Source organism: Alcaligenes faecalis (assembly GCF_009497775.1).
GTDB lineage: Bacteria > Pseudomonadota > Gammaproteobacteria > Burkholderiales > Burkholderiaceae_B > Alcaligenes > Alcaligenes faecalis_D.
Window position 1 is genome coordinate 1,492,108 of the sequence record NZ_CP031012.1, and the last position, 56,555, is coordinate 1,548,662.

The 56,555-nt window shown below is 57.6% G+C and carries 50 protein-coding genes (2 of these 50 only partly in view); 25 read left to right on the top strand and 25 right to left on the bottom strand.

What is annotated here, in order from left to right; genetic code table 11:
• Positions 1 to 248, bottom strand: the start of a protein-coding gene (locus tag DUD43_RS06880) for a metallophosphoesterase (protein ID WP_153229679.1). 421 nt of this gene lie to the left of the window's left edge; only the first 248 of its 669 coding nucleotides appear in the window; its start codon is at positions 246 to 248; its stop codon lies off the left edge, out of view.
• Positions 249 to 484: 236 nt separating this feature from the next.
• Between DUD43_RS06880 and DUD43_RS06885 the strand changes: the two genes are divergently transcribed.
• Entirely contained in the window at positions 485 to 1,618 is a 1,134-nt protein-coding gene (locus tag DUD43_RS06885) for an aminotransferase class V-fold PLP-dependent enzyme (protein ID WP_153229680.1), read from the top strand.
• Positions 1,619 to 1,733: 115 nt separating this feature from the next.
• Here the strand turns inward: DUD43_RS06885 and DUD43_RS06890 are convergent, their stop codons facing one another.
• From DUD43_RS06890 to DUD43_RS06905, 4 genes are read right to left on the bottom strand one after another with little or no spacing between them, the layout of a single operon-like run.
• Entirely contained in the window at positions 1,734 to 3,170 is a 1,437-nt protein-coding gene (locus DUD43_RS06890; protein ID WP_228125922.1) for a TolC family protein, read from the bottom strand.
• Positions 3,171 to 3,219: 49 nt separating this feature from the next.
• Positions 3,220 to 3,906 (bottom strand): MarC family NAAT transporter, encoded by a 687-nt coding sequence (locus DUD43_RS06895; protein WP_045931676.1) that lies wholly within the window; start codon positions 3,904 to 3,906, stop codon positions 3,220 to 3,222.
• Positions 3,907 to 3,929: 23 nt separating this feature from the next.
• Positions 3,930 to 5,402 carry a metal-dependent hydrolase family protein gene (locus DUD43_RS06900; protein WP_153229682.1) on the bottom strand — a complete coding sequence of 491 codons (1,473 nt, stop codon included), beginning with the start codon at positions 5,400 to 5,402 and terminating at the stop codon, positions 3,930 to 3,932.
• Between the two features lie 40 nt (positions 5,403 to 5,442).
• Positions 5,443 to 7,077, bottom strand: a complete 1,635-nt coding sequence (locus tag DUD43_RS06905) for a Na+/H+ antiporter (RefSeq protein WP_153229683.1) — start codon at positions 7,075 to 7,077, stop codon at positions 5,443 to 5,445.
• Between the two features lie 203 nt (positions 7,078 to 7,280).
• Between DUD43_RS06905 and DUD43_RS06910 the strand changes: the two genes are divergently transcribed.
• The 5 genes from DUD43_RS06910 to DUD43_RS06930 all read left to right on the top strand — a co-directional run bounded on the left by DUD43_RS06910 (position 7,281) and on the right by DUD43_RS06930 (position 12,709).
• Positions 7,281 to 7,535: a YtcA family lipoprotein gene (locus tag DUD43_RS06910; protein WP_171902925.1), complete on the top strand. Its 255-nt coding sequence runs from the start codon at positions 7,281 to 7,283 to the stop codon at positions 7,533 to 7,535.
• A 7-nt stretch (positions 7,536 to 7,542) separates the two neighbouring features.
• The gene (mdtN, locus tag DUD43_RS06915; RefSeq protein ID WP_153229684.1) at positions 7,543 to 8,592 is read left to right on the top strand and encodes a multidrug transporter subunit MdtN; all 1,050 of its coding nucleotides are present in this window, start codon (positions 7,543 to 7,545) and stop codon (positions 8,590 to 8,592) included.
• On the top strand, positions 8,579 to 10,330 hold the full coding sequence (locus DUD43_RS06920; RefSeq protein WP_153229685.1) for an FUSC family protein: 1,752 nt from the start codon (positions 8,579 to 8,581) through the stop codon (positions 10,328 to 10,330). The genes mdtN and DUD43_RS06920 overlap by 14 nt, the downstream gene beginning before the upstream one ends.
• Before the next feature lie 318 nt (positions 10,331 to 10,648).
• On the top strand, positions 10,649 to 12,028 hold the full coding sequence (locus DUD43_RS06925) for an NCS2 family permease (protein WP_153229686.1): 1,380 nt from the start codon (positions 10,649 to 10,651) through the stop codon (positions 12,026 to 12,028).
• A gap of 69 nt (positions 12,029 to 12,097) precedes the next feature.
• A complete protein-coding gene (locus DUD43_RS06930; RefSeq protein WP_228125923.1) occupies positions 12,098 to 12,709 on the top strand; it encodes an HAD-IB family hydrolase in 612 nt (203 codons plus the stop codon).
• 202 nt (positions 12,710 to 12,911) lie between these two features.
• Here DUD43_RS06930 and DUD43_RS06935 read toward each other — a convergent pair whose 3' ends face one another.
• The 4 genes from DUD43_RS06935 to DUD43_RS06950 form a co-directional block, all read right to left on the bottom strand.
• Positions 12,912 to 13,481, bottom strand: a complete 570-nt coding sequence (locus DUD43_RS06935) for an HdeD family acid-resistance protein (RefSeq protein WP_153229688.1) — start codon at positions 13,479 to 13,481, stop codon at positions 12,912 to 12,914.
• Between the two features lie 327 nt (positions 13,482 to 13,808).
• A complete protein-coding gene (locus DUD43_RS06940; protein ID WP_153229689.1) occupies positions 13,809 to 14,288 on the bottom strand; it encodes a copper chaperone PCu(A)C in 480 nt (159 codons plus the stop codon).
• 20 nt (positions 14,289 to 14,308) lie between these two features.
• Positions 14,309 to 14,926 (bottom strand): SCO family protein, encoded by a 618-nt coding sequence (locus DUD43_RS06945; protein WP_153229690.1) that lies wholly within the window; start codon positions 14,924 to 14,926, stop codon positions 14,309 to 14,311.
• A gap of 56 nt (positions 14,927 to 14,982) precedes the next feature.
• The gene (locus tag DUD43_RS06950) at positions 14,983 to 15,399 is read right to left on the bottom strand and encodes a hypothetical protein (RefSeq protein ID WP_153229691.1); all 417 of its coding nucleotides are present in this window, start codon (positions 15,397 to 15,399) and stop codon (positions 14,983 to 14,985) included.
• An 82-nt stretch (positions 15,400 to 15,481) separates the two neighbouring features.
• Between DUD43_RS06950 and DUD43_RS06955 the strand changes: the two genes are divergently transcribed.
• Entirely contained in the window at positions 15,482 to 15,646 is a 165-nt protein-coding gene (locus DUD43_RS06955; protein ID WP_153229692.1) for a hypothetical protein, read from the top strand.
• A gap of 22 nt (positions 15,647 to 15,668) precedes the next feature.
• Here DUD43_RS06955 and DUD43_RS06960 read toward each other — a convergent pair whose 3' ends face one another.
• Complete coding sequence (locus DUD43_RS06960; protein ID WP_153229693.1) at positions 15,669 to 17,375, bottom strand: FMN-binding glutamate synthase family protein; 1,707 nt, start codon at positions 17,373 to 17,375, stop codon at positions 15,669 to 15,671.
• A 373-nt stretch (positions 17,376 to 17,748) separates the two neighbouring features.
• Between DUD43_RS06960 and DUD43_RS06965 the strand changes: the two genes are divergently transcribed.
• The 3 genes from DUD43_RS06965 to DUD43_RS06975 all read left to right on the top strand — a co-directional run bounded on the left by DUD43_RS06965 (position 17,749) and on the right by DUD43_RS06975 (position 20,786).
• Positions 17,749 to 19,662: an FUSC family protein gene (locus DUD43_RS06965; RefSeq protein ID WP_153229694.1), complete on the top strand. Its 1,914-nt coding sequence runs from the start codon at positions 17,749 to 17,751 to the stop codon at positions 19,660 to 19,662.
• On the top strand, positions 19,659 to 20,126 hold the full coding sequence (locus DUD43_RS06970) for a MarR family winged helix-turn-helix transcriptional regulator (RefSeq protein WP_228125924.1): 468 nt from the start codon (positions 19,659 to 19,661) through the stop codon (positions 20,124 to 20,126). The genes DUD43_RS06965 and DUD43_RS06970 overlap by 4 nt, the downstream gene beginning before the upstream one ends.
• 129 nt (positions 20,127 to 20,255) lie before the next feature.
• Complete coding sequence (locus tag DUD43_RS06975) at positions 20,256 to 20,786, top strand: CinA family protein (RefSeq protein ID WP_153229695.1); 531 nt, start codon at positions 20,256 to 20,258, stop codon at positions 20,784 to 20,786.
• Between the two features lie 34 nt (positions 20,787 to 20,820).
• On the opposite strand, the gene acnA is transcribed toward DUD43_RS06975, so the two are convergent.
• On the bottom strand, positions 20,821 to 23,475 hold the full coding sequence (gene acnA / locus DUD43_RS06980; RefSeq protein WP_153229696.1) for an aconitate hydratase AcnA: 2,655 nt from the start codon (positions 23,473 to 23,475) through the stop codon (positions 20,821 to 20,823).
• Between the two features lie 169 nt (positions 23,476 to 23,644).
• On the opposite strand from acnA, the gene DUD43_RS06985 reads away from it, so the two are divergent.
• Positions 23,645 to 24,655, top strand: coding sequence for a GntR family transcriptional regulator (locus DUD43_RS06985; RefSeq protein ID WP_153229697.1), 1,011 nt, complete (start codon positions 23,645 to 23,647; stop codon positions 24,653 to 24,655).
• 4 nt (positions 24,656 to 24,659) lie between these two features.
• A complete protein-coding gene (locus tag DUD43_RS06990) occupies positions 24,660 to 25,820 on the top strand; it encodes a 2-methylaconitate cis-trans isomerase PrpF family protein (RefSeq protein WP_045931665.1) in 1,161 nt (386 codons plus the stop codon).
• On the opposite strand, the gene DUD43_RS06995 is transcribed toward DUD43_RS06990, so the two are convergent.
• Positions 25,817 to 26,803, bottom strand: a complete 987-nt coding sequence (locus DUD43_RS06995) for a helix-turn-helix domain-containing protein (protein WP_042488968.1) — start codon at positions 26,801 to 26,803, stop codon at positions 25,817 to 25,819. The two genes, DUD43_RS06990 and DUD43_RS06995, sit on opposite strands and share 4 nt — an antisense overlap.
• Positions 26,804 to 27,108: 305 nt before the next feature.
• On the opposite strand from DUD43_RS06995, the gene DUD43_RS07000 reads away from it, so the two are divergent.
• The 6 genes from DUD43_RS07000 to DUD43_RS07025 all read left to right on the top strand — a co-directional run bounded on the left by DUD43_RS07000 (position 27,109) and on the right by DUD43_RS07025 (position 33,432).
• On the top strand, positions 27,109 to 28,290 hold the full coding sequence (locus tag DUD43_RS07000; RefSeq protein WP_153229698.1) for an ABC transporter substrate-binding protein: 1,182 nt from the start codon (positions 27,109 to 27,111) through the stop codon (positions 28,288 to 28,290).
• A 38-nt stretch (positions 28,291 to 28,328) separates the two neighbouring features.
• Positions 28,329 to 29,720 carry an aromatic ring-hydroxylating dioxygenase subunit alpha gene (locus DUD43_RS07005; RefSeq protein WP_042488962.1) on the top strand — a complete coding sequence of 464 codons (1,392 nt, stop codon included), beginning with the start codon at positions 28,329 to 28,331 and terminating at the stop codon, positions 29,718 to 29,720.
• Positions 29,721 to 29,752: 32 nt separating this feature from the next.
• Positions 29,753 to 30,289 carry an aromatic-ring-hydroxylating dioxygenase subunit beta gene (locus tag DUD43_RS07010; RefSeq protein ID WP_042488959.1) on the top strand — a complete coding sequence of 179 codons (537 nt, stop codon included), beginning with the start codon at positions 29,753 to 29,755 and terminating at the stop codon, positions 30,287 to 30,289.
• Positions 30,289 to 30,897, top strand: coding sequence for a cysteine hydrolase family protein (locus tag DUD43_RS07015; RefSeq protein WP_042488957.1), 609 nt, complete (start codon positions 30,289 to 30,291; stop codon positions 30,895 to 30,897). The genes DUD43_RS07010 and DUD43_RS07015 overlap by 1 nt, the downstream gene beginning before the upstream one ends.
• A 9-nt stretch (positions 30,898 to 30,906) precedes the next feature.
• Complete coding sequence (locus DUD43_RS07020; RefSeq protein ID WP_042488955.1) at positions 30,907 to 31,734, top strand: SDR family oxidoreductase; 828 nt, start codon at positions 30,907 to 30,909, stop codon at positions 31,732 to 31,734.
• Positions 31,735 to 31,839: 105 nt separating this feature from the next.
• On the top strand, positions 31,840 to 33,432 hold the full coding sequence (locus DUD43_RS07025) for a phytoene desaturase family protein (protein ID WP_153229699.1): 1,593 nt from the start codon (positions 31,840 to 31,842) through the stop codon (positions 33,430 to 33,432).
• Between the two features lie 113 nt (positions 33,433 to 33,545).
• On the opposite strand, the gene DUD43_RS07030 is transcribed toward DUD43_RS07025, so the two are convergent.
• Positions 33,546 to 34,451 carry a DMT family transporter gene (locus DUD43_RS07030; protein WP_153229700.1) on the bottom strand — a complete coding sequence of 302 codons (906 nt, stop codon included), beginning with the start codon at positions 34,449 to 34,451 and terminating at the stop codon, positions 33,546 to 33,548.
• A 333-nt stretch (positions 34,452 to 34,784) separates the two neighbouring features.
• On the opposite strand from DUD43_RS07030, the gene DUD43_RS07035 reads away from it, so the two are divergent.
• From DUD43_RS07035 to DUD43_RS07055, 5 genes are all read left to right on the top strand, one after another.
• Positions 34,785 to 37,226: a DUF3772 domain-containing protein gene (locus DUD43_RS07035; protein WP_194273454.1), complete on the top strand. Its 2,442-nt coding sequence runs from the start codon at positions 34,785 to 34,787 to the stop codon at positions 37,224 to 37,226.
• A gap of 43 nt (positions 37,227 to 37,269) precedes the next feature.
• Positions 37,270 to 39,666 carry a mechanosensitive ion channel domain-containing protein gene (locus DUD43_RS07040; protein WP_153229702.1) on the top strand — a complete coding sequence of 799 codons (2,397 nt, stop codon included), beginning with the start codon at positions 37,270 to 37,272 and terminating at the stop codon, positions 39,664 to 39,666.
• A gap of 99 nt (positions 39,667 to 39,765) precedes the next feature.
• Entirely contained in the window at positions 39,766 to 41,064 is a 1,299-nt protein-coding gene (locus tag DUD43_RS07045; RefSeq protein WP_153229703.1) for an MFS transporter, read from the top strand.
• Positions 41,065 to 41,079: 15 nt separating this feature from the next.
• Complete coding sequence (locus tag DUD43_RS07050) at positions 41,080 to 42,195, top strand: aminotransferase class V-fold PLP-dependent enzyme (RefSeq protein WP_228125925.1); 1,116 nt, start codon at positions 41,080 to 41,082, stop codon at positions 42,193 to 42,195.
• Between the two features lie 12 nt (positions 42,196 to 42,207).
• Positions 42,208 to 42,624 carry a hypothetical protein gene (locus DUD43_RS07055; RefSeq protein ID WP_086061019.1) on the top strand — a complete coding sequence of 139 codons (417 nt, stop codon included), beginning with the start codon at positions 42,208 to 42,210 and terminating at the stop codon, positions 42,622 to 42,624.
• A gap of 9 nt (positions 42,625 to 42,633) precedes the next feature.
• Here DUD43_RS07055 and DUD43_RS07060 read toward each other — a convergent pair whose 3' ends face one another.
• The 4 genes from DUD43_RS07060 to mgtE all read right to left on the bottom strand — a co-directional run bounded on the left by DUD43_RS07060 (position 42,634) and on the right by mgtE (position 48,743).
• Positions 42,634 to 43,197: a helix-turn-helix domain-containing protein gene (locus DUD43_RS07060; protein WP_228125926.1), complete on the bottom strand. Its 564-nt coding sequence runs from the start codon at positions 43,195 to 43,197 to the stop codon at positions 42,634 to 42,636.
• A gap of 69 nt (positions 43,198 to 43,266) precedes the next feature.
• Positions 43,267 to 44,283 carry an HD-GYP domain-containing protein gene (locus DUD43_RS07065; RefSeq protein ID WP_153229705.1) on the bottom strand — a complete coding sequence of 339 codons (1,017 nt, stop codon included), beginning with the start codon at positions 44,281 to 44,283 and terminating at the stop codon, positions 43,267 to 43,269.
• On the bottom strand, positions 44,276 to 47,242 hold the full coding sequence (locus tag DUD43_RS07070) for an MHYT domain-containing protein (protein WP_153229706.1): 2,967 nt from the start codon (positions 47,240 to 47,242) through the stop codon (positions 44,276 to 44,278). The genes DUD43_RS07065 and DUD43_RS07070 overlap by 8 nt, the downstream gene beginning before the upstream one ends.
• A gap of 160 nt (positions 47,243 to 47,402) precedes the next feature.
• Positions 47,403 to 48,743, bottom strand: a complete 1,341-nt coding sequence (gene mgtE / locus DUD43_RS07075; RefSeq protein WP_153229707.1) for a magnesium transporter — start codon at positions 48,741 to 48,743, stop codon at positions 47,403 to 47,405.
• 483 nt (positions 48,744 to 49,226) lie between these two features.
• Here mgtE and DUD43_RS07080 point away from each other — a divergent pair, with 483 nt between their 5' ends.
• A complete protein-coding gene (locus DUD43_RS07080) occupies positions 49,227 to 49,988 on the top strand; it encodes a hypothetical protein (protein WP_153229708.1) in 762 nt (253 codons plus the stop codon).
• A gap of 65 nt (positions 49,989 to 50,053) precedes the next feature.
• Here the strand turns inward: DUD43_RS07080 and nhaA are convergent, their stop codons facing one another.
• The 7 genes from nhaA to DUD43_RS07115 form a co-directional block, all read right to left on the bottom strand.
• Positions 50,054 to 51,418 carry a Na+/H+ antiporter NhaA gene (gene nhaA, locus DUD43_RS07085; RefSeq protein WP_153229709.1) on the bottom strand — a complete coding sequence of 455 codons (1,365 nt, stop codon included), beginning with the start codon at positions 51,416 to 51,418 and terminating at the stop codon, positions 50,054 to 50,056.
• Positions 51,419 to 51,536: 118 nt separating this feature from the next.
• Positions 51,537 to 51,995 carry a D-aminoacyl-tRNA deacylase gene (gene dtd / locus DUD43_RS07090; RefSeq protein WP_153229710.1) on the bottom strand — a complete coding sequence of 153 codons (459 nt, stop codon included), beginning with the start codon at positions 51,993 to 51,995 and terminating at the stop codon, positions 51,537 to 51,539.
• Between the two features lie 15 nt (positions 51,996 to 52,010).
• On the bottom strand, positions 52,011 to 52,355 hold the full coding sequence (locus DUD43_RS07095) for a DMT family transporter (protein ID WP_153229711.1): 345 nt from the start codon (positions 52,353 to 52,355) through the stop codon (positions 52,011 to 52,013).
• A gap of 6 nt (positions 52,356 to 52,361) precedes the next feature.
• The gene (locus DUD43_RS07100) at positions 52,362 to 52,880 is read right to left on the bottom strand and encodes a DedA family protein (RefSeq protein WP_153229712.1); all 519 of its coding nucleotides are present in this window, start codon (positions 52,878 to 52,880) and stop codon (positions 52,362 to 52,364) included.
• A 36-nt stretch (positions 52,881 to 52,916) separates the two neighbouring features.
• Complete coding sequence (locus DUD43_RS07105; protein ID WP_228125927.1) at positions 52,917 to 53,330, bottom strand: GNAT family N-acetyltransferase; 414 nt, start codon at positions 53,328 to 53,330, stop codon at positions 52,917 to 52,919.
• Positions 53,331 to 53,383: 53 nt separating this feature from the next.
• Positions 53,384 to 53,785: a YchJ family protein gene (locus DUD43_RS07110; RefSeq protein WP_153229714.1), complete on the bottom strand. Its 402-nt coding sequence runs from the start codon at positions 53,783 to 53,785 to the stop codon at positions 53,384 to 53,386.
• Between the two features lie 337 nt (positions 53,786 to 54,122).
• A complete protein-coding gene (locus tag DUD43_RS07115) occupies positions 54,123 to 54,881 on the bottom strand; it encodes a M48 family metallopeptidase (protein WP_153229715.1) in 759 nt (252 codons plus the stop codon).
• Positions 54,882 to 55,170: 289 nt separating this feature from the next.
• On the opposite strand from DUD43_RS07115, the gene DUD43_RS07120 reads away from it, so the two are divergent.
• Positions 55,171 to 55,656 carry a DUF4440 domain-containing protein gene (locus DUD43_RS07120; protein WP_153229716.1) on the top strand — a complete coding sequence of 162 codons (486 nt, stop codon included), beginning with the start codon at positions 55,171 to 55,173 and terminating at the stop codon, positions 55,654 to 55,656.
• Positions 55,657 to 55,956: 300 nt separating this feature from the next.
• On the opposite strand, the gene DUD43_RS19215 is transcribed toward DUD43_RS07120, so the two are convergent.
• Positions 55,957 to 56,555 carry the 3' portion of a tyrosine-type recombinase/integrase gene (locus DUD43_RS19215; RefSeq protein ID WP_228125928.1) on the bottom strand. 373 nt of this gene lie beyond the right edge of the window, so only the last 599 of its 972 coding nucleotides appear in the window; its start codon lies off the right edge, out of view — the gene reads right to left on this strand; its stop codon occupies positions 55,957 to 55,959.

A 56,555-nucleotide genomic window follows, 5' to 3' on the forward strand; every position in this document is an offset into this window, starting at 1 on the left:
GCCCGCCGCCAGGTCAGCTGCTCGTGATTGCCACAAATCGCATGAAACCAGGGCAGGTCCAGCCATTCCAGAACATGGTGCGACTCCGGGCCGCGATCCACCAGATCACCCACCGAAAAAAGCCGATCCTTGGACGGATCAAAACGAATCCGCTTTAAAGACGCTTTCAGCTTGCTGAAGCAACCGTGAATATCGCCAACCGCAATATCCCGCCCCAAGGTGTTCTGGCTGAAGTGTGCTACCTGCATGATGATGAAATCCAGACTAGGTGAAACGTGCTCATCACGGTACTCAGAGCAGCAGGCCGAGTCAAGAAAGCAGAAAAAGCGCAATCACACATGCTACAGAGCGGCCCATAGAGAAGGGATAGAGTTGTGATTTGGCTGCAGCCGGACGAAGCTTGGGGTCAAGCTGCGCGTACAGAGCGGCTTGGTCTAAAATCCTTTGATCCTTATATCTTCTCTATCTGAATTCCGAGGTTTTCATGTCTCAAACCAGCACCCCCGTTGATCCGGACGGCCTGCTTGAATATTCGGTGGTCTACACCGACCGTGCCTTGAACCATATGTCCAAGACCTTCCAGGAAGTGATGCGTGAAATCTCCCGCACGCTCAAACAGGTCTATCAGGCACATTCGGCGATTGTGGTGCCGGGCAGTGGCTCGTTTGGCATGGAAGCGGTGGCCCGTCAGTTTGCAACGGACCGCAAGTGCATGGTGATACGCAATGGCTGGTTCAGCTACCGCTGGACTCAGATTTTTGACATGGGCTCCATCCCTGCAAGCACCACGGTTCTGAAAGCCCGCCCGATCGAGGAAGGCAAGCAGGCTGCTTACGCACCGGCTCCTATCAAAGAAGTGGTCGCCGCGATTCAGGCTGAAAAACCGGCCCTGGTGTTCGCCCCGCACGTGGAAACCGCTTCCGGCATCATGTTGCCCGATGACTATATGCGTCAGGTAGCGGATGCCGTGCACGCGGTGGGCGGTCTGTTTGTGCTGGACTGCATTGCATCGGGCACCGTGTGGGTGGATATGAAGGATGTGGGTGTGGACGTGCTGATCAGCGCTCCGCAAAAAGGGTGGACCGGCTCGGCATGTTGCGGTCTGGTGATGTTGAGCGAGCGCGCTCGTCAGCATATTGAAACCACGACCAGCACCAGCTTCGCCTGCGATCTGCGCAAGTGGCTGCAGATCATGGAAACGTATGAGAATGGTGCTCATGCCTACCACGCAACCTTGCCTACGGATTCCTTAAAGGTGCTGCAAGAAGCGATGGCCGAGACGGAAGCTCTGGGTTTTGACTGGATTCGCAATCGTCAGCTGGAGTTGGGCCGCAAGGTGCGCGCTTTGCTCAGCGAACATGGTTTCCGCAGCGTGGCTGCACCGGGCTTTGAAGCGCCGGGCGTGGTGGTGTGCTACACCACGGACGACGGGATTCATTCGGCTGCGAAGTTTGCCAAGGCCGGTTTGCAAGCCGCTTCGGGCGTGCCGTTGCAGTGTGATGAACCAGCCGATTTCAAGACCTTCCGAATCGGTCTGTTTGGCCTGGACAAGCTGAACAATCTGGAACGCTCGGTGGAGCGTCTGGCCAAGGCTTTGGATGTGATTGAAGCGCAGTAAGTCGTTGTCATAGCCCTGGCCCAATGAGAAGGGAGCCTAGAGTGGCTCCCTTTTTTATTCCTGCAGCAAACAAATGTTTGGCTTGATTCTGTTTGCCAGCTATCGACTCGCATCCTCAAGGTTTTTTTGGTGCTTGATTGAGCTCACCCATGGCAAAGGCCAGGTTTACGGAGCCGACCAAACCTGCCGTGTGGGCCATGGTCTGGGCTTCTTGTGCTCCCAATAGACCGCTGTGGGCTTCGGTCAGCAAGGTCATGCCAGTCAAGCCTTCCTTGTAGGACTCCAGTGCACCTTGGTAAGTGATCTGCGCGGCTTCGACCAGGCTGCTGGCGGCTTGATGCGACTCCAGGGCGGCGCGTAGCGCGTCGGCGGCGATGATCATTTGCTTGTAGGCATCCTGCTCGGTTTTGGCGACGCGCTCGCGTGCAGTGTCAGCACGTAGCTGGGCCTCACGTACTTGTTTGTTGCGTAGTCCGGCGTCGTAGAGCGGGATATTCAAGGCCAGCACGGCTCCTCGGGAGGAGGATTGCGGGCTGACTTCGGGCAGGCTGCCTACGCTTAACGAACCCAGCCGTTTGGAGATGAAGCCCATCAAGGCCAGCTTAGGCATGAAGCTGGCTTCTGCAGAGTCTATGCCGGCCAGACTGGCCTGGTGGGCTGCTTGCAGGGCCTGCACATCGGGGCGTTGGGCGATGGCTTTTTTCAGTGTGTCGTTGCCCGGAATATCCAGGTCGTTGGGCAGGGGGCGGGTAGCGCTGTCCGCAACTTTCAGCTCCGTTTCGGGTGACAGGCCGATGGCGCCCAACAAGGTTTGGTAGGACTGGCGCGCCAGGGTACTGGCATTCACATGGTGTAGTCGGGCCTGGGCCTTCAGTTGCCTTGCCTGGGCGACTTCAATATGGGTGCCCAGTCCATTGCGTTGACGCTCCAGGGCGATGTTCTCGATAAGGGCGGCATTTTTCAGGCCCTGAGCGGAAATTTTTTCGCGCTGGCGGGCCGAGTTGTAGTTGAAGTAGCTGATGGATACTTCAGCAATGACAGCCTGATGTACCCCGCTAAAGGCAATGCGGCTGGCCATGGCCAGTTTGTCGGCCGCCTCTTGCAGGGCGGCGCGTTTGCCAAAGTCGAACAGCAGCCACTTCAAGGTCAGGGAAGGGACGGCACCACTTAAATGGGTGTCGTAGTCCACATCGACTTCTCTGCCCAGAATATTCACGCTGCTGTCGCGGTCGCTGCGCATATAGCCGCCCACCACGCTGGCGGAGATCAAGGGCAGGTAGGTGCTTTCTACCATACCGGCGGCTTCGGCTGCTTGTTGAGCCTCGCCCCAGGCAATGCGGGTGCTGGGGTTAAGGCGTTGGGCCAGGTCTATCAGTTCAGGCAGGCTGTATTCATGATTGGCCTGTACGCTGGGCGCAGGCTGGCTTTGATCAGGGCCGCTGTATTCGGCCAATGTCAGGCGGGGTGGTTCCGGCGCATCTTGCTCGGGCATGGGCTGGGCCATGGACTTGTGATCGGGCGCCGCGCAGGCGGCCAGCGTAAGGGCAGCCATCACAGCCAAAGTAAGACGCAATGCAGGAAAACAAGACATAGACATAAATTCAGGGTGCAGCAGAGTGAGTCAGCAGCGTAGCAGCATACTGCTGTCCGCCTTCCAGGACGAGTTGTACGGCCATGCAGACCAGTAAAAATCCCATGATGCGCGAGATGGCATCGACGCCGTTATGCCCGATCACCCGCACGATGCTGAGCGAGGAGCGCAGGCAAATGAAAAAGATCAAACCGATCAGGATGGCCAGAATGATGGGCGTGGCCACCAGCACCCATTCTGCATAGTGTCCGCGCATGCCGGCCATTTTCGAGGAGGCACTGATGACCAGCGCCATGGTGCCGGGCCCCACCGTGGAGGGCAGAGTCAAAGGGACAAAGGCGATATTGTTGTGGGCGGCGGTGTTCTGATCGGCTGCTTTGGAAACCACGTCGCTGACGGTCGGCGGAAACAACATGCGAAAGCCGATATACGCCACAATCAGCCCGCCCCCGATTCGCATGTCCACCATGGAAATGCCCAGCGCCGACGTAATCCACAAACCGGCGTAGTAGGTAATCAGCAAGGCAAGAATGACATACAGCGTCGCCTGACGCAGTTGCTGCTTTTTCTCGGCGGCGCTCAGGGTTTCGCCCAAAGACAGATACATCACCATCGAGGTCAGGGGATTGGCCAGGGGCAGCAAAAATGCCAGCCCCAGGCCGAGCAATTTGAATAACTGCATCAATTCGTTAGGCATGGGCATTCCTTGATGATGAAGTTTCAGGCGGGCAGGGCGTTCTTGTAAATCTTGCCGTCCTTGATGATCAGCAGCAGGTTCTGCTCGGGCTGTTCCAGAAAGCTCAGGCTTTGCTCGGGTTCGCCATCGATCAGCAACAGGTCGGCCAGAGCACCGGGCCGGATTACGCCCAGTTCGCCTTCATAGGGCTGACGCAGGCCAGACAGCTGCAGCAGTCGGCCATTGTCGCCCGTCGCCATTTTCAGCACTTTGAGCGGATTGTAAAAACGGGTCAGCTTAGACAACATGCGGCCATGGTGGGGCAGATGGGCGGGGGTGAACAGAATGTCGGTGCCCCAGGCGGTCTGGATCTGGTATTTGTCTGCCAGCTCGTAAGCGCGCACGGTTCCAACGGCCACTTGTTGCTGCTTGGCTTTGCTGCGCGGGTCGTGCTGGACGTTGGCGTCTTCATCGGCCAGAAAGGGTTGCAGGCTCCACCACACGCCTTCGCCTGCCATCATGCGGGCGGTTTCCTCGTCGGCAAGCTGGCCGTGCTCGATGGATTTCACGCCTGCCTTGATAGCACGCTGGATACCACGGGCGCAGTACACGTGCACCATCACGTAGGTACCCCAGTCGCTGGCGGCACCCACGGCGGCGCGCAGTTCGGCATCGCTAAATTGCAGTCCTTCCAGCGGGTCGTACAAGGAGGTGACGCCGCCCCCGGCCATCAATTTGATCTGGCTGGCACCCAGCATCAGTTGCTCACGAACACGGCGCAGGACTTGATCGGCACCATCGGCAATGCAGGTGACTCCTGCTCGTTCGGTGTGGCTTAGCTCGCCTTCTGCGCGCGGGACTTCGTAGCGCATACGGAAATCGGCATGGCCACCGGTTTGCGCAATCATGGCGCCGCTAGGGTAGATGCGCGGGCCATGCAGCAGGCCCATATCAATGCCGCGTTTCAAGGAAAAGCTGGGGCCACCGGCATCGCGCACGGTGGTGAAGCCGCGCAACAAGGTGCGCTCGGCTTCTTTGCTGGCAATCAAATGCAGGTCGGCCGGGTCGGCCATCATGGCGGTCATCTGGTCGACAGCACACAGGAGGCTATGCCAGTGGGCGTCGATCAGGCCAGGCATCAGGACTTTGTTCTGGCAGTCCATGACGGTGGCGTCGGCCGGAATCTCGGCAATCGGCATCACGGCGGTGATGCGGCCCTGGTCAATCTGGACGGCCAAGCCTTTTTTCAGCTCCGTTGTTTCACCATCAAACAGGCGCAGATTGCTCAGAATCAGTTTGGGAGCCAGGGCAAGAGGCTTTTGATCCAGAGCATTATTGGACTGAAAGGCCAGGCTTGCGGGGGTGGCGTTGGGTGCAAAGCTGGCTGCTGCGCTCAAGCGCTTGTGGATGAAGGGAATGGACGGGTGGGCGCAAACGCAGGCAGGCAAGCCGTGACGGTAAGCTTGGCGTTGTTGGCGCAGGGCAGGGGACTGGCCCAGGTAAGAATAAGTCTGCATGGCGTCCTAAAAATCAAAGATAAAAAAAAGGAAGGCGGACTCAAGACATACGCAGTTCGATCAGATCCAGCAGGCGGACCCTCTCGCGAGCGATTTCATCGGATATCTGGTGTGTGCGAGCTAGAGTGTAAACGGCATCACGCGCGGCATGGATGGCTCGGATTTGCATGTCTTTTTCCAGTGCTTGCTCTGCCAGACCCTGCTCGCCTCCCTCTTCCTGGGGGCTGTGAGCAATATTGCTCAGAACTCGATCGGCCATGGCCGTATAACGGGCTCCTGACGACTCGGGATTGTGGGCAATCAGCTCATTCAATGTTTGCGCCACCGATTGGGCGCTGGCGTGACGCACTGCTTGCTCGGCCCGTTCCTCTTGTTCCTGACGTCGACGCAGGGCAGGGAAGGAGACTCGTTTCATTATGGGGGGCAAGGCCAGGCTGGCCGTCAGCAGTGACACGATAATGACCACAGAGGCCAGAAAAATAGCCAGATCCCGGGCAGGAAAAGGACTGCCATCGGTTAGAGTGAGCGGCAAGGTCATGACACCGGCCAAGGTGACGGCACCCCGTACCCCTGCAATGGACAGCACCAGCACCAGGCGCGGGTTGGCTTGTGCGGTTTCGCCATCATGATGCAGGCCCAGCAGGGACAGGCCGCGTCTTAGCCACAGGTAGGCGTAAACGCATAAAAAGCGCAGCAAAATCAGGGTGGTACACATGGCGACCGCATAGACCAGCAGCCAGGCTGGATTGTGGTGGCCAGTCTCCTGGACAACCTGTACCGCTCCGCGAAAGATAGCGGGAAGTTGCTCGCCCAGCAGGACGAACATCATGCCATTCAGGCTAAGTTGCAGGGTGTCCCAGACGGTCTTGCGCTGCATACGGGTGGCCGCCAGTGCATTGCCTGAGAGCTCGGCATAGCTCATGGTCACGCCTGCCGCAACAGCGGCCAGAATGCCGGAGGCCTCCATTTGTTCGGCCAGGAAATAGGACGCAAAGGGCAGGAGCAGACTGAACAGAACTTCTGGTCCTGGCTCTTCGCCCCAGCGGCGTACAAAGAGATTACGCAGAAATAGCAGGGCGCGTGTGGTCACCACACCAACGACCAGACCGGCCAGCGTTAGCCACAGGAAGTTCTGGCTGGCAGAGGTGATGGAAAAAGAGCCACCCAGCGCCAGGGCGACAGCAAGTCGGAACGCAACCAGACCGCTCGCATCATTGAACAGCGATTCACCCTCCAGCAAAGCCTGTAGCCGTGGAGGCAGAGGCACGCGGCGGGTAATGGCCGAAACGGCGACTGGGTCAGTAGGCGAGACAATGGCGGCCAAGGCAAAGGCCACGGGCAAAGGCATGGCAGGAATGAGCCAATGCAGAACGTGGCCTAATCCGAATACCGTTAAGAAAACCAGGATGAAGGCCAGAACCAGAATGCCGATTCGGTCCCGAATTAAACTTTCCTTGGAAATGCGCCAGCCGTCCAGAAATAATAAGGGTGGCAGAAAAAGGTAAAAGAACAGATCCGGATTCAGGGTCATCCCATGATTGAACCAACCGGCAATCAGAAAGCCGAGCAGAATCTGTACGAGAGGGGCAGGGATGGCAACAGGTATTATCTTGACCACGCTGTTGCTGATTAAAACGGCGGCCAGCATGCTTAAAGTCAGGTTTACGTCATCCATGGCAACTCTGTGTAAATAACTGAGGTTATCGAGACCCTATCAGAAAGATGTTTGTCACTATACTCGTGAAAATGATAGATACACAGTTGCTTAATCCGGCAGGGATATAAAGGATGTATTTGAACAGGCTCAGGTACAATTCTTCGCTGCGATCCGGGCGCAATGCGCTGATCGGTTTAACACTAATCAGGGAGATGCCACGCATGCGTGCGCTACTAGCCGGTCTGGCTGCCTTGCCCTTGTTGGGGGGATGTTCTCTTGCACCGTCGGTTTATATGGCGGGTTCGTATTTCCCTGCCTGGCTGGTGTGCGTGCTGGGAGCCGTGCTGCTGACCTTGCTGATACGTTGGGGGCTGATTCGCGCGGGTGTGGATGATGCCCTGCCCATGCGTTTGCCCGTCTATGCCTGCCTGACGCTGGCACTGACCTTTGCCGCACTTCTTCTTTTTTTCGAGTGACTGAGCCATGACCCAGGCACAGAAATCCTCCCCCCGTAAAGGCGCTGCCCGCCTGCTGAGCGTGCTGATTGTTGTCGCCGCCATTATCCTGGCATGGTGGTATTTGCAGCGCTCTGCCAACAACCCCTTGTCCGAAGACGCGGTGATCGGCGCCGATGTGGTGCATATCTCCAGTTCCTTGCCAGGGCAGATTGAGCGCATGGTGGTGCGTGATGGCCAGTTCGTCAGCCGCGATGAATTGCTCTTTACTGTGGACCCGGTGTTTTATCAGCTGCGTCTGGAACAGGCTCAGGCTGAACTGGCGCTGGCCCAGGCCACGCTGGACATGAAGCAGCGTGCCGTGCGGGCAGAAGGGCATAACGCCGTGATAGCGGATGATCAGATCACGCGCGCAAAAACCAATTTGGCGATGGCCACACAAAGCCAGCGTCGCTTGGCGAATCTGGCGGCCAAAGGCTATGTCTCTCAACAGCAGCTGGATGAAGCCAATACCTTGCTGCGTGATGCCCAAGTCACCTTGAAACAGGCAACAGAGCAATCCGGTGCGGCTCAGGCTCTGGTGGGCAATACGCAGGCAGAAGAAGCCATGGTGCAAGCGCGCCAGGCAGGTCTGGCAATGGCGCAGCGTGATCTGGAACATACTCAGGTCAAGGCGCCCCACAATGGTCGTATCGTGGGTTTGCGTACCGGCTCGGGTGAACATCTGATGCCCGGCACTTCTGTCTTTACCTTGCTGGATACGGACTCCTGGTATGTCACCGGCATGTACCGGGAAACCGATCTGAAAGAGATCAAACCGGGCGCCTGCGCCACGGTGTATGTGATGTCTGATCCTTCGCGCAAGCTCTCGGGCAAGGTGGAGGAAATTGGTTGGGGCGTCAGCAGTCAGGAGCAGATCAATCTGCCGCGTAGCCTGCCGTATATCCAAAAATCCATGAACTGGGTACGGGTAGCGCAACGCTTTCCGGTACGTATCCGTCTGGATGCGCCACCCGAGGACCTGATGCGCATGGGTGCTTCGGCCACCACCATTATTCATCGCGATGGCGACTGCTAAGACTGGCTTGTCGGGTCTGGCGCGGCTGGTCTGGCAAGACTTGCAGCCCACCCCTGGCCGTCTGGCGCAAAGCTGGCGAGTGGCCGTGCTGTGCGCCCTTATGGTGTTGCTGGCCATGAACTACGGCATACCCGAGTCTGCCGTCAGCTGCTTTGTAATCTTCTTTGTGATGAAGTCTGACGCTGGGGAAAGCTCGGTGCTGGCGCTGGCCCTGGTGGTGCTGGTGTCTATTGTGGTGCTGCTGATGGTGCCACTGATTCAGGTCACGATTCAGTATCCGGCCTGGCGTTTGCTGGCCATGGTGCTGACGTCCTTTGTGCTGCTGTTTTTAGGGGTCGCCAGCAAGCTGGGGCCCTTGGGCGGCATTATTGCCTTGGTCATCGCCTTTGTGCTGACCTTGCTGGGCTATGTACCCTTTGGCGAAATTGCTACCCGCGCCGTGCTTTATGCCTGGTTGATGACCTGCGCCCCCATGGGCCTGGTGCTGATCTTCAACCTTTGTTTTGGTTTGTACCCACATAAGGTGCTGCGTCGTGAACTGGCCGCACGCTTGCGTTTGGCGGCGCAGGGTTTGATGGGGCAGGCCGACACGCAGGACTTGTGGGACGAACTAGCTCTGGGAGTCAGTGCCCAACAAAAGCGACTGGGCTGGATACGGCTGTTCCATTTGCGGCCTGCTCAAGAGCAGGCGGAACTGGATCAGGCAATCCTGAACACTTACCGGGCCTTGCTGGCGGTTGCGGTCCTGCGCGATCAGCATCTGGACAATGAGCAGGCCACCGCTTTCGCCCAGATCTGCGAGCGCAGTGCACAAGATATTGAGCAAGGTCGCTTGCCGCAGATGGATGATTTGCCGGAGTTGCCTGCCTCCAGTTCTTTGGCCGTACAGGATTTGCGCGATGCCTTGCTGGCTTTGTCGGGTGCGGTCTCTATTGGCAAGGCAGATCCTGAACATGGCTCCTTCATGGTGCCCGATGCCTTCAGCAATCCTGTGTATCAGCACCATGCCTTGAAGGCGACGGCGGCTGCTGTGCTGTGTTATCTGATCTACAGCGCGGCAGACTGGCAGGGCATTCATACTGCCATGATCACCTGCTACGTAGCCGCCCTGGGCTCCACCGGGGAAACCGTACACAAGCTGGCCTTGCGAATTGTGGGCTGTCTGCTGGGAGCGGCGCTAGGCTTTATCACCATCCTGTTTGTGATGCCGCATCTGCTGGATATTGGTGGTTTGATGGTCGTGGTGTTCCTGGTCTCCTTGTTGGGGGCCTGGGTGTTTTACGGCCCGGAGCGCATCTCTTATGCCGGTATTCAAATTGCCTTTGCCTTTTATCTGGTGACCTTGCAGGGCTTTGGCCCCAGCTTTGATCTGGATTCGGCCCGCGATCGGGTGATCGGGATTTTGCTGGGTAATGCGGTGATGTACGTGATGTTTACCCAGATCTGGCCTGTCAGTATTGCAGGCTCGGTGCGTCAGCGTTTGGCCAAGGCTTCTGAAGGCCTGAGGGGTTTGGGCACCTTGTGGCAGGAACGTCCAGCCCAGGCCGTGCAGCAGTCGGCCAGCGTGGCCCAGGAGCTGTCGGCAGCCAAGTATGGCTTGGCCCTGATGCAGCTGGAACCAGAGCGTTTGCGTCCCGACCAGCAGCAGGCTCAGGATATGCAAAGCCAATGGCAGGATCTGCGCCAGCAGTTCATTGGCGAGGCCTATGTGCCTGCGTCCCGCCACCCAAGCGATTGATAACCCTCATTACCCAGAGGTGATTTTCCCGGCTTTGACGGCTCGTAGAATGGGCCTCATTTCCCATTGCCGGGATCAAAAGAAGCGCCGCAAAGGCCTCGGTTCGGTCGGAGACACACCCCCGTTTACCTTCTTCTTTCTGCATATGTCTGCATTTTTTGTGGGCAGGGCAAGGCTCGTCTTTGTCCGGCGCAGGCTCTTGATTCAGGTTGTGAGAGATACCTTGCCCCCTTGGGGGCTGGACCTGTCCATTACTGATTCCTGATGACGGCAACGCACCGTTTCAGACATCACAATACTGATAAAGGAGCATGAAGTATGGCTGAGCAAGAATCCGCATTGCGGCCAGGGCAGGAGGCCCTGGTCCCTCCGGTTGCTGGCGGCTGGTTGCAACGACACTTTGCCTATACGGAGCGTGGCAGCTCCCTGCGCCAGGAGGTTCTGGCCGGGCTGACAACGTTTCTGGCCATGGTGTATTCCGTCTTTGTGGTGCCGTCCATGTTGGGCAAGGCGGGCTTTGATACCTCGTCGGTCTTTGTGGCCGTGTGTCTGACCAGCGCCTTTGGCTCCTTGCTGATGGGGCTGTGGGCGAATCTGCCCATTGCGGTGGGCTGTGCCTTGTCCTTGACCGCATTTTTGGCCTTTGATCTGGTGCTGGGGCAGCAACTAAGCCCGGCCGTCGCCCTGGGTGCCGTGTTCCTGATGGGCCTGATCTTTACCCTGATTTCCGCTACCGGGATTCGTACCTGGATTCTACGTAATCTGCCCTTGGGCATCGCGCATGGCACGGGTATCGGGATTGGTCTGTTCTTGCTGATGATCGCGTCCAACGAAGTGGGTCTGGTGACTCGCAATACCGGCGCCGGTCTGCCGGTTGCGCTGGGCGACGTCACGTCCATGCCGGTATGGCTGAGCGTGCTGGGCCTGGCAGCGATCTTTGGCCTGGAGCGCCGTCGTGTCACGGGCGGTATCTTGCTGGTGATTCTGGGGCTGTCGGCGGTGGGTCTGATCTTCGATCCCAATGTGCGCTTTACCGGCTTGTTTGCCATGCCTAGCTTGCTGGGCGAGAACTCCTTGATCGGTGCAATGGATATAGGCGGGGCGCTGAACGCCGTCGTCTTGCCCAGCGTGCTGGCTTTGGTGATGACGGCTGTGTTTGATGCTACTGGCACGATTCGTGCGGTGGCGGGCAATGCCGGGCAATTGGACAAGGATGGCCAGATCATCAATGGCAGCCGCGCCCTGACAACGGACTCGCTCAGCTCTCTGGTTTCCGCCAGCCTGGGCGCGTCACCTGCTGCTGCCTATATTGAATCCGCTGCCGGAACAGCAGCCGGGGGCCGTACCGGCCTGACCGCCGTGGTGGTTGGCCTGGGTTTCCTGATGCTGATCTTTCTGTCGCCCTTGGCTGGCCTGGTGCCTTCCTATGCGACTGCGCCTGCCCTGATGTACGTGGGCTTGCTGATGCTGGGCGGTGTGCGTCACCTCAATACCGAAGATACGGTCGATACCATGGCGGGTCTGGTGTGTGCCGTGTTTATCGTGCTGACCGTTAATATCGTGACGGGCATCATGCTGGGCTTTTGCACGCTGGTGCTGGGTCGCCTGTTCTCGGGTGAACTGCGTCGCCTGAATGTGGGCACGGTTCTGATTGCGCTTGCCTTGGCTGTTTTCTACTTGGGTGGCTGGGCTTTATAAAGCGGGGCTTGGGAAGGGCTGGTGTTCCCCTTTACACTAGCCCTTTTTCTGAAAACCAAAGGGGTCCCTGTGCTGGTCGCATTTGATTTTGATGGCACGATTACAGACCGAGACAGCTTGCAGGACTTTATACGTCGCATGCGAGGCTGGCCGGTCTGTATTCGTGCCTATTTAGCTTGCGTGCCCCGTGTCTTGGTATGGGATCGCGGCCCGCAGCGTCGTCAGGCGATCAAGCATCGTTTTCTGCGCAGTGCCTTGGGGGGCTTGAGCCGGGAGCAGGTTCAGGCTCTGGCCGACACCTATGTGCGCGATTATGTGCCGCAGATTGTTCGCCCGGAAATGATGGAACGGGTCCGCGCCCATCGGGAGCGGGGTGATGCGGTGGTACTGGTCAGCGCCTCGCCGTCCATCTATTTGCAACCTTGGGCCAAGGCTCAGGGCATGGTTCAGGTGCTGGCAACAGAACTGGCCTTTGACGAGCAAAAAGGTTGTGTGGGCATGGCCAGTGCGAATTGCTGGGGACAGGAGAAGGTGAATCGTCTTCAGGCCTGGTTAGGAGATAAACCCGTCGCACTGGATATGGCGTATGGCGATAGCCCTGGCGATGCGCAGATGTTGGCGCATACGCGTCAGCCCTGGTTGCGGGGACGGGATCAGGCTTTGCCGAAACTGGAAGCCTAGTACGCAATTTTACGGCTTTCCCCGTTCGGCTTGAGTATCAGACTCAGGAGCCTGGGAGCAGGTCCAAAGCCCAGCGCCAGAGACCAAAATAGCAAAATGCCCGACCAGAATCAGCTTCTGGTCGGGCATTTTTTTGGAGGAGTTTTCAGTGATTGAATCGGCGGAGATCAAACCAGGCAGTGGTTTGATTCTGGCCGATGGTTCAGTTCTGATTGCGCTTGATCGCCATACCAATCAGCAAGCTGGCCCAACCCTGGGTCAGCAAATCAATACCCAGAATCAGGCCCAGAATCCATACGCTATTGCCGGGCCAGCCTGCGGCAATGATCAAACCGGCGGCCAGCGTAATCAGGCCGGAAAAGGCCATCCAGCCGCCGCCTGCCTGGGCCCGGTTCTGGAACCAGATCCAGAGCCGGAACGCGCCGGAGGCAATCAGGAATGCGCCAAAAATCAGGGTCAGGACGGTGGCGCCTACCAAGGGGTTGCTAATGGCGATCAAACCGGCGAACAAGTACAAAATGCCGCTCAGGCTCCAGAACAGAAAGCCGCGCCAGCCTTTGGAACTCCATGCATGAGCCAGATGCAGCATGCCGCCTATGGTCATCAGGATGCCGACATACACCACGCTGGCAACCGTGGCACCCACCACGTAGATCAAGGCGATCAGACCCAGAATGATCAGGGCAATGCCCAGACCAATAAACCATCCTGGTTTCAAGGGCAGTTGACGTAGCAACTCAGAGCGATTGTTGTCATGTGGACTTAGAGCCATCTATGTACTCCTTGCAAGGTTAAACCGACGCTACGGTCTTAACTGTACTCCAGACCTGTGCAAGGGCCTAGTGATATGCAAAGAGCCTGCTCCAGAAACACGAAGGCCCTACCGTTGCGGTAGGGCCTATGGGCCGCTCTGGCGGCGGTGAACTGCCATGATGGCAGTTTGGGAAAGCTGTGTTTCAGACAGCTTACTGACACTATGTCAGTGGTTTCAATGTACGTTAGCTAATTAAAACCAGCCAATTATGGAAAACCCGGAAGTCTGAAACAAACCCCTTCAAACCGTTAAAACTGGCGGCTTTCAGGGGCAGGGGACATGGCTCTAGTGGCCGTGTGCGCCCTGGTGACCCTGGCCTGCCTTGGTGTTCAAGGCACGAACCGGAGCGTTGATTTTCAGCTCTTCCTTCTGACCGGCGGCGTTTTGGATTTCCAGGGTGAGATCCACGGAGCTGCCCGCTTCAACCTGCTTGTCCAGACCCAGCAGCATGATGTGGTAACCACCGGGTTTCAGTTCCACCGCCTTGCCTGCGGGCAGGTCGATTTTTTCAACCTGGCGCATGCGCATGACTTCGTTTTCCATGGCCATTTCGTGCACTTCCACCTGTTTGCTCAGGCTGCTGCTGGCACCCAGCAATTGGGCGTTGTCGGTCGATTGCAGCACCATGAAGGCGCCCGTGGCTTGCTGGCCGGGAACCGTGGCGCGAACCCAGGGATCGGTCACGGTGACTTCGGCCTGGGCCAGGGTGGGCAGGCTCAGCAAGGCGGCCAGGGAGAAAAGAGAGCTAGCAATAGTACGTTTCATGTTGGTAATCCTGTTGGGGTTCACTTGCTCAAAGCCAGTACCTGGCGGATATCAGCCACGGCTTCTTCAGCCGTTTGCGTGTGACGCAGAGCGATCTGCAGTTTGCCCTGTGTGTCATACACATAGGTCAGGGCGCTGTGGTCCATGGTGTAGCTGGAGCCGGTAGGAACCTTTTGGTAGAAGACTTTGAAGTCGCTGGCGGTTTTGGCCAGCTCTTCCTCGGTGGGGCGCAGGGCCACAAAACTGGGGTCGAAAGCCTGCATGTAGGCACGCAGCAGTTCGGGCGTGTCGCGCTCCGGGTCAATGGAGATAAACAAGACTTGCAGCTTGTCGCCATCCTCGCCCAGCTGTTCCTTGATTTCGACGGCACGAGTCAGGGCTGTCGGGCAGACGTCGGGGCATTGGGTAAAACCAAAGAAGATCAGCACGATCTTGCCGCGATAGTCGGCCATGGTGCGACGTTGGCCTTCGGTATCCAGCAAGCTGAAATCTTTGGCAAAGTCGGCACTGCTCATGTCCACACCTTCCAGATTACGAAAGGCAGGCTGCTTGGGGGCCTTGTCGCCGCAGGCGGTCAGGACCAAAGGAGTCGCCAGCATGGCAAGCAGGAGCTGGCGGCGTGAGAAGGAGGCGTTCATGGAAATATCCCGCTAATTGACAACATAAGGTGGCTGCGCCGGGCAGCCGAGGCTGGTCAGGAAACGAGCGTGGAGGGGGGGCCGCGCGCACTCAGGGGCGGGCCCGTCAGGGGAAGAACGGGAGCCGCCGCCTGTTGGGCAGTGTCCCAGGTAAATCGTGGTATGGGTGTCAGATTCCAGGCAGGGCCGGGATCATCATTCAGGGCTTTTTGTGCCTGGGCCTGGGCGAACAGACAGGCGGCATGCAGGCTGTGTTGTTCGTCGTGTTTCGGGCCGCCTGGGAGCTGGCTGCTCCATTGCGCCAGGAAGGGATCGCCCTGAACACACAGGCTGAGCGCGGCAGCATTGGCAGGGTCGGCGCTGGGCATGTAGCCATTGGGGATCAGGCCACGCAGCAGCAGGGCGCAGATCGCCAGCACCAGTAAAAACCGGCTGCGAGTACCAAAGGAGGGGAATGCGCAGTGCCTGACCATGATCAGAGCATTCTAGTACAGATGGAAATCTGTTTGCCCAGATTCTGTGGCACAGTAGATGCCTATCATCAAGGAGCTTGATATGCGACAGATTTATGGGGTGCTGAGCGCCTTGGTCATGGTCTTGGGACTGGCGGCGTGTTCAACACCGGACCGCTCTACGGACAGCAGTTGGAGTCGGCCTTCCGGCGTTGAAATCTATGGGGAAATGGATGCGGGGGTAGGGACGGTGCGGCAGTCTCGCTAGGGAAACTGCCGCCTTGCAGCGTTCAGGCCAGGGCTTGGCCTGCGCTGTCAGCAACATCCTGTTTTTTCACGATATCTTCAGGGTCTGCTTCATCATTCAAGTGCGACAAGGCTTTGCTCAGGCTGTAGGCCGGTTCAAAGGAGTCGGGGTTGGCCATGGGCCAGCCCACGCGGAAAATCGTTTGACGATAGTGGCCGCGCAGCAGCTCGCCTTTTTTCAGATCCGGGAACAGCGCCGACATCACACGCACTTCGCCATTGCTGATACGACGGGCAATATGGTGAGGGCGTAGCTGGTCCGGGTGTTCCAGGCCTGCGGCACCCAGCAATTCAGCCAGTGCTTTCAACGTATTGCCGTGGAAACTGGCCACGCGCAGGGATTTATCATCCACCACCAGGGCTTTTTGACGTTGCGGATCTTGTGTTGCCACGCCGGTCGGGCATTTGTCGGTGTGACAGGCTTGAGCCTGAATGCAGCCAACGGCAAACATGAAGCCGCGTGCGCTATTGCACCAGTCGGCACCCAGGGCCATGATGCGAGCCATGTCAAACGCGCTGATGATCTTGCCCGAGGCGCCCAGACGGATTTGCTCGCGCAAACCGATACCCACCAGCGTGTTATGAACCAGGCGCAGAGCCTCGCGCAAGGGGGTGCCGACGTGGTCAATGAATTCCACGGGGGAGGCACCTGTACCGCCTTCAGCACCATCGACCACAATAAAGTCCGGCGTAATACCTGTTTTCAGCATGGCTTTGGCAATTGCAAACCATTCCCAGGGGTGCCCGATACAGAGCTTGAAACCCACGGGTTTGCCACCGGACAAGGTACGCAGCCGGGCCACGAATTCCAGCAGTTCTACGGGGGAGTGGAAGGCGCCGTGGCTTGCTGGCGAGTTGCAGTCCACGCCTTCTGGCACACCGCGCGCGAGGGCAATTTCAGGTGAGACCTTGGTGCCGGGCAAGATGCCGCCGTGGCCGGGTTTGGCCCCTTGCGACAGCTTGATTTCAATCATCTTGACGTGATCCTGAGTGGCGCGCTCGGCAAAGCGTTCGGGCGAGAAATTGCCGTGTTCATCCCGGCACCCAAAATAACCCGAGCCAATATTCCAGATCAGATCGCCACCGTGGCGCAGGTGATAGGTGCTGATGCCGCCTTCGCCCGTGTCATGAGCAAAATTGCCCATCTTGGCACCTTTGTTCAAGGCCAGAATGGCATTGGCCGACAGGGCCCCGAAACTCATGGCTGAAATATTCAGCACCGACAGCGAATAAGGCTTGGTACAGTCCGGCCCGCCCACATCAATGCGGAACTGCGAGTCCTTGATGTGCTTGGGGGTCATGGAGTGGTTGATCCACTCATAACCATTGTTATAGACCTCCTGATGGGTACCAAAAGGCTGCTTGTCGATTTCTTGTTTGGCGCGCTGGTACACCAGGGAGCGGTCGGCACGCGAGAAGGGCAGTTGTTGCTCATCGCCTTCCAGAAAGTACTGGCGAATTTCCGGGCGAATGGCCTCAAAAATGAAGCGCAGATTGCCAATAACCGGGTAGTTGCGACGAATGGCGTGACGAGTTTGAGTGATGTCCACCAAGCCCTGAATGCACAGGGCCAGCCCTGGTATCGCCAGCCATAGCCAGCTTGCGCTTCTGAACAAGGAAAGCAGCAAGAAAAAGGCGGTCAGGCCAATGATGATGTAGAAGGCGGTGTAGCGTGTCAGCCACTTTTGCATAAAGACTCCTGCCAAGAAAACGGGGTGACGGGCAGGGTTTGGGGTACCCGCCCATCAGGCTGCCAACATCATAGAACGCTGCCGTACGGTTTGACTATGCCTGCACAGCGATAGTTTATGAAAACTAACAATGAAAAATTTTGTGACCTGAAAAGGGTTAATCAGGTTTGGAATGTTTAGCCATAAAAGGCCTGGTGCAAAGCTGGAAAGCTGCTGCGGCGCAGCATTGAACAGGATTTATCGCTCCAGGGCTCACCTCGTATGCTTTGGGCGAAGACCCGCAACTGCATGGAGTTAAGCTTCTTGTAATTGAATAGGTAGGTAAGCTATCTATATAATCATGCTTTAGCCTTTGTTCTGTCTCGTGTCCTTTATGTTTCCCTCTCTTTCCTGGATCCAGCTGGATCGACCTGCGCTCCTGCACGGCCTGAATTTGGCCTTGGCAGCGTGGCTGTCGTTCACCATCGCTGTTCTGCTTTCCGTTGATAATCCCTTCTGGGCCGCCATGCCGGTGTGGGTCTTGTCCCAAGCCTACCGAGGGCTGGTGTATGAACGGGCCTTGTGGCGGATTCTGGGAACCTTGGTGGGAGCAGGGCTGGGGCTGGCGTTCTTGCATCTGCCCAATCCTTATTTGCAGTTGCTGGGTATGGCGCTGGTGGTGGGTGTAGCGTCGGCCCTGACCCATGTGTTCCGGGGCGCCTTTTCCTACTTGCCCATGCTGGCGGGGATCACGATTGGCGTGGTGGTCTTGCCTTCAGTGCTGGCTCCGGATGCGTCACTGGATCTGGCCTTGTCGCGGGTGGAGTGCACTTTGATCGGGGTGCTGGTAACCACCTTGCTCTGTTCCCGGACCACACCGCGTAGTCAGCGCAAGACTTATTACCAACGGGTGCGCGTCCTGGCGGCGGATGCCTTGCGCATCGCTGCTCATGCCTTGAGCCCGTCTTATCAGCAGCCGGATCAGAGCTCGTGGAGTCGTGTTCGCCAGGAGATTGTGGATCTGGATGCTCAGGCCCGTATTCTGGCGGCGGGTTCTCTGGATGCGTATCGACGCTTGCCTTATGTGGATGCGTTCCTGTATGCCGTGATCGAGCTTTTGGCCGCCAGCGCGCTGATTGCCCAGCAACGGGAGCGGGGCCTGTCGCCAGCTGCGGATTATGTGCAGGACTTGCAGGAACAGGCGCAGCGTTTGCAGGACGGTCTGAGCTTGCGGGTGCTGGGCAAGACAGCCTTGCGGCAAGAAGGGCAGATCAGTCTGGCGCGCTTGCGCCGTGCAATGGGGCAAATACAAAGAGCAGAGCAGGGCTTGTTCGCTGAGCGGGTGCAGCCTAGACGGCACCGTTTTCTGACAACGCCCGCCATCTCGGTGGATTGGCCCCTGGCAATCCGCACGGGCCTGATCAGTGGCTTGGCCGCTTTCACGGCAGGCGGCGTGGCTTACGCCTTGGCCAGTCCCGCGCTGGAGTTGATGGCGATTGGGGTGTGTACCTTCTCCATTATTCTGGGTTCCATGCCGCGTCCCCAATTGATGAGCCGAACCATGTTTACCGGGATCGCGGTGGGCGTTCTGGTAGCCAGCTTTTATCGCTACATCGTCCAGGCGCACCTGGTGGCAGACTGGCAGGTCATTCTGTCCGTGCTTCCTTTTTTGGTGATTGGTGGTTTGTTACGTGCCAACCGTCCTACCTCGACCTGGGCATTGGACGCGAATATGTGTTTCCAGTTGGCCAGCCAGGCCGGGATGGCGGCGGTCAGTTGGCCCATCATCATGAAGGAGTCCCTGCCTTTGCTGGCGGGCTCTGCGGTGGTGTGCAGTGCCTTCTTCCTTTTACCTCGCCGCACTCATCCTCGTGGGCAAACCCTGGTAAGGCGTGTGGTGCGTGAACTGTATCCCCTGATCAAGCGTTCGCGCCCACGCCTGTTCCGGGTCTGGCGCGCGCGAGTGGCGCGGCAATGGGTGCGCCTCTGGCACTGGATGGGGGAGCAGACACCCCATGGCTTGCTGTCCTTGATCAATCTGGGTCATGGAGTGGTTGAGCTGAAGCGGCTGGCCAAACGCGGACCGGAGCAGCAGGCCTGTGTGGTGCTGGTCTGTGAATTGCTGGAAGGGTTCGAACATCAGCCCGAGGAGCTGGCCCAGCAACTGCTGCGTATCAGCCAGTCGTGTACCGATACGGTATTGATGCAGGCGATTATGGATGTCGCTCAGTCCTTGCAAGGGGCGCAAGCGGTTTTGGTTTATGCTTACCCGCCTGATGCTACGCCGCGCGCTGTGGAGACTTCATGATGAATCACCAACTTTATGAACGATTTGGCCTGTCCATGATTGTGCTGGCGCGCCTTTATCGTCGTGAATTGGATCAGACGCTGGTGCGTTACGGTGTGTCCGAGGCTACCATTCTGCCGATTCGCTATCTGGCCCAGTTGGGTGAGCCCATACGACAAGGGCAACTAGCCCGCATGATGCGTCTGGAAGGACCGACCTTGGTTCGTCTGATCGATCAGCTGGAGTCTGGCGGTTTGCTGGAGCGCTTGCCCGACGAGCAGGACAAGCGCGCGCGCCTGTTGTGTCTGACTGAAAAAGGGCGCGACTTTCACGAGCGCCTGCTGGAATTGCTGCGCCAATCTCGTGCACCCCTGTTTGAAGGGATCCCGGACGAAGACATAGAAGCGGCCTTGCGTTGCTTTGATGCGCTGGCCAGCAATCTGGGGCTGGAAGCAACGGATATGTCCAGCTTGTTTGGGGACTGAGCGAGTTTCTGGGCAAGGCAGCGTAAGCGCATGTTCCAGATGGTGAGCAGAAAGCAGGAGCAGGTTTCCTGCTTTTTTACTTTATGGTTGAATAAACCGTCCTTGTTTCAGCAATAAGGAGGGTATGCCATGAACGATGTAGATCTTGCACGTTTGGTTAAAACCATGACCGAGGCCCGGCTGACGCTGGCAAGCGCAGAATCCTGCACAGCAGGTTTGATTGCGTCTATGCTGGCTGACCAAGCGGGGGCGGCAGCCGTACTGGATTGTGCTTTTGTGACTTATTCTCCACAGGCCAAATATCGATGCCTGGGCGTAGATCAGCGAGTGCTGGCAGAAAATAATCTGTGCAGTGAAGCAGTGGCACGAGCCATGGCCAAAGGAGCTGCGGAACTGACGCCGGCCAATTTGATTATTGCCAACACGGGCGTGGCTGATGATATTGCAGAGCCGCAGATTCCGGCTGGGACGCAATGTTTTGCCTGGCTGTTCAAGCCACAGGACAAGTTTGATCCTTTGGTCGTGTATACCGAAACCATTGTTTTTGACGGCACACGTGATGAAATTCGTCAGCAAAGTGCGCGTTATGCCTTGGGCCGCATTGAGCATTGGTTGCGTTTGGCCAAACAAGAACGCCAGGGTGTGAACCCTGGCGTTTGATACCGCTAGCTGGACAAGCTAAGCCTGTAAAGGCTTAGTTCTCCAGGTACTTGCGCCAGACGCGTGGCAGGATACCGCCGTGACGCCAGTATTCCATGTCCTCGACCGTATCCAGACGCACGATCACCGGCACGGACTGGGTGCTGCCATCCAGACGGTGAATGATCAGCTCGGCTTGCGAACGTACGCCCAGGTTTTCTTCCAGACCTTTCACATCAAAGGTTTCGGTGCCATCCAGACCCAGGGTGTCGGCATTGGTGCCGTCCTGGAACTGCAGGGGCAGCACACCCATACCGACCAGGTTGGTGCGGTGGATACGCTCAAAGCCTTCTGCGACCACAGCCTTCACACCCAGCAGAGCGGGGCCTTTGGCGGCGGAGTCGCGGGAGGAGCCGCAGCCGTAGTTCTTGCCGGCAATCACCAGCAAGGGAACCTGACGTTCCTGATAGGCCTGGGCGGCTTCAAAAATACGCATCACTTCGCCTTCAGGCATCACTTTGGTGACACCGCCTTCCACGCCGGGAACAATCTTGTTGCGCAGACGGATGTTGGCGAAAGTCGCACGTTTGACCACTTCGTGATTCGCACGACGCGTGGTGTAGTTGTTGAAGTCTTTTTGCTCCACACCCTTGGACAGCAGGAAGTCAGCGGCCGGTGTGCCCAGGCTGATCGAACCCGATGGCGAGATGTGGTCGGTGGTGATGGAGTCACCCAAAATCGCCAGTGGACGCATGCCGCGCAGGTTGGCTACAGGAGCCGGTTCGCGCTGCAAGCCGTCAAAGTATGGCGGTTTGCGGATGTAGGTACTGTCGGCTTCCCATGGGTAGTGACCGCCATTGCTTTCGCGGGCCAGGGCGTCCCAAGGCTCTCCGCCGTCGTACAGCTCGGCATAGCGCTCGATGAACAGGTCGCGGTCGTAAGCTCCGTGGATGGCTTCTTGCACTTCGGCGGACTTGGGCCAGATGTCGCTCAGGTAAACATCCTTGCCGTCCTGATCCTTGCCCAGCGAGTCGCGGGTCAGGTCCACATTCAGGTTGCCTGCCAGGGCGTAGGCCACGACCAGCGCGGGCGATGCCAGGTAAGCAGCACGCACGTTGGCGTGAATACGGCCTTCAAAGTTACGGTTGCCCGACAGCACGGCCGTGGCAATCAGCTTTTCCGATTCAATCGCGTTGACGATATTGGCAGGCAGCGGACCCGAGCCACCGTTACACGTGGTGCAGCCAAAACCGGCAATGTTGAAACCCAGCACATCCAGGTCGTCCTGCAGTTGAGCGCGTTCCAGCACGTCGGCAGTCACTTGGCTACCCGGCACCAGTGAAGTCTTGACCCAAGGCTTGCTGCGCAGGCCACGAGCCACGGCGTTACGGGCCAGCAGACCGGCGGCCATCATATTGGCGGGGTTGGCGGTATTGGTACAGGAAGTAATAGCGGCAATGACCACATCGCCATCATTCAGAGCAAAGTCCTCGCCTTCGACGGGGACGGCACGTTGCGGGTCGTAAGGACGGCCAGCAATTTTCTGGTGATGGGCGGGGAAAGACTGGGCAGCGGTATCCAAATCCAGATGATCCTCAGGATTGCTGGGGCCAGCCAGACTAGGTTTGATGCTGCTCAGGTCCAGTTTCAACACGGTGTCGTAAACCGGAGCGGGAGCGGCCGGGTCGCGCCACAGCTTTTGAACCTTGCTGTATTGCTCGACCAGATCAATCTGTTCTTGCGGACGGCCTGTCATGTGCATGTAGTGCAGGGCGGCATCGTCGATAGGGAAGAACACAGCCGTTGCGCCGTATTCAGGAGCCATATTGGCGATCATGCCACGGTCGCCCAGGGACAGCTCGTCCACGCTGGGGCCGAAGAATTCCACAAACTTGCCGACCACGCCCAGTTCGCGCAGTTTCTGGGTAATGACCAGCACCAGATCGGTAGGCAGTACGCCGTCATTCATCTTGCCGGTCAGTTCGATACCGACCACGGCGGGCAGTGCAATCGCAACCGGCAAGCCCACCATCACGGCTTCGGCTTCAATACCACCCACACCCCAGCCCAGAATGCCCAGGCCGTTCACCATAGGCGTGTGGCTGTCGGTGCCCACACAGCTGTCGGGGTAGACCAGATCCACATCCTGGCCTTCTTCGGACCAGACAACCTGACCAATATGCTCGATGTGCAATTGGTGCATGATGCCTTTGCCGGGCGGCACCACTTTCACGCCATCAAAGTTGCTGGAACACCAGCGCAGGAAGGCAAAGCGCTCGCCGTTACGTTGGTATTCGCGTGCCAGGTTGACGTCGGCCGCCTTGGGGTTGGCCCAGCTGTCCACTTGCAGGGAGTGGTCAATAATCACGTCGATAGGGACCTGGGGGCGCACGCGGCTGGCGTCACCACCGGCTGCTTGTACGCCTTCGCGCAGGGCCGCCATGTCCAGCAACATCACCAAACCCAGAATGTCCTGACCAAATACGCGAGCAGGGTAGAAGGTGATGCCGTCGCCCACCTTGCGCTGGAGCAGGGAATCAATTTCCTGATCCACGTCGGCGTGACGCACGGCCTTCTGACGACAGAGGTTTTCCAGCAGAACGCGCAGCGAATAAGGCAGCTTTTCAATACCGGGGATGTCGGCGATAGGAACGTAACGTACGGAACGTCCGTTCAGGGACAGCGTTTCTAGGGCAAGAGACTGAGACATGGCAAACGATTCATCCGTAATAAGAAGCCAGGAAAGCAGGGCTAACCTGAGCAAGAATAATCAATAAAATTATGCGTCTGGAGCCTTGATAAAACAATTAAATTGTATTTTGTTTGTATATAATACAATAAAACGATCCAGGATCGCTTCGATTTTTAGGAATGTCGGCATGAAAAGCCAATCTAATTCTTTGCATGTCACCTTGGCGCATCGCCTGCTGGACTACGTGCGGGCAGGGCATTTGCAGGCTGGGCATCATTTGACGGAACAATCGCTGGCCGAAGCGCTGGGTGCTTCGCGCTCGCCCATACGGGGGGCGCTGGCCTATCTGGCGGAAAAAGGCATTGTGGGCGCGCAGCCGCCCCGGCGTGGCTTGTATCTGTTGAAAGGGGCCGACCAGCTTGGTGTGATCGAAGAAGAGCTGGGCACCAGCCAGGACGACCAGATCTATTTGCAACTGGCCCGCGACAAGCTTTCGGGCATTTGGGGCGATACCTTGTCGGAAAACGACGCCATGCGCCGTTACGGCCTGACGCGCGAACGTGTCCGCCGCATTCTGGCCCGTGCCGCCAATGAAGGTTGGATGGAACAACGCGCCAGCAAGGGCTGGTCTTTCCTGCCCATGATTGACGGCCCCCAGGCCTGCGAAGAAAGCTATACCTTGCGCCAGATGCTGGAACCTGCCGCCATGTTGCTACCGGGTTTTGCGATTGACTCCACCGTCTTGCGTCGAGTGCGGCTGCAACAGCAAGCCCTGGCTGACGGCGGCTGGCGTCACGCAGGACATGCCGAGATGTATCAGGCCAATGCCACCTTCCACGAAGCCTTGGCCTCCTTGTCCGGCAACCGCTTTATCGCCCAGACCGTGACACGTCAGAACCAGCTGCGGCGCTTGCTGGAGTATCAGGAAACGTTGGATCGGGAACGTATTCGTCGCCAGTGTCTGGAACATCTGGCGATTCTGGACTTGCTGGAAAAGGGCGAACGCGCCCAGGCCTCCGCCTTGCTGGCCCGCCATCTGGGCAACGCCAGCGAGGAAAAAGTGCAGCAGCTGGAACGACAACAGCAGCGCACGACCCGATCCGACTTTTCTTTTAGTGAACCGATTGTCTCTCACGCCGAACCCATGGAGGAGACGGCGCAATTTTCTTTAATGGCGCAAGCCAAGAACCAGGAATAACGTGATGAAGCAAAAATCCCTTCCCGCCGTGTTCATGCGTGGTGGCACCAGCAAAGCCTTGATGCTGAATATTGCAGACCTGCCTGCCGAGCGCGACGACTGGACACCTCTGTTTTCCGCCGCCATGGGTACGCCGGACCCTTACGGTCGCCAACTGGACGGTATGGGCGGTGGTGTTTCTTCCCTGTCCAAGGTTTGTATTATCGGCCCGTCCAGCCATCCGGACGCCGATGTGGACTACACCTTTGCGCAAGTGGCGATCAAGGAAGAGAAGGTGGATTACCGCGGCAACTGCGGCAATATGAGTTCTGCTGTGGGCCCTTATGCGGTAGAGCAGGGCATGGTCAAGGTTGAGGATGGCGAAGCGTGTGTACGCATCCTGAACACCAATACCAACAAGATCATCCACGCCCATTTCACGGTGGAAGATGGCCAGCCCCGTTATGACGGCGATCTGTCCATTCCTGGCGTAGGTGGCACAGGGTCGCCTATCCGTCTGGACTTTGTGGAACCGGGTGGAGCCTCTACCGGCTCGTTGCTGCCTAGCGGTGAATTGACTGAATGGCTGGATGTGCCTGGCGTAGGCCGTATCGAAGTGTCGCTGGTGGACGCGGCCAACGCAGCAGTGTTTGTCCGTGCTGCCGATGTAGGTCTGACTGGTCTGGAATTGCCCGACTGGCTGGAAGCCCACCCCGAAGTGCTGGAGCGTCTGGACGCAATCCGTGTGCAGGCCTCGGTGCGTATGGGCATTGCTCCCGATGTGGAAGCGGCACGTCAGATTCGCATCGTGCCCTTTGTCTGCATCGTGTCGCCCGCCCAGGACAACCCCACCTTGTCCGGCGAGGTGGTTCCCGCCAAAGAGATTGATCTGGTTGCCCGCGTGATTTCCAACGGCCAGCCGCACCGCGCTTTGCCTCTGACCATCTCGCTGTGTACCGCCGTGGCCGCTCGTTTGACGGGTAGCCTGCCGTCGCAATGCCTGTCCGACTCGGTTGCCCCTCAAGGCCCGCTGCGTTTGGGCATGCCGTCCGGTGTGCTGACAGTGGGCGCGGAAGTGGAAAAGAAAGACGGCCAGTGGTTTGCCAAGGCCGGTTCTTTCTACCGTACCGCTCGCCGTCTGTTTGATGGCCGTGTCTGGGTTCCCGGCAAGGCCTTGAAAGACTAATCGACGATACGCAAGTCCTGCGAGGGCGAACGCCCGAAGCGGGACTTGTAGTCTGCACAGAAGCGGCCGAAATGGTTGAAACCGCAACGCAAGGCAATCTCGCTAACCTGGGTGCCGGGTGTGGCAGTGCGTATGGCTTGCTGGGCCGCTTCCAGACGAATCTGCTTTAAAAACTGCATGGGGCTCAGCCCCCGTTCGGTGCGAAAGGCCAAGGTCAGGCTACGCACACTGGCACAGGCGGCAGAGGCAATCTGCTCCAGCGTCAGGGCCTCGTCCAGACTGGCCCGCATGAAATCCTCGGCTCTTTGTACCCGGCGCGAACTGGCCGGGCGCACGCTTTGCTGCAATTGCTGACTGTAGTTACCCGGCTGGGTATGAAACAGATGCAGCAAAAGATTGTCCTCGGCCTGACGCGACCACTGATCCATTTCCGGCGGCAAATGCCCGCCATAAGCCAGCAAGCTGCCAATCTGGTGCTGCCAGGCACAGCCGTGCGGCGAATCCAGAGACATGCCCGCGGCAAACTCAATCGGCCTGTCCAGGCTCAGGCCCAAGGTCTGACGGGCCACTTCTTCCAGTCGGTGGCGCGGAATCTTCACCAAAAACTGTTCACACCCCTGTTCCCAATCCAGTTCAACCTGGAGGGAGGGGGAGATCACACTGGCAATTTTAGGGTTGGCCTGGACGTACTCCCGACCAACCCGAATACAGGATCGTCCCTGGATAGGCACCTGAAACAGCAGGAAGTCTTCCAGAATCCCCGGCGACACCTGCACCGCCGCGCCATATTTCAGCAAGACAAAGGAAAAGCTGTGGCTGCTGGCATAGCGCAAGGACGCATCGACCGGGCCGTCATTCCAGGTCAGGCGGTGCTCGGTTAGAAAACCGGCGGTCTCGCTGCGTGTCTGGTCCGGGCAGCGCGATTCAAAGCGCGGCGCACTGTGTTGCAAGGGGGCCAGCCCTGACATAAACCACGCTTGCATGATGTGTGTCTCCAAATATTTGCCGGTTAGGGATAAGGCTTGCCGTATCTGGATAGCCGCCCATTTTGCGCCGGTCTAATGTATTTCAAACCTAAAACAGTAGTCCTGTCCCGGCACCTTAGCAGATTGGGATACGACTGGGAATTGCTGTATTCACGTAGTCCCTTGGGCCCGTCTTCTCTGGCCTGCAGGACAAGCGCCGCACAAACCACAGGCGTGAGGGATACACAGCTTCTAGCGTATTGGGGGTGGTCCAAGGCAGAACTGAAGTCCAGTTTCTTAAAAGACAGAGGACGGAGACAAACATGAAAAAACAATTGGCGTTCTGTATGAGCACGCTGGCTTTGGCCCTGGCCTGTAGCCCGGCATCCAGTCAGGAAGTATTCAAGGTGGGTCTGCTGACCACCTTGTCCGGTCCCGGCGCGGCCATTGGTGCAGAAATCCGTGATGGTTTCGAACTGGGTCTGAACCACTCGGGCGGCAAGCTGGGTGGGGTGGATGTGGCCCTGACGGTGTTGGACGATCAGCAAAAACCGATGGAAGGCCGTCAGGCCGTGGATCGTTTGGTGAAGCGCGACAAGGTCGATGTGATTACCGGCATGGCCTTTTCCAATGTGCTCTTGCCCGTGATGCCCACAATTCTGGGCAGCGACACCATCTATATTTCCGCCAACACGGGCCCGGCTGATTACGCGGGTGAGCGTTGCAACCCCAATTTCTTCAGCGTGTCCTGGCAGAACGAGGATATTCCCGCTGCCATGGGCAAGTACGTGACTGATCAGGCGCACAAGAAAGTCTATTTGATCGCCCCCAACTATCCCGGTGGTCGCGAGTCCATTGAAGGCTTCAAGCGCCTGTTCAAGGGCGAGATTGCCGATGAAGTCTATGTGAAGGTCGGCCAGATGGATTACGCCGCCGAGCTGGCCCAAATGCGGGCTTCGGGTGCGGATGCGGTGTTCTTCTTTTTGCCCGGTGGCATGGGCGTGTCCTTTATCAAGCAGCTGATCAACTCCGGCCTGTCCTCGCAACTGGCGGTGTACACCCCCGGTTTCTCGGCCGACCAGGACACGATCGCCGCGATTGGTGAATCCATGAAGGGCATGGCCAACGCCGCCCAGTGGTCGCCGGATCTGGATAACCCGGTCAACAAGCGTTTTGTGGCGGATTTTGAAAAGACCTACGGTCGCCTGCCTTCCATGTACGCCTCTCAGGGCTACGACGCCGCCTTGTTGCTGGATGGCGCCTTGAAGGCGGACCCCAAGGCCGCCACCGATCGCGAAGCTCTGCGTAAAGCCTTGCGCAGTGCACCGTTCGAGTCCGTGCGCGGGGCCTTTGCCTTTAACAACAACCAGTATCCGGTGCAGACCTACTACATGCGCGAAGTGGCCCCGAATGAAAAGGGCCAGATGAGCAACAAGATTGTGTCCACCGTATTCGAGCAGTTCCACGATCATTTTGCACCGCAGTGCAAGATGGAAAAGTCATAAAGAGGGTGCGTCAAGCATCCGGCAGCAAGGAGGTAATGATGAGCTATAGCAACGAACAGCTGTCCGCATTGGTGCGGGGAGACAGCGTACATAAATCGGTCTATACCGATCCTGAGATCTTCCGTCTGGAGATGGAACGCATTTATGGCCGTGCCTGGATCTACATCGGCCACGACAGCCAGGTGCCTAATCCGGGCGACTACCACACCACCTTGTTGGGCGGCCAGGACGTCATCATGGTGCGCGGCAGCGACAAGAAGGTGTACGTGCTGTACAACCGCTGCCCGCACAAGGGCGCGAAAGTGGTGGCTGATGGCTGTGGCAATGCCGGCAAGTTCTTCCGCTGCCCATACCACGCCTGGACCTTCAAGCTGGACGGTCAGCACCTGGCCGCGCCGATGAAAAACGGTCTGGAGAACACCTGCTTTGATCCCAAGCACCCGGACTTCTCCATGCGCCGTGTGGCTCGTGTGGAAAGCTACCGTGGCTTTGTGTTCGCCTGTCAAAGCGCTCACGGCCCGGATCTGAAAGAGTTCCTGGGCCCCATCATCACCTCCATCGACAACCTGTGCGATCGCTCGCCTGTGGGTGAAGTGGAAGTGGCCGGTGGCAGCTTCAAAGTCTGGCAGCCTTCCAACTGGAAGGTGTTTTACGAGAACCTGCACGACACCATGCACGCCAACGTGACACACGAGTCGTCCTACGTGGCTGCCCGTGAGCAGGCCGAAGACTACGGCTCCATGCCGCTGGAACTGCACATCATGGACGGCAACGGCGAACCTTACGGTTTCTGGGAAAAGCTGGATCTGTACGCCTTTGATAACGGCCACGGCTACATGGAAGGGATTTTCAATCCCGGCGCCATCGAAACCGACCCGATCACCAAGGCGCACTACGAAACCCTGAAAGAAGCTTACGGTGAAGAAAAAGCCCTGAACATTCTGGGCGAGAACCGTCACAACAGCATTATTTACGGCAGTGGCTCGCCACACACCGTGTTCCAGCAGTTCCGTGTGATTCGCCCGGTCGCAGTGGACCGCACCCACGTGGAAATTCAGCTGTTCCGCCTGAAAGGCGCACCGGACGATATTTACAAGCGTGGCCTGATGTACGCCAACCTGATCAACTCGCCTTCGTCCAACGTGATGCCAGACGACATTGAAGTCTATGGCCGTTGCCAGGAAGGCAACAAGACCAAGGGCGGCGAATGGATCAGCATGCACCGCTACGACGGCACCGACAAGCCTATCGAAGGCGGCATGGTTGCCACCAATGGCACCAGTGAACTGCCCATGCGCAACCAGTTCCGCGCCTGGAAGCATTTCATGACCACCAGCCTGTACGACGCGCCTGCGCAGTCGGAAGACAGTGGTAAAGCCACGGTGCGTTCGGCTTCCGGTGAGCCTATCGCCCCTGCAACACAGGCTTAAGCGGGCTGCTGTCCGCGCCAAGGAGAATTCTTATGTTGTTTGATATTGATTTTGACGTCAGCGTGGATCAGGTCACCCCTGTGACGCTGAGCCTGGAAGCCATCCGCGAAGTGGAGCAGTTCATCTACCACGAAGCTCGTCTGCTGGACGAGCGTCGTTGGCAAGCATGGCTGGATCTGTGGACCGAGGAGGGCATGTACTGGATTCCTCACAGCTACGACCAGGAAAGCCCTTACGAGCACATTTCCCTGTGCTGGGAAAACAAGCTGCTGCGTGAGCTGCGTATTCGTCGTCTGGAAAACCACCGCAACTGGTCCCAGCAGCCGATTACCCAGTCCTGCCGCGTGCTGGGCAATGTGATGATCGACGGCACCGATCCGGAAGGTTATCTGGTGGTGCGCTCCAGCTTCCATTCCATGGAATGGCGCGGTAAAGATCCGGTCTACCGCGTGGGCAGCCTGATTCACAAGCTGCAAGCCCAGGAAGGCGGTGGCTGGAAACTGCGCATGAAGCAGGTGAACCTGGTGGATCGTGACGCGGTTCACGGCGCGATTCAGGTGTACATCTAATGTCGGCAGCCCATCACACAGCCTTGCTGGCCCTGCATTATCAAAATGATGTCCTGCACGCCGATGGCCTGATCCGTGTGGGGGTAGAGGCCAACAGCCCCCAGCGTCAGGCCCTGATCGAGGCTGCAGGCCGTTTGCTGGCGCAGGCCCGCGCACAGGGCGTGCCCATTGTGCATGTGCGGGTGGGTTATCGGCCTGACTATGCCGATCTGCTGTGCAATGCACCGATTCTGCACAATGTGAAACGTATCGGTGCCATGCAGACCGGCAGTTGGGGAGCCCAGTTCTTTGACGGGCTGGCTCCCTTGCCCAACGAGTTTGAAGTCCATCACACGCGCATCAACGCTTTCTTTGGTTCCGCGCTGGAGCCGGTGGTGCGTCGTTTGGGTGTGGAGCGTCTGGTGATTGCCGGTGTGGCCACCCATTCCGTGGTGGAAAGCACGGTGCGCCATGCGGTGGATATGGGCTATGAAGTGGCTGTGGTGGCCAGCGCCTGCGGCGCACCGCCCGCCACCCATGAAGCCTCCCTGGCCAGTATGAGCTTGATTGCTCATATTGATCGGGACGAAGATTGGGCAGCCGTCTTTGGCGCGCCACAAGCACAGTAGGAGAAGCACATGCAGCAGGACATGAAGGTGAATTTACAGGGTAAGGTCGCCATCGTGACCGGGTCCACGCAAGGGCTGGGGGCGGATATCGCCCTGGCTCTGTGTGCCGCCGGTGCGTGGGTGCTGATCGTGGGTCGCAGCCAGGAAGAAGGCCAGCGTACCGAAGCGCGTTTGCAGGCCGTGGGCAAGGCCCAGTTCATGGCCGCCAATATTTGTGATGATGCGCAGCTGGATGCCTGCGTGCAGGCCGCCCTGGCACAAACCGGCCGTATCGACATTGTGGTGAACAATGCCTGTTCCTATGGGGATGAAGGTCTGGCCTCCAGCCGGGAGCTGTGGCATCAGACGCTGGATGTGAATCTGATCTCCAGCGCGATTCTGGCCCAGAAAGCCACGCCGCATATGGGGCAGGGCGGGGTCATCATCAATATGGGTAGTACGGGTGGGAAATTCGGCGTGGCCGGACGCGCGCTGTACCCGGCTTCCAAAGCAGCCATTTTGCAGTTCACCAAAAGCTTGGCCGTGGAATTGGCGCCTTCGGGGATTCGGGTGCTGACGGTTTCGCCAGCCTGGACCTGGTCGCCGTCCGTCGAACGCATGAGCGGTGGTTCGCGTGAGCTGGCCAATCAGGTGGGGGCGCAGGTTCACCCTTTGGGCCGAGTCGGTTCCGGCGAAGAAGTGGCACAGGTGGTCTTGTTTGCCGTGTCGGGCGCGGCTTCCTGGATGACAGGGATTGATCTGCCCGTGGACGGTGGCTTTTCCGTGCTGGGGCCCGAGCAGGGCAAGTCGCCCCGTCACTGGTTTGAACGCTGGCAGGCGCAGTCGTCTGGCTCATAAATAGAAAAGTGCGGTAAAAGATGTCCAGGGCTTGTGAACACCTGTTTCTGCTTGTGTGTTCACAAGCCCTGACCCCGTTCAGGGCAATTTAAAAAAAGGTGTGGGATGACAGACTCAACAAATAAAAAATCGTATGCCGTCATTGTGGTGGGCAGTGGCATCAACTCCCTGGTATGTGCCGCCTTGCTGGCGCAAAAGGGCAAGCAAGTCCTGGTACTGGAACGTAACGACCGTGCGGGTGGGTGTATCCGTACCGAGGAGCTGTTCCCTGGTTTTACCCATGAACTGCTGTCGTCCTGGTACCCCTTGTTCACTTCCGGTGCTGCCTACGCCCGTCTGAAAGACGATCTGGCCGCGCAGGGCGTGGAGTTTCTGGAAAACGGCTATACCACTGGCGTGGTGGGCAGTGATGGCAAGGGCATGGCCCTGCGCCACGATGTGGGCGATTCGATTCAGCGTATCAATGCTCTGCAAGCAGGCGATGGCGATGCCTTCGGTGCCATGTGCAGCCAGTTGTTCGAGCGCGATGCAGGCCTGACCTTTGGCTTGCTGGGGACCGAGCCTTACAGCCGTGGCTTGTTGGGTTTGCTGTTTTCGCAATGGCGCAAGCGTCGCATGGACGGCATGGTTCAGTACGGACGCGAGTCCCTGGAGTCCTTCCGCCGCTGGGCCGACCGTGAACTGAAAGATGACCGCGTGCGCGGCATGATGGCTCCCTGGGTCCTGCATTCGGGCCTGGGCCCTGATGATGCCTGCTCGGCCCTGATCGGCAAGCTGACCTTTGCCGCCGTGGTGGCCGGTGGCATGCCTGTGGTGAAGGGCGGCGGCCAGAATCTGGTGCGTGCCCTGTGCGCCATTATTGAAAAGGCCGGTGGCCGTATTCAGCTGAACACCGAAGTAGAAGAAATTGTGCTGGAAGGACAAAAAGCCCGTGGCGTGCGTGCCGGTGGCCAAGTCTACGAAGCCAGCCATGTGGTGTGTAACGTCACGCCTCCACAGCTCTATGGCCGTCTGTTGCCGAGTGCCCCCGCCCAAGTGCGTGAGCAAGCCCATGCCTATCGCTTTGGTCGTGGCGACATGCAAATTCATCTGGCTCTGGACAGCATGCCCAACTGGAGCGACCCGGAGTTGCTGAAAGTGCCTTTGCTGCACCTGTCCGACAGCCTGGAGGACGTCAGCATGAGCGTGGCCCAAGCCAATAATGGCCTGATCCCCGCCAAGTTCACCGTTGCTATCGGCCAGCCATGCTCTCTGGACCCCAGCCGTGCGCCGGAAGGTAAATGGATTCTGTGGATGCAAATGCAGGACATGCCATCCAAATTGCGTGGTGATGCTGCTGGCAAGATCGATGTTCCCGCAGACGGCAAATGGACCGAAGAAGTCAGCAAGGCGGTGGCCGAGCGCATCATCGACCAACTGGAAGGCGTCATGCCTGGTTTGCGTCAACAAATCGTTGGCCAGAAAGTGCTGTCGCCAGCCGACCTGGAATCCATCAACTGCAACCTGGTGGGCGGCGACCCGTACTCGGGCATTTGTTCCCCCGACCAGTTTTTCTGGATGCGCCCCTTTGCCGCCAGTAACGGTGCCCGCTCCCATGCAACACCGTACAAGAACGTCTACCACATCGGTGCGTCTACTCACCCAGGCCCAGGCCTGGCAGGGGCATCTGGATTTATGGTGGCGGAGCAGATTCGTTAAGACTTGCCGGTCTTGGCTCTGCTCAACAAGCACGTCGCGTACTTGGATGAACAAACGGCCCGAACCGTTAACAAATTGATTTGTTAACGGTTCGGGCCGTTTTTATTGATGGCTCAAGTGGCTGGCGGTGAGCGGCGATACCACGCAATACCGAATAAAACAGTCAGCACACCTAGCCATTGAAGTGGCAATAGCTTCTCATTAAAAAACACATATCCCAACATGATGGCCACGACTGGTTTGGCCAGAGTGGAAATCGAAGCCAGGACCACATCCACATACTTCAAGGCATAGGCCATTAAACCGTGCCCAAGAAGCTGACTGAAGATAGCCAGCGCAAAGATCGTCAACCAACCTTTGGGAGAGGTGGGAAATAAGGGGGTACTGCTAAGGAGTGCAATGGGCAGCAACAGGGAGCCGCAGATCAGGCTTTGCCAGATAATGATGTTTCTGGAGTTAATGGAGCCGCGCAGCTCTTTAAGAAGCATAAAGTAGATGGCGTAAAACAAGGCGGAGTTTAGGGCCAGTAAGTCGCCAAGGAATGAGTGTTTGGAAAAGGATAGCCCCCCATTCTTGGCAAGTACCAGCACAGTGGCTCCTGCCAGTGCAATCAGCAGGGATAGGCTTTGTCGCGCTGTGAGCTTTTCCTTCAAGAATATATAAGACAAGAGGGCGACAAAGACGGGAGAGAGGTTCATCAGGATGGCTGTGTTTGCCATGCTGGTAAAGGTAAGTGCCCAGTGGTTTGAAAGCAGGTCTATGGTTGATGCAAGGGCTGAGAGAAACAATAAAACCAGAAGGGTTGCCGGACGACGGTGGATGCTTGCGGGGGGGGGGGATGCGTGTGTTGATCCAAGTCTCAGGATGCCTGCGATCCCTCCGGCAATAAACATGCGCAACATCAATGTTGAAGTGGCATCTACTTCGCTTAATTTCACAAAGAAAATAGCTGAACCCATTCCAATCGTGCTTACGATCAGGGCGAGAATGGGCAGCACCTGATAACCAGATTTTTTCATGGTATGGGTGTTGCATGGCAGGTGTGAGGAAGGAGCTTGGGCTTTTTGGTTTTTGTTGTGGCTTCAGCTTTGAATTTGATTTTTAACAAAACCGAATCATTTTTCTTTTATTGTCCTTACGCGTGGATGGATATTGGCTGGCATTTTGCCCAGTTTGGAAACGAGGGTAGAAACAGTTTCTTATCCATGCAGAGGCTGTTTCGCTTTAAAAAATTTGCTTGCTGACTAGAGCGCCATGAACCAATGCACTGATTCTTCGGTATTCTGTGCATGTTTTCTGCTGCCTCGCCGGTTTCAGGCGTGGGGCCTTATTGTTTAGCCGGAGTTTTCTTGATGCACGCTTTTCGCCGTTCGCGCCTGTGTGCCTTTTTGTCTTTGTGGCTGCTGGCTGTGGTGCTGGCAGTGGCGACCGTCCCTGCCGCTGCCGAGACGATGGCATTGACGCCTGCGCAGGCCAGTGAATCCCTGAATGAATTGCGTGACACGCTGCAAACCGTCCAGGAGCGTTTACAGAAAAATGATGGCCTGGGTGACTCGGAACTGGTTGCTCTGCGCAATCAGTTGTTGCTGGCGCAAGAGCAGGCTCAGGAAATGAGTGTGCGTCTGGAGCCTGAGCTCTTGAGTGTGACGGCGCGTCTGAATCAGTTGGGACCCGTGGATGATCCCGCTGGTGAATCCGAGGATATTGCGCGTCAGCGTACGCAGTTGCAGCAGGCGGTGACCGAGCTGGACGGCATGATCAAGCTGGCCCGTTTGATCGGAGTGGAAACGACACAAGGTCTGGATCAGGTATCCAAACAGCGCCGTGTGATCTTCCAGGCGGAGCTGGGTCGGCAGTCGCAATCGGTTTTGACACCGCGCTTCTGGCGTAATGTGTCGCGTGACTTGCCCGGTGATCTGGCTCGGGTCGAGCGCATGCGCAAGGATCTGGCTCAGCGGGTGATTGACTTGCCAGCCTATGTGCTGTGGTCGGCAGGTGCCTTGGCTTTGGTGTTGCTGGGTCTGTCGGTCTGGGCCGTACGGGGGCTGGAGCGCTTTACCATCAACCACACCAAGCCCTCGCGTTTGCGACGCTCTTTTTATGCGACGGCCTTGATTGTGCTCTATAGCCTGACGCCCGGCTTGCTGGCTTCGGTGGCGGCAGGGCTGTTTTACTGGAACGGCAATCTGGCTCCGGATCTGGCCAGCTTTGTGTCCAAATCCGTGTTCGCCTTGTACCTGGGCGGCTTTGTGACCGGGATGGGGCGCGTGCTCTTGTCGGCACAGCGTCCTAGCTGGCGCTTGCCTCCCATCCCCAGCAATGTGGCTTTGAAGCTGGCCTGGTTGCCGATTGCGCTGGGCATGATGGTGGCCCTGACTTGGATGTCGCAGCAATTGCTGGGGCTGATCAACGCCACGCTAAGCACCACCTTGCTGGTCAACAGTTTCAACACGCTGACCCTGAGTATCTTTATTGCGATTGCCGCCTGGAATTTAAGCCAGGGGCGTGAGAAGACACCGGCTCCTGAAGGGGGCGAGGATCAGCAAAAAACGGCTCCGGTACAGCAAGGCGCAACCTGGTTGCGCGCTATTCCCATTACCTTGGGTGTGGTGATTGTGCTGGGCATGATTGCCTTCTTGCTGGGCTACATCGCTTTGAGCAGCCTGATTGTGCAGGAGATGTTATGGCTGAGTCTGGTGATTTGCACCTGCTATGTGCTGGTGGCCCTGATTGCCGATATTGGTCAAAGCCTGCTGTTGCAGTTCAGGGAAAAACGGGCCTCCAACGAATGGACCAGCACGCAATTGCGCGGCAGTAGCCAGATTGTGATTGTGCTGTCCGGGGCACTGCGTCTGTGCCTGATTATTACCGCGATTACCTTGGTTTTGCTGCCCTTTGGGGAAGACCCCACGCAGTGGTTGCAGCGGCGTCTGGGTTTCCTGGTCAAGGGCTTTTCTCTGGGGCAGGTTCAGTTAAAACCCAGCTCGGTCCTGCTGGCCGTGCTGATTCTGGTACTGGGCATTTTGTTCGTCAAAGCCTTGCAGCGCTGGGTCGCCAACCAGCTTTTGCCCGCCACGCGTATCGATCCCGGTATGCGCGTCTCTACTGCCAATCTGTTCAGCTATGTGGGCTACTTCATTGTGGTGGCTACGGCGATTTCCTCTTTGGGAATTGGCCTGGAGCGCATGGCCTGGGTGATTTCCGCCTTGTCGGTGGGTATCGGTTTTGGCTTGCAAGCGGTGGTGCAGAATTTTGTGTCGGGCCTGATCTTGCTGGCGGAACGTCCCATCAAGATTGGTGATTGGGTCAGCCTGAACGGGGTGGAGGGCAATGTACGCAAGATCAATGCCCGCGCTACGGAAATCGAGATGTTTGACCGTTCCACCCTGATTGTGCCGAACTCCGAGTTCATCACCAAAACCGTGCGTAACGTGACCTTGAGCAATCCCTTGGGCGTGGTGAAGGTCAAGATCAATATGCCTATCGATACGGATGCTAAACGGGTGCGTTCTATCATGCTGGATGTGATGCAGAACTACAGCGATGTGCTGGCTGATCCCCCACCGGACGTGACGCTGGATGGCTTTGATGCCAACGGCTTGCAGTTTACGGCGACTTGCTACGTGGCCTCGCCACGAATCGGCAGCCGGGTACGCAGTGTCCTGATGTTCGATATTCTGGATGAATTGCGCAAAGAAGGGCTGGTGCTGCACCATACGCAAACCATGACGGTTTTGCCAACGACGCCGGTGGCCAGCCAGACGGAAAGCAATAACCCTTTGTTGAATGATTGAACCTAGGTAAAAACAACAGGCAGCGCCCAGGGAGACAGAAGCTATGAAGCCGCTACGACTAGGTGTGCAGGTCTTGCTCTTGTGCCTGAGCCTGATGGGGTTCTGGACGGGGGCGCAGGCACAAGCGCTGTCCGAGGTAGAGCAAGAGCGTCACATGATGCGGGAGCTGCAGCAGGCTCAGGATGAAATCCGCCTGATGCAGTATCGACTGGAAGGCAACCAGGTTGCGATACGGCGTGAGCGCAGCTACGAGTCAGAGCAAAAACTTCAGCAAACGCAGGAACTGGCCGGTCGGGTCGTGCAGTCTTTGGAGCGACGCAGCCGCTTGCTGCGTGCACGTCTGCAAGAGCTGGGCGAGGACGCGGGCGACGAGGCTGAGCAGCTCACTTTGCATAACGAGCGCATGCAACTGCGACGAGCCGATGCTGCCTTGCGGGCTGATTTGCGTGTGGCCCGTTTAGTTCAGGTGGAGGCACAGCAGACCCGCCAGCTCCTGAAGGAAGCCACCGCGCGCTACGATCAAGCCAAACGCTGGCAGCGCAACTCTTCCCTGGTCCTGTTGGAGAACCTGCCCCAGTTGAGCGAGGCCTGGCCTGCAGACCGACAAACGCTGTCGGACTTTGCTCAGCAGTGGCGTCAAACCTGGCAGAACAGTAGCTGGCAGCAAAGCGGTGCTTCGTTGTGGATGGCGGCTGCGGTATTGATGGTGACGCTTGCCTTGCTCCGCGCCATGCCGGTGTGGGTCAGTCGTTATTTGCCTGCTGGCCGCCTGCGTCGCTCCAGCCTGACGATTGCCAATTTCCTGCTGTGGTTTCTCCTTTGCTGGGTCCTGGGAGACCTGCTGGTGGAGCTGGTGTTCGACCGGCCCAAGCTGCAAGCCCTACAGTTTGAACTGCTGGCACACTTGAAGGTAGCAGCCTGGGCTGCCGGCTTGGCGATAGCCTGTATTCTCGGCATTGTGATGCAGCCCCGCGCGTCGTGGCGTTTGATTCCCATTTCTGACCAGACCCACAAGCGCTTGGGGTATTTTGCCTGTGCCTTCTTCCTGGTGGCGTATGCGGATGTCGCAGACAATTTCTTCAGTGGCTCTATCGCTATATCGGATGCTTTTCAGTACCTGATTGATAGCGTGAGCAGCCTGCTGTATTTGCTTGTGTACGGCTATGGTTTGTGGGTTGTGCGCGGTGAGCTGTTTGGCAGGACCGAGGCATCGGGGCAGGGGGCAAAAACAGGACGTAGTTGGGCGCGTCTGGCCTTTAAAGGGGCTGTCGTCATTTATGTTCTGGTGCTGGGCTTGTTCATAGCGGGCTGGCAGCGTCTGTCTGATGATTTGATGTCCTACTTCATCACGATGCCCTTGGTGTTTGGCCTGATCGCTTATGTGTGCATGGTCTGGCTGCAGGATGTATCGGACTCTTTGCTGGCGTATTTGCAAAATCGTAGCCGTGATCCCGAAGCCACGCCCATCCGTGTGCAGAGCCAGTTCATTGTGGTGTTCTTTGCCATCGCTCGTATGGCGGTGCTAGGTCTGGCTATCTGGATGGTCAGCTCGGACTTGTTAAGCGAGCCCAAACAGTTGCTGGAGTCGGGGCTGGATGTATCGCGTGAATCCTTGCGTCTGGGGGCGGTGCAGTGGCGCCTGGATTTGTGGCTGATTGCCTTGGGCGTGATGCTGGTAGGCGCCGTGCTGATCCACTTTTTGCGTGTCTGGCTGCGTCAGAACTACATGCCCAACACCACACTGGAGCCCGGCCTGCAAAATGCCATCGTGGGCATGGTGGGCTATGTCGCTTACTTCGTTCTGCTGGTGATTTGTCTGTCCATGCTGGGTGTGCCGATTGAGTCAGTCACCTGGATCTTTACAGCCTTGACGGTGGGCCTGGGCTTTGGTTTGCGGGGTATTGTGCAGAACATTGCTTCTGGCCTGATGCTGATGGTGGAGCGCCCCGTCAAAGTCGGGGACTGGGTGGAGGTGGAGGGCAGCGAAGGCAATGTGCGCCAGATCCGTTTGCGGGCGACGTATGTGGAGCGGTTTGATCGCACGATGGTGATGGTTCCCAACGCCCAGATGATGGGGCGGCAGGTACGCAACCTGACCTACACGCCCACCTCTTTGGGGGCGATTGAGTCCCGCTTGTTGTTCCCACTGGATGTGGACGCGGATGCAGTCATGCAGATTCTGCGCGACGCAGTGCTGTCCGAGCCGGAAATTCTGGACGAGCCTGTCCCCATCCTGTCGTGTGACGGGATTTTTGGTGATGGGGTCGCGTTCAGTACGCGTTGTTTCATCAACAGCATGCGGGTGCACCGCCGGGTGCGCAGCAACCTGATGCTGGATATCTTGCGCCGTCTGCGTCAGCAGGGCATCAGCTTGCATCCTGCGCAACGCTGGGTGCAGGAAGCCATGGACAAGGACAGGGCCGAGGACGAAGACCTTTAGGGTTTTCCCAGTGATTGAAAGCTGAAATATTCATCCGTATAATTTGTTTAGCCGCACTAAACAGAAAAGGCGCGTAATGCGCATCAGGATGGATGAGACATGAGCAAGAAACAGTCCCCACAGGACGGGGCCCCCGTATCGCCATGGCGTGCCGCCAGCGCTGCGGGTTTGGGCACCATGATCGAGTACTACGATTTTCAGCTGTACGGCGTCCTGGCGGTCACGCTGAGCGTGCTGTTTTTCCACGCCGGTAATGAAAATGCGGCCTTGCTGTCCACGCTGGCCGTGTTTGGGGGCGCCTTTCTGGCCCGGCCCTTGGGCGGGATCTTCTTTGGCTGGTTCGGTGACAAGCATGGCCGTACCGCTGCCTTGATGTTCACCATTGTGGGTATCGGGGTGGCCAGTGCCTTGATGGGCATGCTGCCCACCTACGCCACCCTGGGCCTGGCTGCACCGGCCTTGCTCTTGCTATGCCGTTTGCTGCAGGGCTTTTTTGCCGGTGGTGAAATTACCGGCGCGGCCACGTATGTGGCGGAATGCTCGCCCCCCGGCAAACGCGGTTTTTTTGGTGCATTCAATCCGGCAGCGGCCACTTTGGGCTTGTCCCTGGCCACGGGCGTAGCTGGTTTGGTGACGGCATTGGTGGGCAAGGAAGCCATGCTGGATTGGGGCTGGCGTATTCCCTTCCTGCTGTCCATTCCCTTGATCATTCTGTGCGTCTGGGCCCGTTCGCGCATTGAGGATTCGCCGCGTTTCAAGGAAATGCTCAAAAGCCATCATCCCGAGCACTCGCCCTTGTCCTTGATTGTGCGTGATTACCGCCGCCCCCTCTTGCAGGTCATAGCCATTGGTTTTGCCCAGAATGCGGCAGGTTACGTGGGCGTGGTCTACCTGAGTACCCACTTGATCCACACCCTGAAATACGACGGCACCGCAGTGTTCTGGCTGATTTCCCTGGTTACCTTGTGCTCGGCCTTCATCATGCCTTTTGCCGGCGGCCTGTCTGACCGCTTCGGTCGCAAGCCTTTGTTGACGATTGGCTTGCTGGGCTATCTGGTGCTGGTGCCGCTGACCATGTGGGTTGCCTCCTGGGGCAGCTTCCCGCTGGCGGTGATTGCTGTGGCCGTGTCCATTCTGCCGTTCATCGTGGTCCAGGCCGTGGGCTACCCCTTGTATGCCGAATTGTTCCCTACGCGAGTGCGCTATAGCGGCGTGTCGCTGGGCTTTAACATCGCCACCATTCTGGGTGGAGCGACGGCGCCGTTCGTGGCGTCCTGGCTGACGGGCTTGACCGGTTCCAGCATGGCACCTGCCTTCTACGTGATGGTGGTGGCGCTGATCGGGATTGTGGCTTTGAGCACGGTGCAGGAAACCTCTGGCCGTCAGTTGGCCGATTGATTTTCAAGGAAGTTAATGATGTCCGGATATTTTCTTTATCACTCCATTGGCATGTTCGAGGGCAAGGAAGCCGCCATGCGTGCCGAGCTGGATCAGTTCAGCCAGGTCTGGTCGGCACAGGATGATGGCCAGTGGGGCTACGCTTTGGGCCAGAAACAGGCGTTCATGGATGCCTGGGCCAGCCTGATTGGTGCTGACTCCAAAGACATTGCACTCAGCGAAAACGTCACTGGCGGGCTGTACAGCATTCTGGGCTCCTTGCCATCACATATGCTCAAAGGGCGTACCTTGCTGGTCGCGGCGGATTGTTTCCCCAGCCTGCATTTCCTGCTGCAAAAGCTGGCCCTGCGTCTGGGTTTCACCCTGCGCACCGTGCCCTTGAGTGCTGGCCTGTCCTACGTGACGGACGATGATTTCATCAATGCCTGGGATGACAGCGTGGGCGTGGCTCTGGTGACCTGGGTCAGCTCTACATCCTCGCACCGGGTGGATGTGGATCGTATGGCGCAATGTGCGACGGAACACGGCAGCCTGATGGCGCTGGATTTGACGCAAGCCGCTGGTCTGGTGCCGTTCACCGTGCATGAAGGCGTGGCCTTTACCTTGTCGGCCTCCTTGAAGTGGGCTTGCGGAGTATCCGGTGCCAGCCTCTTGCATGTGCGTGCGGATTTGATCGAGCAGTGCGAGCCGGAGTTCCGTGGCTGGTTCAGCCAGGAAAATCCTTTCAACTGGAATCTGGATCAGTTCAGCTATGCCGACGGTGCGCGTCGTTTTGACCACGGCACACCGGCTATTTTGGGCAGTATCGCGTCCTTGCCGGGCATGCGTTTTGTGCTGGAAACCGGCGTGGACAAATTGCTGGAACAAAACCGCGCATTGACGGCTGTTTTTCTGGATCGTGCGGCCAAGGCCAATTGGCCCGTGCTGACTCCGCTGGCCGAGAACGAGCGCGGCGGCAGCATCATGTTGCGCGCCAGCAGTGCCCAGCGCGCTCAAGCCATGGTGGATCAGCTGCGTGAGCAGGAGCTGTATTGTGACCAGCGTGATGGCGTATTGCGTCTGTCGCCCGGTAATGTTTGCACCGAGCAGGATGTGCTGCGCCTGTGCGACACCTTGCAAGCCGGTTGGTAAGGAGGAAGGGGTATGGATAGCCAAACCTGGGCTCATCAGGCCAGTCGCCGCATCGAACGATCGGCCAAGGTCGTGATGGACTATATGGCGGATCTGGATGCTTTGGGACGCTGGTCTCTGGGCTGCTTTGATACGCAAACGGTGGAGCCTGGCCTGGTCGTGGGTACGTCCTTATTTGACGGCGGCCAGACCCATGTCAGCGTGGAGATTCTGGCCGAACAAGGACTGATTCGCTATTGGGTCGGCAGTGCTACGCAACGCACGCCGCGCATCAGCGCCATGGTGCAGCCGCTGGATCAGGATTCCTGCATTTTGATCATGCTGGCCACACGCGGTGCCGATATGGATGAAAACCGTTGGTTGCGTTTGCAGCGTTGCCATGAAACCGAGCTGGATCTGATCCAGGCCCAGTTGCACAGCGCGGCCTAGTTCTGGCGCTTAGTAGCTGGGCGGGGTGATCGCCACAATAAAACGCACATCCTTGTCGTAAGGATTGCGATAGGCATGGGGCAGGCTGGAGTTGAAATAACAGCTGTCGCCCGTTTGCAAACAGTGCTGATCATCCCCGACATCGACCAGCAGTTGGCCTTCGGTCACCAGTACACATTCCTCGGCAGGGTGGCTCCAGCGCTGCCCGACCGAGCTTCCACCCGGTGGCAAGAAGCCCGCCAGCATTTCAATACTGCCAAAGCCCGGCGAGACCCGCTGATACTGCACACCCGAGGCGGATTGAATGCTCATGCGCTCGTTCTGGCGCACTACGGCCACTTGCTCCACATTGTCATCCAGCAGGGAAAACAAGGGCGTATCCAGCGCACGCGCAATTTGGCGCAGGGTATCCAGACTGGGTTGAGTCAAACCGCGTTCCACCTGACTGATCAGGCCGGGGGAGACTTGGGCAAGCTCGGCCAGCTTGCGCAGAGACAGTTTTTTATGAAGTCGGACTTGGCGAATACGCAAAGCGGCCATGTAGGAGCGTGGGGTAAATAGTAAAGCCGTCATTGTAAGACAAGCCCGCAGGGCTGAGGAGCGCGGGGTCTTGCCCAGGTACTGCTGATGGGGCTGATCCCTTCAGTTCTTCGCCATCATATTGGGATCGTCGGCCCATTTTTCCTTGATATGCAGCATTTCAGGCAGGCATTTGTCCAGCAGGGCGATCAGTTGCGGGTCAAAGTGCTGGCCGGATTGTTCGCGCAGGTAGCTGATGCTGCGCTCCACACTCCAGGCTTTTTTATAGGGCCGGTCACTGGCCAGGGCATCAAACACATCGGCTACCGCCACAATGCGGGCGGGCAGGGGGATGTCCTCGCCCTTCAGGCCATAGGGATAGCCACTGCCATCCCATTTTTCGTGGTGATACAGCGCAATCGTGCGCGCCAGTTTCAATAAACCATGTGAATGCTGGCCAATAATGCGGGCGCCAATCAAGGTGTGCGTACGCATGATTTCCCATTCTTCGGGCGTCAGCTTGCCGGGTTTTTGCAGGATGGAATCCGGGATACCGATTTTGCCAATATCGTGCATGGGTGCGGCGTGCAGCAGGTCGTCGGCTGCTTCACTGGAGTAACCCAGCCAATGGGCCAGAATGCGCGTGTAGTGGCTCATGCGGATCACGTGGCGGCCGACCTCGTTGTCCTTGTATTCGGCGGCCGTACCCAGGCAGCGGATAATTTGCAGGCGGCTGTCGCGCAGTTCCTGCATTTGTACCAGGGACAGATGGTTGCGTATGCGTGCCTTCAGAATCGCCGGGTTGAAGGGCTTGGAGATGTAGTCCACCGCCCCCATGTCCAGGCCCATTTGCTCGTCATGTGGCTGCGAGAGCGCCGTCACAAAAATAATGGGGATGTGGCGGGTTTTAAGGTCAGCCTTCAAGGCCCGACAGACTTCGTAGCCCGACATTTGCGGCATCATGATGTCCAGCAAGATCAGGTCGGGCAGATCCCGCTGTGCCAGTTCCAGTGCCTTGACGCCATCCTTGGCAAAGAGCAGCCGGAAATCCTGTTGCAGCGTATGGCGCAGAATCTGCAAATTGGCTGGCTCGTCATCGATGAGCAAGAGGGTGTGGCGCGGCGAGGTAAATTCATTCATGGCGTGGCGGATCCTTGGCCAAGCTTGCATTCAGGTCTTTGATCAGCTTCGACAAGATCAGGCTGGCTTGAACAAAGTCGAATACATCGATGGTTTTATTAAGATCATTCAGGGTATCGGTTTGCCCTGTGCTTTCCAGATACTGACAGACCACCTGCAGGGCAGGCTCGTCCAGCTCGTTGAGCAGGACGCTGTTATGCAGAATGTGAAGGTAGTTCAAGGCAACGTCAGGGGTATGCACCACGACGTGCTGCGGGTCTGAATAAGGCGTCGGTGGGCCGTTGTGGCTAAGTTCGTGCGCGATGCGGTTGAACATCACTTGCAGCTGTTCAATACGGCTGCGCATCTGGCGAGTCTGACCACGACGAATTTTTTCTTCCAGTTCCGCGCTGAGCGCAGAGACTTGCGGCAGGCCCAAATTTCCGGAGGTGCCACGAATCCCGTGCAGGCTGCTCAGCACAATTTCCCAGTTCGGGGACGCTTGCTTGATTTCATCAAGCGGGTAGCGGGTTTGCAGGTCAGACAGAAAGCTCAGCAGGGCTCGGCGCAGGCGTACTTGCGAACCCCACAGACTCAGGCCCATGTCCCAATCGATCAGGCTGCTCTCTTGTGGTTCGACGCTGTGCTCTTGGGGGGCGGTGGTGTTCAAACCCATCACCAGAGCAATCTCTTGCAGCAAGGAAGGCAGATCCAGCGGCTTGGTGGCAAAGCCATTCATGCCGGCTTCCTGGGCCGCATGACGGTCGGACTCCATGACACTGGCGGTCAGCGCAATCAGAGGCAAGGGCAGACGTGCTTCGCGGCGTTCCTGTTCGCGCCACCGGCGGGCGGTTTCCAGACCGTCCATTTCGGGCATGTGCACGTCCAGCAAGGCCACATCAAAATCTTCTTTGGACAGCAGCTCCAGCACCTTGTGGCCGTTATCCGCCGCCGTCACGGAATGCCCGTGCTGTTCCAGAGCCAGGGTCAGCAGCTCCTGGTTCAGGCTGATGTCATCGGCGACCAGAATGCGCAGCGGCGGCAGGTGGGGCACGTGATGGTCGTCTGGGCTCAGGCTGGGTTCTTTGCCGGGCTCCAGAGGAATACGGACCTCAAACACACTGCCCACGCCCAGGGTACTTTCAACGTTCAGCGTGCCGCCCATCAGGTCCACCAACTGGCGGGCAATGGAGACGCCCAGGCCGGTCCCACCAAAACGGCGGCTGATGGAAACGTCAGCCTGCGTAAAGGGGGTAAACACATGGCGCAGCTGATCGGGTGTCATGCCTATGCCGGTATCCGTGACTCGGATGGACACGGCATTGCGTCCGGGTTCAGGGCGTACATCCACCTGTACGGCACCGCTTTGGGTGAACTTGATGGCATTGCCAATCAGATTGTTCAGCACCTGCTGAATGCGCAGCGGATCACCCTTGTAAAAGTTATGCAGCTCGGGCGCATAGTTCAGGCGGAATTCCAGATTCTTGGCATCTGCCGCCAAACGCAGCGAGGCCACAACTTGCTTGCACAATTCAACCAGTGAAAAGTCCACTTGCTCCAGCTCGACCGAGCCGCGTTCCAGCTTGGTGGTGTCCAGAATATCGTTCAGCAAGGCCAGCAAAGAGCGGGCCGACTGGTTGATGATGGCCAGGTGCTTGTTCTGCTGTGCATTGAGCTGATCATTCAGCATCAGGTCGCTAAAGCCGATAATCGCGTTGAGCGGGGTGCGGATTTCATGGCTCATATTGGCCAGGAAAGCACTCTTGGCCTGGGCGGCCTGCTCGGCCTTTTCTGCACTTTGACGCAGGGATTCGGTCAGGGCGTTGTAGCGGCTCATGTCGGTGACAAAGCCGACAAAGATCGGATCACCGGGCTGGCGTACTTTGCCCACAGCCAGGCGCATAGGCATCAGGCTGCCATCTTTACGCAGCCCCGTTACATCCCGGCCCACACCAATGACTTTAGGATCATTGCTGCGCAAATAATTGGACAGATAGCTGTCGTGTCGCGAGCGGTCCGGTTCGGGCATCAGCATGTTCACATTGCGGCCCAGCACTTCACCCGCCTTCCAGCCAAACAAGCGTTCGGCCGAATGGTTGAAGTCCAGAATGGTGCCGTGGCTGTTGATGGTAATAATGCCGTCAATCGCGGTATCCACAATGGCCCGGTTATGCGATTCACTTTCTTCCATCTTCAGAAACAGCTGGCGGTAGCGCAGCAGGCCGTTGGCCGCCGTAACCAGTACCGTCACCGTAATGGTGAAGGTGGACAGCACCATGGATGCAAAGGTGCTGTTGAAGATGATCATGTCATCCGGTGGGGTGGTCTGGCCCATAAAGCGGGCGGCAGCCATGCCGGTGTAGTGCATGCCGGAGATAGCAAGGCCCAGCACAATGCCGCTGATAACCACACGTTGCAGCAAGGTCAGGCGGGTGCGGTGCAGGCGAAAGCGTATCCACAAGGCCAGCGTGGCCAGCACCACGGCCAGCACAATCGACAGGAAGAAGGTAACGGGTTCGTAGCGCAGAACCGGCGCCATGCGCATGGCCGCCATGCCGCTGTAGTGCATGGTGCCTATGCCCAGGCCCACCAAAATACCGCCCACAATCAGGTGCGAGCGCTGCACACGGGCTTGCGACAGGATTTGCAGCGCGACCCAGGACGCCCCCACGCTGGGCAGAACCGACAGCATGGTGATGGCCGGGTCGTAGTGGACGCTGGTACACAGGTCAAAAGCCAGCATGCCAATAAAGTGCATGGTCCAGATGCCACCGCCCAGAGCAATGGCGCCCGTGCAAATGGCAATCTGGCGGTGTATGCGCAAGTCGGCCATGCGGGCAATATGGGCCGTTTGCAAGGCCATGCCCGAAGAGAAGATGGCAACCAGTAAGGACAGGATCACCAGACCACTGTTATAGCTGCCAACCAAAAAGGGAGCCATCTGGTCTGCACTGATGAAGAACTGGTCGAGTATCCGCATAGGTGCTGATGTCCGAAGCGGCCCAGGGGGCCAAGTTAGACGAAATGTGTCAGGCTCCCCCTGTTTACTGGAGGGAATGTAACGGTGAAATCCGGATAGGTTACCGAGTTTGTCTCTTACTGTGCGCTTTTTTGTATGGATTCAACAAAAATATTCATGGCTAGAGCAATGTTCCTGTCAGCAGCATCGCGGCCACGGAGAAATAAATCACCAAACCGAGCACGTCCACCAGCGTAGCGACCAAGGGCGCCGAGGCACTGGCCGGGTCAAAACCGACGCGCTGCAAGATGAAGGGCAGCATGGAGCCAATACAAGAACCAAAGGTCACAATGCCCACCAGAGCCAGCCAGATGGTGAAGGCAATCAGCAAGGAATGTTCGCCGTAGTCGTACAGGCCCAGGTGCTGCCAGATTTCAATACGGACAAAGCCGATCGCCCCCAGCATGGTGCCCAGCACCAGACCCACAGGCAGTTCGCGCAGCAGCACACGCCACCAGTCACGCACACGGACTTCACCCAGGGCCAGACCGCGAATCAGCAGGGAAGTGGCTTGGGAGCCGGAGTTACCACCGGAGCTCATGATCAAGGGAATGAACATGGCCAGGACCACGGCTTTTTCCAGCTGCATCTCGTAGTACTGCATGGCACTGGCCGTCAGCATTTCACCCAGGAACAGAATGGCCAGCCAGCCGCCCCGTTTGCGGATCATGGTGCTAAAGCCCGCTTGCAGATAGGGTTTGCCAATATGTTCGGCACCCCCGAAGCGGTTCATGTCTTCGGCGGCCTCGTCCATCAGGGCGTCAATCACGTCGTCCACCGTCACAATGCCGATGATGGCATTGGCTTCGTCCACCACCGGAATGGCCAGAAAGTCGTGGCGGCGTATCAGTTGGGCCACGGCTTCTTTATCCGTCAGGGCCTGAACAGCGATGGGGCTGTCACCACTCCATAACTCAGTCAGGGCCGCTTGCGGGTCGGCACACACCAGCTTGCGCAAGGGCACCACAAATTGCAGTTGCTGCTTGTCGTTGACTACATAGATGGCGTAGACCGTTTCACGAGTGCTTTCCACTTCGCGGATGTGCTGCAAGGTCTGGGCGACATTCCAGCTCATGGGCACTTGCAGGAATTCGGTGGTCATGATGCCGCCGGCCGTATCGGCCGGGTAGTGCATCAGACGCATGATGGAGGTGCGGGTGCGCTGGCTCAGGCGGCCAAGAATCTGCTCCTGCTCTTCATGATCCAGGTCTTGCAGCAAGTCGGCCATACGGTCTTCGGCCAGTTGCTCCAGTACGGGCAGGCGTTCGGGACGTGTCAGCTCCATCAACAGCGCACTGGCCCAACGCAGCTCCGGTACTTCCAGCAAAGCCTGCAGACGTTCGTTATCCAGTTCCTGGGCAGCGAGCAGCGCGGGGCGTTGCTCCAGCTGATTCAGGGCCAGAACAATATCGGCAATCGGGGTTTGGGGGCCAAGTAGATCAGTGGATGGATGCGTGGACATGCAGTACTCCAGTGGGCGTGCAGGTACAGGGTCTTGAATTCAGGAGGTTGGCACTGGGCCAACAGACCGTAAAGCGAACCGGCTCAGTTCGCACGAAACTCGCTAGGATAGCGTTCTTTGCGGATACGTGCTTCCCAGGCCGGGCGCAGGAAACGCCAGGCCGCTGCATTTTGTCTGGGAAATTGCTGATGCTGTGGTCTAAGTATGTCTGTGTATCGATCCATGATTTACCCATAGAACCGCTCAGTGCAATACCAAGCTGAAAATCAGCGTGATGAAGAATATCGCCATCGTAGGGAGGTCTGCGCTGGAAGTCAAAGCGATTGCAATGATGCGCAAAAAAATGATTTGTGCTGTTAAGGTGGGGCTTGCGCCCCTGCATCGAACTTGAGACGGTTCAGAGGGTGCTATAGTGCCCGCTTTGCCGCATAACGGCGACTCGACCCAGGCGGGCCAAGGCCCACTACACGATCAGGAACAACCATGAGCAATGCGATTAATTTTGACAAAGGCGACTACCGCTTCATTCCGACCGGCGTGAACCGCTTTTCGGGCGGGGTGGCCGCTCAGCCCGGTTACGAGATCTGCCGGGTCGTGTTTTCTGCCCCCGTGCCATTGAAAGAAGGCTTTGACCTGATTCAGGCCGTGCTGGAAGCGGAAGAGCGTCCCTTGACGGCCTTGTGCGCCTGCGAGCTGCGTTCTCCCGAGCCGGTCAGCGACAGCGACTTCAACAAGTTCAATGAGCTGTATCTGGAAACGCTGAAAGAATGGGGCCTGATCAAAGGCAAGCACAATCCGGTCGCGCGCAGCAATGTGTCGCCACTGGTGGGTGCGCCTGCCGAGCCCAGCTTTTACGCTTTCAGCTACACGGTAGAAACCGATATTGAAGAAGCAACCTTTGTGATCGCAGGCAGCTGCGAAGTCCCCGAAACGCCGGATGACTATATAGAGAGCATCGTGGCTTATCAGGACGTATCGCCTGAAGGTCTGCTCAAGAAAGCTCAATGGGTGTTGGATGAAATGGAGCGTCGTCTGGAAGTGCTGGGTCACGAGTGGGCTGATACCACCGCAACCCACGCCTATACGGTGCACAATCTGCATCCTTTCATGGCCAGTGAGTTGGCCAAGCGTGGCGCGATCAGCCACGGTCTGGGCTGGCATCTGGCTCGTCCTCCGGTCAAGGATCTGGAGTACGAAATGGATTGCCGCCGTGTTCTGAACGAGCGCGTACTGACCATTGATTAATTGATCAGTCCCCCAAAAAAACAGGCCCACATTAATGTGGGCCTGTTTTTTTTATGTCTGGTTGCTTATGCCTGGCTATACGCTGCCTGGCTGGCAGACTGCTGATAGCGACGACGCACAATCAGACCCCATGCCAAGCCCAGTACCGCAGACGCCAAAGAGCCGCACAGAACGCCCAGCTTGGCCGCATCCAGCAGAACAGGCTCGGCAAAGGCCAGGTTGGCCACAAAGATGGACATGGTAAAGCCGATACCGGCCAGCAAACCAATCAGGGTGACGCCCGCCCAATCCATGCCGGCCGGTAGGGTGCACAGGCCCAGGCGCACAGGCAACCAGGTGCCCAGCAAGACGCCCAAGGGCTTGCCCACAATCAAGGCAATTGCCACGCCAAACAGCGCGCTTTGCGCACCGGCGGCATTCAGGTCCAGACCATTCAGGCTGACCCCGGCATTGGCCAGCGCAAACACCGGCATGATGATGAACGCCACCCAAGGGTGCAGTAAAGCAGGAATACGCTGAACTGGAGGCAGGATTTCACGCTGAGCCAGCTGCATTTTCTGCAAGGTATGCATGATCTCCTGAGTGTCGTGCTGGCCTTCCAGCTTGGCGGCCAGTTCCAGATTCAGGTGACGGGCCTTGCGCGGCAGAGGCAGGGCGCGCACGGGGCTCATCATGCCCAGGACCACACCGGCCAAGGTGGGGTGAGCACCTGTTTTCAAAAGGCCAAACCACAGAATTGCGCCGGGAACGACATAGGCCCAGGCCGAGCCTATGCCCATTTTCTGCAGGCCCAGAACCGCCACAATACCAACGGCGGCAATCAGGAAAGCGCTGTAGTCCAGACCGCCGGAGTAAAAGAAGGCAATGATCAGGATGGCGACCAGGTCATCAATAATGGCCAGCGCCAACAAAAATACCCGCAAGCTGGGAGGCAGGGAGCGGCCCAGCAAAGCCAGCACACCCATCGCAAAGGCGATGTCGGTGGCGGTAGGAATGGCCCAACCCATCAGCACTTTCGGGTCGGGGTTCATGGCGGCATAGATCAGCGCGGGCAGGGTAATGGCGGACAGGGCGGCACAGATAGGCAGCATGGCCGAGCGCCAGTCAGACAGGGCACCATCATGGATCTCGCGGCGGATCTCCATCCCGACAACCAGGAAGAACAGGGTCATCAAAATGTCGTTGACCCAGAAATGCAGGTCTTGCGAGAAACGCCAGGAGCCCAGCTCCAGGGTGACCTGGGTGTGCCACAGGGCAGAGTAGCTATCGGAAAATGAAGAGTTGGCCCAGATCAGGGCCACGGCGGCAGCCATCAACAGGACCACACCGCCTAGCGCCTCGATATGCAGGAGGCGCTGCAATTGTGCTTGCAACTGGCGGGTCAGAACATGGGCGCGCGGCAAGGGCGCACCCGAAGAAGGGTGGGACATGGTCGGCAAATCTCCACAAGGCGGCCCGACCTTGCGTATGTATTTAACCTGCCTTGCTGCACGATGCCAGCAAAACACCCTGCGCAATTATAGGGATTGAGCCTCTTTAAGGCAATCGTCAGCTTGGCTCTGTGTCGGGCGCGATATGCATGGGAATCGTCACCGGGCCATCGTTGGTCAGGCTCAATTGCATATCGGCACCAAACACACCGCACTGCGTATCGGGCAGGCGGGCGCGGGCCATGGCTACCAGCTCGTCAAACAAGGGCTGGCTGATGGCAGGGGGCGCGGCGCGGCTGAATCCAGGGCGATTACCCTTGCGCGTATCGGCCGCCAGGGTGAACTGGCTGACCAGCAGCAACTGGCCACCGGCTTGCAACAAGTTCAGATTCATCTTGCCTTGCTCGTCCGAAAAGATGCGCAGGGCCAGGAGCTTGTCCAGCAAACGCGCGGCTTGCTCGCTGGTGTCACCATGTTCGGCACAGACCAGAACGGCCATGCCCGCCCCAATTTTGGCGACGGTTTGCTTATCAATATCGACCTGGGCCTGGCGTACCCGTTGAATCAAGGCAATCATATTTATTCACTAAGATCAGTGGCTGACGGCTTTGGAAAACAGATTCACAATCAGCACGCCCACCACAATAAAGGCGATGCCAATCATAGCGGCCAAATCCAGTTTCTGCTTGAAGACCACCCAGCCAATCAGCGAAATCAGCACAATGCCCACGCCACTCCAGATGGCATAAGCCACCCCAACCGGCATGACGCGCAGGCTCAGCGACAGGAAGTAAAACGCACCCGCGTAGAACATGATCGTCAAGGCGCTGGGCATCAGGCGCGTAAATTGTTCAGAGCGCTGCAGCAAGCTGGTGGCGATGATCTCGAAGATAATCGCGATGAATAAATGCAGGTAGGCGAGGCTTACAGGAGTCATGGAAAATCAGGGTTGGAAACTGAGCCAGCCGGGTAGCAGCAAGACACTGGCCCACAAGGCGGCCGAGGCCCAGGAAGAAATATGAAAGCTGAGAGGCGACATGGCGCAGGTGCCCGCAATCAAGGGAACCGTCGAGCGCAAGGGGCCAATAAAGCGGCAGGCCACAATACTAAACCATCCCCAGCGTGCAAAAAAAGCCTGCGCCTTCGCATACAGGTGCAAACGTTTGCGGGCCCACTCGAAGTGGAACAGATTGCCGCCGTAGCGTTGGCCCAGAAAAAAGGAGATGGCATTGCCCACGCCAGCGCCCAGCGTCACGGACAACCAGATCGGCAGCAAGCTCATTTCGCCGGCACCGACCAGGGCACCGACGGATAAAAGAATGGCCGTACCCGGTATGATCAGCGCCAGAAAAGGCAGGGACTCGACCAGACATAAGGCAAAAACAGCGGGGGCAACCCATTGAGGATTGGCACTGATCAGGGCGGTGGCCTGCTCTGCAAAATTGCTTAGGGTGCTCAGCATATCAACCAGAAGGAAGGGACAGCATCATGCCATCCTTTAGTTCAGGGCAAGACTCAGGATCAGGCGGTCCTTGTGCTGCAAACCGTCCTCAAACAGGGCCTCGTCGTAATGGTGCAGGAAATAATCGGGCTCTATCGCCACCACCCGAAAGCCGGCGCGCTGATAGAAAAACAGGGGATAGCCAATGGTGCCGGTGGCCACATATAAAGTCTGCCCGCCTTGTTCGCGTACATAGCGGATCAGGGCAGACAGCAGCGTGGCGCCCAGCCCATGACCTTGATGCGAGGGCTGAACGGCAATGTTCATCAGCTCCCAATCCTGGGCGTTCCTGCGTTGCAAAATAGCTGCCGCCACGATGTGCTCCTGATCTTTAATGCACCAGGCGTGAGGCGTGTCTCTGTAGCTTTCAATCAGGCTAGGGCTGGGATCGGCTTCCAGAAGCAAAGCCATGGGCAGGCAGGATCCATGTATCTGTTCTGCTTGCCCCAAATCCTTGGGCCGGCTCATGAAAAATCCCCGTCCACGTAAAACCATTGGCCTTGTTCAAGGACAAAATGGCTGACTTCATGCAGACGATTCGCCCGGCCATTCAGACGGTTGCGAGCGACAAACTCCACAATCGCTTCCGTGTCGGAAACACGTTCATGACGACGCACATCCAGGCCCAGCCATTGCAAACCTTCCGGGTTGGGTTCCAGCGAATGGGGACGGGTGGAGCTATGCCAGGTGGCCAGCAGGTAGTCCAGATCGTCGCGTACAAAAGCGCTGTAACGCGAGCGCATCAAGGTAGCCGCATCGGGGGCTTGTAAGTACTGCGGGCCTTGGTGCCAAGGGCCGCAACAGGCTTCGTAAGTTTTGGGATTGCCGCAGGGGCAGGAGTTTTTTGAAGAGGAAGGCTTTTTCAAGAGCGTAACTGCCAAGACCAAAGAATGGCACAAGCATACCTGAAAGCAGGTATTGGTTTATGGCGCCCCCCAAGACCAAAAGTAACGATTCACAGGCCAGGCGTTATTGTTGCTGGATGCTGTATCAGGCAGGGGCGTTCGAGGTAGTACGGGTGCTGATAATGTCTGATTGGTTCACCGTATTGGCAAAAAGTTCCTGACCTGCCATCAGACGTTTGACAGCGGCTGCCGGATGCGACGCTTCATCCCGGCTTGTCATCCTTGGCTTCACCCATAAAAAAACCCGCCCGCAAAAGCGGACGGGCTAGAGGCATGCGATTCGCTGCGTCGAACGGGCTTACTTAGCCGCGTCGATGCGCTGTTGCATACGCTGGGCGCGTTCTTTGGAGCCGGGGTGTGAGCTCATCACGCTGCTTTCACCACCGTCCAGAGCGGCCAGTTTTTCAAAGGCAGAAACCAGACCCTGGGTCTTGAGCTTGCGCTCGGTCAGCAGTTCAAAGGAGTAGTCGTCAGCGTCGGACTCTTGCGATTGCGAGAACTGAGCGTTCAGGAAGGCTTCGGACAGCTCGCCCAATTGGCTGGAGTTCAGTTGAGCAACCACGCCGTTGCCGGTAGCGGCAGCCGCGTCACGAGCAGCGGACAGACCGTAGGCGGTTTGCATGGCTTTCTTGCTGTGGCCCAGCTCAACGTGGCCCATTTCGTGACCAATCACGCCGCGCAGTTCGTCGTCGTTCATCTTGTCCATCAGACCGGCGTAAACACGGATGCAACCGTTAGCCATGGCCCAGGCGTTCACTTCCTGAGTCTGGTAAACCTTGAAGTTTGGTGTTTGACCGTTCAACTGTTTCGTCAAAGGCTTAACGACACGTTGCAGGCGCTTGTTGTACTTGCTGTTGGCGCTGGCTACTTTGTTTTCAGTGTCCATCTGTTTGCAAGATTGATCAGACAGGGCAATCACTTCCTGATCGGACAAATTGAAAGCCTGGACAGCCTTGCTGCCCGCACCCACCATGCCACCCACATCCATTGTCTGGCAGCCTGCAGTCAGGCCAGCGACGGCCAGCATAGCGGCCAATGCACCCATACGAAAAGTCATGAACTTCCCCTTCTACTTTTATAAAGAGAAGCGATTTTAATGACTAGGCGGCGAAGGATTCCCATATAAAACAATCTTTAACAATTGTTGTTGGTGCACTTACACATAGATAAAAGACGTAGACGGGCACGATCAAGGAGATTAACGAGTTTTAGCCCCAAGATCCCATTCATTTCCGAAAGCCTGGCAACCCGCCGCCAAGGGGAGCAGTCTCAAGCAGCGTTAAACGCTAATGATTAGGCACCGATGCTACTATCCGCCTCATAAAAACGAGAGGGAGGTAAGGAAAATGAGCAAGAAAATCATGGTGTTGTTGGGTACGCTGGTGCTGGCGGGTTGCGCGGCTCAAACTCAGGGGGAACGTAGCCTGAGTGTCCAGTCTTCACAAAGCTGTGCACAGATAGACGAGGCAGGCGTTGCCGCCTTGTTTGAGCGCTGGAATCAGTCGCTACAAACCGGCAAACCCGAGGCCGTCGTTAAAAACTACGCAGAGCGCTCGATTCTGCTGCCCACACTGTCTGGCGTAAACCGTATTACGAAGGCAGAGAAAGAAGATTACTTCGACCACTTTCTGGTCGCCAAACCGCAGGGCAGGGTGACGGAACGGCAGATCACCCTGGGTTGCAATATGGCGGTGGACTCGGGGCTGTATACCTTTCATATGGGTAGCAGCGGCAAAGACGTGGGCGCGCGTTACACCTACACCTATCAGTGGGATGGGCGGGATTGGCTGATTGTCAGCCACCATTCTTCGGTCTTGCCAGCTGATAAATAAGCAATTTTCAGGCCTGGGCGACTTGCTCAAACAGCAGGAAGCCCGGGCTTCAGGTTTGTTGCTGGATGGAAGTCAAAAGCAGGGAACAAGCAAGTTCGGCATTGTCATTATTCGTGTGGGCCGATACTTGAAAAAGGTGGTGCCCCCCCCGTGAGTCGAACACGGCACCAACGGATTATGAGTAAGTGCCGCAGAGTACACGGAGCTTGTAAACCCGCATGTGCGCTTGATTTCCCATTTGTGGTAAGTGCGCCAGATACGTAACTTTGCCGTCAGTGCGTCAATATTTCCCCCACCATTTTATGCAACTTTTTTGCGTCCAATCTGTTCAAGAGCATCCCGAATTGATGAGGTCGCAAGGTGTGCGTACCGCTTTGTGCTGACAGCTGATTTATGACCTAGGACGGCACCCACAGTATATAGATCAACACCGGCGTTAATCATTTCACTTGCGGCGCTGTGTCGCAGGTCATGGAAGCGCAGCCATTCCATGCCAGCAGCCTTGCGTGCATCGCGGAAATGCTTGGATATACGACTCTGATCGGGTAAGGCGATGCTGACGCAGCAACGAATCCTTGGATGAATCGGCACGTGGCGCGGTTCGCCATTCTTCGTGTCATGCAGAACAAACACCCCGTCTCTGCGCTCAGCTTGTTTTATCTCCGACATTCGCATCCCGCTGTAGAAAGCAATGCGTATTGCTGCCCGTGTAGGCCGATGCGTGCAGGCCAAGCATAGGGCCAGCATCTGCCGTCGATCAATGAATAGTCTGCGTTCGTTCCTCACAGTGGGGGAAATCACGCGGTCAGCAGGATCGTGGGCGTTCATCCCGTGGTGCTTCCAGGCGTATCGACAAGCACTTGTCAGGTATCTGATGCGGTTTCGCAGGGTGGCCGCTG

What these genes read in the sequence shown, in the direction of transcription:
- DUD43_RS06970 (WP_228125924.1), top strand. Translation starts at nt 19,659, where the DNA reads ATGATGAATCACCAACTTTATGAACGATTTGGCCTGTCCATGATTGTG.
- DUD43_RS07045 (WP_153229703.1), top strand. Translation starts at nt 39,766, where the DNA reads ATGAGCAAGAAACAGTCCCCACAGGACGGGGCCCCCGTATCGCCATGG.
- DUD43_RS07000 (WP_153229698.1), top strand. Translation starts at nt 27,109, where the DNA reads ATGAAAAAACAATTGGCGTTCTGTATGAGCACGCTGGCTTTGGCCCTG.
- DUD43_RS07030 (WP_153229700.1), bottom strand. Translation starts at nt 34,451, where the DNA reads ATGAAAAAATCTGGTTATCAGGTGCTGCCCATTCTCGCCCTGATCGTA.
- DUD43_RS06990 (WP_045931665.1), top strand. Translation starts at nt 24,660, where the DNA reads ATGAAGCAAAAATCCCTTCCCGCCGTGTTCATGCGTGGTGGCACCAGC.
- DUD43_RS07065 (WP_153229705.1), bottom strand. Translation starts at nt 44,283, where the DNA reads ATGAATGAATTTACCTCGCCGCGCCACACCCTCTTGCTCATCGATGAC.
- nhaA (WP_153229709.1), bottom strand. Translation starts at nt 51,418, where the DNA reads ATGTCCCACCCTTCTTCGGGTGCGCCCTTGCCGCGCGCCCATGTTCTG.
- DUD43_RS07055 (WP_086061019.1), top strand. Translation starts at nt 42,208, where the DNA reads ATGGATAGCCAAACCTGGGCTCATCAGGCCAGTCGCCGCATCGAACGA.
- DUD43_RS07100 (WP_153229712.1), bottom strand. Translation starts at nt 52,880, where the DNA reads ATGCTGAGCACCCTAAGCAATTTTGCAGAGCAGGCCACCGCCCTGATC.
- DUD43_RS06935 (WP_153229688.1), bottom strand. Translation starts at nt 13,481, where the DNA reads ATGGCTCTAAGTCCACATGACAACAATCGCTCTGAGTTGCTACGTCAA.
- DUD43_RS07060 (WP_228125926.1), bottom strand. Translation starts at nt 43,197, where the DNA reads ATGACGGCTTTACTATTTACCCCACGCTCCTACATGGCCGCTTTGCGT.
- DUD43_RS07080 (WP_153229708.1), top strand. Translation starts at nt 49,227, where the DNA reads ATGAGCAATGCGATTAATTTTGACAAAGGCGACTACCGCTTCATTCCG.
- DUD43_RS07025 (WP_153229699.1), top strand. Translation starts at nt 31,840, where the DNA reads ATGACAGACTCAACAAATAAAAAATCGTATGCCGTCATTGTGGTGGGC.
- mdtN (WP_153229684.1), top strand. Translation starts at nt 7,543, where the DNA reads ATGACCCAGGCACAGAAATCCTCCCCCCGTAAAGGCGCTGCCCGCCTG.
- mgtE (WP_153229707.1), bottom strand. Translation starts at nt 48,743, where the DNA reads ATGTCCACGCATCCATCCACTGATCTACTTGGCCCCCAAACCCCGATT.
- DUD43_RS07050 (WP_228125925.1), top strand. Translation starts at nt 41,080, where the DNA reads ATGATGTCCGGATATTTTCTTTATCACTCCATTGGCATGTTCGAGGGC.
- DUD43_RS07005 (WP_042488962.1), top strand. Translation starts at nt 28,329, where the DNA reads ATGAGCTATAGCAACGAACAGCTGTCCGCATTGGTGCGGGGAGACAGC.
- DUD43_RS06995 (WP_042488968.1), bottom strand. Translation starts at nt 26,803, where the DNA reads ATGCAAGCGTGGTTTATGTCAGGGCTGGCCCCCTTGCAACACAGTGCG.
- DUD43_RS06965 (WP_153229694.1), top strand. Translation starts at nt 17,749, where the DNA reads ATGTTTCCCTCTCTTTCCTGGATCCAGCTGGATCGACCTGCGCTCCTG.
- dtd (WP_153229710.1), bottom strand. Translation starts at nt 51,995, where the DNA reads ATGATTGCCTTGATTCAACGGGTACGCCAGGCCCAGGTCGATATTGAT.
- DUD43_RS07015 (WP_042488957.1), top strand. Translation starts at nt 30,289, where the DNA reads ATGTCGGCAGCCCATCACACAGCCTTGCTGGCCCTGCATTATCAAAAT.
- DUD43_RS07020 (WP_042488955.1), top strand. Translation starts at nt 30,907, where the DNA reads ATGCAGCAGGACATGAAGGTGAATTTACAGGGTAAGGTCGCCATCGTG.
- DUD43_RS06945 (WP_153229690.1), bottom strand. Translation starts at nt 14,926, where the DNA reads ATGAACGCCTCCTTCTCACGCCGCCAGCTCCTGCTTGCCATGCTGGCG.
- DUD43_RS06885 (WP_153229680.1), top strand. Translation starts at nt 485, where the DNA reads ATGTCTCAAACCAGCACCCCCGTTGATCCGGACGGCCTGCTTGAATAT.
- DUD43_RS06975 (WP_153229695.1), top strand. Translation starts at nt 20,256, where the DNA reads ATGAACGATGTAGATCTTGCACGTTTGGTTAAAACCATGACCGAGGCC.
- DUD43_RS06895 (WP_045931676.1), bottom strand. Translation starts at nt 3,906, where the DNA reads ATGCCTAACGAATTGATGCAGTTATTCAAATTGCTCGGCCTGGGGCTG.
- DUD43_RS06910 (WP_171902925.1), top strand. Translation starts at nt 7,281, where the DNA reads ATGCGTGCGCTACTAGCCGGTCTGGCTGCCTTGCCCTTGTTGGGGGGA.
- DUD43_RS06985 (WP_153229697.1), top strand. Translation starts at nt 23,645, where the DNA reads ATGAAAAGCCAATCTAATTCTTTGCATGTCACCTTGGCGCATCGCCTG.
- DUD43_RS07115 (WP_153229715.1), bottom strand. Translation starts at nt 54,881, where the DNA reads ATGACTTTTCGTATGGGTGCATTGGCCGCTATGCTGGCCGTCGCTGGC.
- DUD43_RS07040 (WP_153229702.1), top strand. Translation starts at nt 37,270, where the DNA reads ATGAAGCCGCTACGACTAGGTGTGCAGGTCTTGCTCTTGTGCCTGAGC.
- DUD43_RS06920 (WP_153229685.1), top strand. Translation starts at nt 8,579, where the DNA reads ATGGCGACTGCTAAGACTGGCTTGTCGGGTCTGGCGCGGCTGGTCTGG.
- DUD43_RS06905 (WP_153229683.1), bottom strand. Translation starts at nt 7,077, where the DNA reads ATGGATGACGTAAACCTGACTTTAAGCATGCTGGCCGCCGTTTTAATC.
- DUD43_RS06950 (WP_153229691.1), bottom strand. Translation starts at nt 15,399, where the DNA reads ATGGTCAGGCACTGCGCATTCCCCTCCTTTGGTACTCGCAGCCGGTTT.
- DUD43_RS06960 (WP_153229693.1), bottom strand. Translation starts at nt 17,375, where the DNA reads ATGCAAAAGTGGCTGACACGCTACACCGCCTTCTACATCATCATTGGC.
- DUD43_RS06890 (WP_228125922.1), bottom strand. Translation starts at nt 3,170, where the DNA reads ATGGCTGCCCTTACGCTGGCCGCCTGCGCGGCGCCCGATCACAAGTCC.
- DUD43_RS06940 (WP_153229689.1), bottom strand. Translation starts at nt 14,288, where the DNA reads ATGAAACGTACTATTGCTAGCTCTCTTTTCTCCCTGGCCGCCTTGCTG.
- DUD43_RS07070 (WP_153229706.1), bottom strand. Translation starts at nt 47,242, where the DNA reads ATGCGGATACTCGACCAGTTCTTCATCAGTGCAGACCAGATGGCTCCC.
- DUD43_RS06955 (WP_153229692.1), top strand. Translation starts at nt 15,482, where the DNA reads ATGCGACAGATTTATGGGGTGCTGAGCGCCTTGGTCATGGTCTTGGGA.
- DUD43_RS07120 (WP_153229716.1), top strand. Translation starts at nt 55,171, where the DNA reads ATGAGCAAGAAAATCATGGTGTTGTTGGGTACGCTGGTGCTGGCGGGT.
- DUD43_RS07010 (WP_042488959.1), top strand. Translation starts at nt 29,753, where the DNA reads ATGTTGTTTGATATTGATTTTGACGTCAGCGTGGATCAGGTCACCCCT.
- DUD43_RS06925 (WP_153229686.1), top strand. Translation starts at nt 10,649, where the DNA reads ATGGCTGAGCAAGAATCCGCATTGCGGCCAGGGCAGGAGGCCCTGGTC.
- DUD43_RS06900 (WP_153229682.1), bottom strand. Translation starts at nt 5,402, where the DNA reads ATGCAGACTTATTCTTACCTGGGCCAGTCCCCTGCCCTGCGCCAACAA.
- DUD43_RS07095 (WP_153229711.1), bottom strand. Translation starts at nt 52,355, where the DNA reads ATGACTCCTGTAAGCCTCGCCTACCTGCATTTATTCATCGCGATTATC.
- DUD43_RS07105 (WP_228125927.1), bottom strand. Translation starts at nt 53,330, where the DNA reads ATGGCTTTGCTTCTGGAAGCCGATCCCAGCCCTAGCCTGATTGAAAGC.
- DUD43_RS07035 (WP_194273454.1), top strand. Translation starts at nt 34,785, where the DNA reads ATGCACGCTTTTCGCCGTTCGCGCCTGTGTGCCTTTTTGTCTTTGTGG.
- acnA (WP_153229696.1), bottom strand. Translation starts at nt 23,475, where the DNA reads ATGTCTCAGTCTCTTGCCCTAGAAACGCTGTCCCTGAACGGACGTTCC.